Source organism: Nostoc sp. 2RC (assembly GCF_014222165.1).
GTDB classification, from domain to species: domain Bacteria; phylum Cyanobacteriota; class Cyanobacteriia; order Cyanobacteriales; family Nostocaceae; genus Nostoc; species Nostoc linckia.
The window spans coordinates 1-57671 of sequence record NZ_JACKZU010000005.1 but is presented as its reverse complement, the minus strand read 5'-3'; the positions used below and the strand labels follow the sequence as shown (position 1 = coordinate 57671).

The window sequence follows — 57671 nt, the reverse complement described above, 5'->3', positions numbered from 1 at the left end:
GTAGGACAATTCTATACTCCCGTAAAAGGAGAGGTTGTAGAGGTCAACCAAGCAGTTGCTGATGAACCCGAACTACTTAATGAAGACCCCTATGGCGATGGTTGGTTGGTAAAAATCAGGTTTAGCGATTCCTCTGAGCTTAATGCCTTACTCTCTAGCCAGCAATACAGTGATTACATAAAAGAGTCCTCAGAAGCCTAAGCTAACTCTCTCGTCAAAACAGGACAGTTTCATTTGTTGGTGTTGCACAGGAAGCAAAATGATTTTGCCGATTTTCGAGGATGAGTCTAAAAGCCAATCCAATATATGTAGAGACGTTGCAATGCAACGTCTTTATTTTTGACAAAATTGCAAATCTAAAATTCGTTGTTGATAAAATCAAATAATTGATGCGCCATTTCTAATTTAGAACAAGGTGCGATCGCCACCTGCCGCCCTTGTGTATCTAAAAATATCGCTTCATTGTTATCGCTGCCAAAACCACTATCTGCCCGGTCGATGGGGTTCGCAACGATGGCATCTAATTTTTTCTTCTCTAATTTTTCTAATGCAGGATTGACAATATCCCCAGTTTGTGCTGCGAAGCCAATTAATATTTGATGTGACTGTTTGAGTTGTGCTAATCGAGCGACAATATCGGGTACGGGTTCCAAGGGTAAAGCTTCAGGGAGCGATCGCTTGGGCAATTTTTCTGTACTATAATCTCTGGGCTTGACATCTGCCACTGCTGCTGACATGACAATGATATCAGCGTTGGCTAAATACTCTACCATCGCCTGGTGCATTTGCTCGGCACTCGTCACAGGAATTGCTTGGACTCCCAAAGGTGCTTGCCAATTAGCTGGTGTATGCACCAGAGTCACCCTTGCCCCTCGGTGCAGTGCTGCCTGAGCAATGGCTAATCCCATTTTACCTGTGGAAGGATTGCCAATAAACCTTACTGGGTCGAGATATTCTCGCGTTCCTCCGGCGCTAACTAATACTCGTTTACCTATTAAATCTCGTTTGCCTTGGGTGTGTAACAGCGATTGAATGTAAGTTAAGATTTCTGGGGGTTCTGCCATTCTCCCAGCACCGACGCGATCGCAAGCTAATAAACCCGATCCTGTATTCATTCCATGATATCGGCTATCGATGGACAACTGTTGCCAATTGCGCTGCACCGATAGTTGTTCCCACATATCCGTATTCATCGCTGGTACTAACAACACGGGACAAGTAGAAGCCAGTACGGTATTTGTGAGTAAATTATCAGCCATGCCGTAGGCTAATTTTGCTAATGTGTTAGCCGTCAAGGGAGCAATTACCATCACATCTGCCCATTCACCCAACTCAATGTGCAACGGACGAGAGTAAGTTGGTTGCCAAAAATCATCATCTGTGTATGCTTGATGGCGAGATAGGGTGGCCACAGTCAAAGGTGTAATAAATTGCTGTGCCGAACGGGTGAGAATGACTCGCACTTCCACCCCAGTTTTAAACAACGTTGAAATCAATTCACAAACTTTATAGGCGGCGATACCGCCACCTATAGCAACTAAAACCCTGCTCAATTTTGGATTTTGGATTTTGGATTTTGGATCTATGGGAGATTGCATTGGTATTTTCGGATTAAGCAAGTGATACATTAACCCTGATAATCTTTGATTCTAGCTAGTTGACCCCAATCTAAAATCTCAAATCTCAAATCTAAAATTGCTACGCTTCATCGTAGGGTTCCAAGTCTAACAGATAAATGTAGGGTTCCACTAACTCTGGACGCTGAAATGCGATCGCTCGTAGTAGATGCCAATCATTTAAACCCTCAAAAGCATTACTGTAATTATCCAGCTCCAGACGAGAAGCTAGCTGTTCTACTTCTGCCGCAGTCATAGCAGCAATTTCTTTTCTGGAAATGCTTAGAGTTGTCATAATGCTTGCCCCTCCCTTATGCACGCATTCGCCTTCAGCATGGGTGAAGTTGCTTTATATTGCAGCCTCCCAATATATATTACTCATTACAGGTCATGGATTTCGTGAAATTTTTCCGCATTTATACCAGAATTTATAAAAAAATCGTAATCTTGACCATGCCTTCAGAGGGAACAGGGAACAGGGAACAGGGAAAAGAAGAAAAAGTAGCTCCGAAAAAGGACTTCTAAATAAAAAAATAATCAATTGTTTTGGTAAGCAGTTCTTGGGGAGGGGAGGCTTTTCAGGCAAGGGGAGAAATTGGATAGTGGCGTTGGATGGAGGAATTGAGTGTAGTTATTCTTGGATGTCCTAAATTTATTTAAACCGATTTCCCTGTTGCCTGTTGCCCGTTAAGAGTTCCCTTTTAATCAGCAAGTGTGTCGAGCGCGAAGTTCCGTAGCACATTTAACGTTTGTGGATCTATTTCATGCCCCGTGTCAAATTCGTGGTAATTTACAGCAACTCCCAAAGATCCTAGAGTTTCTCGTGCTTTCCATGCGGCTTGCAGGGGCACAACTTCGTCATTTCTGCCGTGGGTAATTAAAGTCGGGGGAATTTCACCGCTAGCTGCGGCGATGGCATCAGGATGTAAATACCCACTCATGACAACTAAACCCGCTAGGGGCAATTTCGATCCTACATCTAAAGTCATTGCCCCGCCTTGAGAAAATCCACTCAAAATTGTCCGTGACAAAGGTACACCAGTACTGGCTTCTAAGGATTGCAACAATTCAATAAGCAATTGCCGACTTTCTGTCAATCCTTGATACATATTTTCCACTCTCAAATCGTACCATGCTCTGCCGATGGGTGAGTAAGGATACGGGAAAGGTGCATTCGGTAATACAAACTGATAATTCGGTAAATTAATATAAGGTAGCAAAGATGAGACATCTTCAGCATTAGCACCCCAACCATGCAAAGTCACAATTAAACCTGCCGGTGGTTGAGAATTGGCTGTGGGAACATTGATAAATTGTAAAGACAGAGGTTTACTCCTAAAATGTGACTCTTTGAGTAGATTCTATCTTTTGAAGTAGACTTACGTATCAGGAACCGGATGCTGCTTCTACAGAGTTTTTACCAAGGTACTGCTTCACCAAGGTGAAAAAAGCCGCCACTCGGCCCATCATCAGAAAGCATCGCTAACTCAACGCCGGTTTTCGCTCCTTGTGGGATATCTATCATTGCACCTTCACCGCCTAATTCAGTTTTCACCCAACCTGGATGAGCGCTATTAATTTTTACAGGAGTATTGCGTAATTCATGGGCTAAATGGATGGTAAAGGCGTTGACTGCTGCTTTAGAAGCATTGTAAGCAAATGGTTTGGAGTCATAAATTGGTGAATCAGGAGTAGCATGAAGTGTTAATGAGCCTTCGATACTAGATATATTGACAATTCGACCGCTAGGACTTTTTAAAATTAACGGTAGGAGTACTTGAGTCAGTTCCACCAAGCCAAAAAAATTGGTATTGAATGTCTGTCGAATAATGTCTATTGAAACAGAACTGGCATTACTTGTTAACCAGTCGCCATCTAAAAATACACCTGCATTATTAATCAAAATATCCAACTGACCAAAAGAGTCACTAATCTGTTGAAAAGCAGACTGAATTTGAGTACTGTTAGTTACATCAAGGGCGATGGCTTCTGCTGAGATTCCTTCATCATGCAAGTTACTAGCTGCCGTTTTTGCTGCTTCTATATTTCTGGTTGCTATCAAAATCGTCAATCCATGTTGTCCTAGTTGACGACTCATCTCCAGTCCTATACCCTTATTTGCACCAGTAATCAAGGCTACTTTATTCTTGAGTTCGCTATTTCCCACTGTTAGCCACTCCTATTGAATTGAGGATCTACGATGCATTTAAAAACAGTGCGTTTTCACTGTGTTTAAATACTCTCACAAACTTTCAGGTGAGAAAACCTAGAAAAAAGACTAGGTTTGTTTGCCTGAAAATCATCTGCCTAGAGAATTAAAATCTAATTTTTTGAGAAATTTTCTTGCTTAGTAGTACAAGTTAATGGTAAAGGTTGAGAATACCAAGATTATTGCAAAAACTTCCTGGTAACAATGAGGGTGGAGGATGAGAAATTGAAAACTTTACCATTGAAGAAAGTTTCAGCTGGAGCTGTGGCTTTAATCCTTGGCTGGGGAATCGGAATGGCTGTAGATGCCCAAACAAAAACTTTGGTAATCTATTCCGGTAGAGAGCAAAAACTGATTGGGCCTTTAATTGAAAAAGCTAAAAAAGACTTGAATAAGGATATTCAAGTGCGTTATGGCGATACTGCGGAATTAGCGATCGCTCTTTTAGAAGAAGGCAAAAATAGCCGTGCAGACTTGTTTTTTGCTCAAGACGCTGGTGCTTTAGGCACTTTGGAGAAAAAACAACTCACACTACCAATTGCCCCGAAATTGCTGAACAAAGTTGATAGTCGCTTTCGTTCTGCAAAAGGGCATTGGCTTGGAATTTCCGGTCGCGCTCGTGTAATTGACTACAATACCAAGCTAGTCAAACAAAGCGAATTACCAACATCAATTTCGCAGTTAACACAACCAAAATGGCGCAACAAAGTCGGCTGGGCCCCAACTAACGGGTCATTTCAATCATTTGTCACTGCTATGCGAGTCATTGATGGAGACCAAAAAACATTACAATGGCTCAAAGCAATGAAAGCAAATGGTGTTAAAGATTACGGTAAAAATTCCGCAATTCTAGAAGCTTTGGGACGGGGAGAAATTCATCTTGGTTTAGTAAACAATTACTACCTATATCGTTTCAAAAAAGACAATCCCAACTTCCCTGTTGCTCATCACTATACGAAAAAAGATGCAGGCTCGATAATCAATGTGGCAGGGGTAGCAATTACAAGTACAACAGACCAAAAATCTGATGCCGAAGCCTTAATTGATTATTTACTCAAACAAAGTTCGCAAAATTACTTTGCTCAAGAAACTAACGAATATCCTTTAGTAAAAGGAATTGCAGCACCATCAAAACAAGTGCCAATTAACAAACTCAATCCACCTAATGTGAGCCTGACAGATTTAGATGATTTGCCAGGAACTTTAAATTTATTACAACAGGCAGGAGTTTTGTAAGAATTGAAAGCGGTTCGCCCTCCCTTATTTCTCACATTAGCCGCAGCAGTAGTGGCAGTGGCCATCGCTCTGCCATTACTGTATTTAGTCATTCGTACCACAGGCATTGGCGGGGAAGAATTATGGCAATTAATTTCTCGTCCCCGCAATGTCATGGTATTTTTCAACAGTGCGGCGATGGCAGCAACGGTAACATTTTTTTCTGCCTTAATTGCCATACCATTGGCATTTTTAACAGTACGGACAGACTTACCAGGAAGACGTTTTTGGTTAGTAGCAACAACATTACCCTTAGCAGTTCCCAGTTATGTAGGCAGTTTTGCGCTGATTGCAACATTGGCCCCACGGGGTAGCTTTTTACAGTTGTTGCTGCAACCATTGGGAGTAGAAGAATTACCTTCTATTTATGGTTTTCCGGGGACAGTTTTAGCAATTACTTTGTTTACCTATCCCTACATGTTGCTCAGTGTTCGTTCAGCTTTACAAGGTATCGATCCATCTTTGGAAGAAGCAGCGAAGAGTTTGGGCTATGGTGGCAAAGAAACATTTTTTCGGGTAGTTTTGCCGCAGTTAAAACCATCAATAATTGCAGGTGGATTATTAGTTGCCTTGTATGCTTTGCGTGACTTTGGTACACCTTCGCTGATGCGGTTTGATGCCTTTACTAGAGCAATTTTTTTGCAATATAAAGCTAGTTTTAATCGCAACTCAGCCGCAGCTTTAGCTTTGATGTTAGTAATACTGGTACTAGGGATTTTGTGGTTAGAATATAGAATGCGATCGCGTGCTGCATACTATAGTCGTGGTTCCGCTTCCCTACGTCCACCAAAAATTGCCAAACTGGGAATTTGGAAATGGCCAGCTTTCGGTTTTTGTCTTTTAATTACTAGCTTCGGTGTAGCTTTGCCAGTAGGTGTTACCTTATTTTGGTTGATTCGAGGATTTAACATTGGTTACACATTCCCCAACTTAATCCCCAACATCCTCAACTCCATTGGCGCAGCCGGATTAGCCGCTTTAGCCACTACCATCTTTGCCCTACCAGTTGCAATTTTAGCAGTGAGATTTCCCAATAAAATTACCGCCATCATTGAACGTTGTTCTTATATAGGTTTTGGAGTTCCAGGCATTGTAGTTGCCTTATCTTTGGTATTTTTTGGTGCCAACTATTTGCCAATGCTGTACCAAACTTTACCCATGCTAATATTTGCATATTTAGTATTATTTTTACCGCAGTCAGTGGGAACAGTCCGCAGTTCGCTTTTACAATTAAATCCCCAGATAGAAGAATCAGCACGCAGCTTGGGTAGGAATGCTTGGCAAACTTTAAAAGAAGTGACTCTCCCATTAGTACAACCGGGAATTTTAAGTGGTGCAGTCCTAGTATTTTTGACAGCAATTAAAGAACTACCAGCCACCATACTCTTAGCACCTATTGGGTTTACCACCTTAGCAATGCAAATTTGGCAAGCCACAGAAAATGTAGATTTTGCCGACGCAGCCGCAGCGTCATTAGCCATGTTGCTAGTTTCTATCGGTTCAACTTTATTAGTGTTGTCTCAAGAGAACGTCAAAAAAGAAAAAATTATCAATCAAGTACAAATAGAAACAGAATTTTAATTGAGATAGAAAGTAGAGAATAAATACTGTTGAATTCAAATATCAAATACAAAAATCAACTCTTCTTTTATCTCACTTTTTGCCTCTGTGCGTGATATTTACACCCACAAAATTAGGATAAAAACCTCCTTTCCAACCCCTCTTTTTATGCAACAACTAATTCTCCACTTACAGAATGTCACCAAGCAGTTTGCAGAAAACACTTTTCCTGCTGTGGATAACGTATCTTTGACATTGCAACAAGGAGATATATTAGGATTGCTCGGCCCCTCTGGTTGTGGTAAAACAACGTTGTTGCGATTAATTGCTGGTTTTGAGCGGCTGCAAACAGGAGAAATTAAAATTGGAGAACGAATAGTTTCTAACACTTCTACTTGCATCCCAACCGAACAGCGCGACATTGGTATTGTTTTTCAAGATTATGCGCTGTTTCCCCATTTGAATGTGGTAGAAAATGTGGGCTTTGGGTTGAAAGATTTTCCTAAACACCAAATACAAAAACGTGTAGCTGAAGTCTTAGGGCTAGTGAGACTCGGAGGCTTAGAAAAGCGCTATCCTTACGAACTTTCAGGCGGACAACAGCAAAGAGTAGCCTTGGCCCGTGCTTTAGCGCCCCAACCCCAACTCATGCTTTTAGATGAACCTTTGAGCAATCTTGATATCCAAGTGAGGCTACGCTTGCGAGAAGAGGTGCGAGATATCCTCAAAGCTGCTGGTACTTCAGCAATTTTTGTTACCCACGACCAAGAAGAAGCATTAGCAATTTCAGATATAGTAGGTGTCATGCGCCAAGGACACTTAGAACAACTAGGCACACCAGAAGAAATTTATACTCATCCAGCATCAAGATTTGTAGCCGAATTTGTGACTCAGGCTAATTTTGTGACCGCCCATCGTCAGGGTAATTTATGGAAAACAGAAATCGGCAATTTTGAGTTAACAGTAAATCACAGCGAAAACGCTGGCGAAATCATGATTCGCCAAGAAGATTTTATCTTAAAGCCAGACAACGATGCCCCTGTGGTGGTGCGTACCCGGCGGTTTTTGGGACGTGAGTATCAATATTGTTTGCAAACTTCCTCTGGAAAAGAACTTCATGCCCGGACATTGGCTGATGTGGCTTTACCTGTGGGTACAAGAGTTGAGTTATCCATCGCTAGCGATCGCATCAAAGTTTTTCCGCACTAATCTAATCTAGCAAAGCCAGTAGTCTGGCAAGTCAACTTTGCTGGGTGAAGTCTGGGGAAAGGGAAAAGGGAAAAGGGTAAGGGATTTAAAACCTTTCCCCCTTCCCCCTTACCCTTTTCCCCGCTTACTTGGTGTATGAATGTGCAATTTTTATGTGCAACAGCCACTAAGTCCCCAATTGGAATTTATTGTGCCTGTATCGGTGTCCAAGTAGAATAGGTATCTTCCACAAATGTGCTTTGGCAAGTTCCTTGACGCTTAGTGATTTTAACTTTCAGGGTGGTTATGTAAACACCATCCGTTAATTGATGTCCATAGCCTGAAACTTGACCAACCTGCCCAGTTTTTTGATGCAAAGCATAATCTCCAACGTTGAACATAGTTTTAATTCCTGAATTCACGAGGTTGAGTAGTCAAACATAAGACTTCTTGCAGAAGTAGGGGAAAGGGGGAAAGGTTTGTATTTACCCTTTACCCTTTAACCCCTTCGGGGTTCGCCAGTCGCTCATGGGGGAAACCCCCAAGACCGCGCTGGCTCACCTTTTCCCTTTTCCCTTTTCCCACAAGAGTGCAAAAAGCAATTGATTGCAAGAGGTCTATAGTAACTTGGGCTGTGTGACTTGTGGCTGTTGTTAAGCCGCAATCTGGGGGTAAGTATCGGATGTGGTTTGAGTTAGCAGGCGAGTGTAGAGCTGAGTTAGTCGAAAAGCCACACTATACCAACTAAAGGCAATTTCTGTGCGTTGCCTAGCTGTTTCACCTAACTGGTCTCGCCAAGCTGGGTTAGCCAGAATACGGTCTATGGCGGCAGCAAAAGCTACTTCGTCTTTTGGTGGCACAAGTAATCCTGTGACTTCTGGTACAACAGTAAATTGCAATCCACCCACATTACTAGCTACCACTGGAGTTTTACTAGCCATTGCCTCAATCGCAACTAAACCAAAAGGTTCATAATGGCTGGGCACTACGCAGACATCAGCAGCAGCGTAGTAGAAGGGAAGGATAGTATCATCTAGGCGACCGGTAAAGGTTGTACGATTTTCTAATCCGAGTTCTGTGACTATCTTGGCAATGCGATCGCGTTCGATGCCATCACTCTCACCCGGACGACTACCACCACCAATGACTAGCTCCAAGTCAGCGTTATCCCTAAAATTAGACTTGGCAACGGCTCTCACTAAGGTTTCTATTCCTTTACGGCGGTCAAAGCGTCCAACGTAGAGGACTATTTTGGCCTCTGGCGCAATTCCTAACTTTTCGCGCGCCACACACCGGGAAATTTGTCCAAATTTTTCGATATCGGTACCGCAAGGAATCATATCAATGTTTCCTTTGCTAGAAACCAGTACCCGCATGTGCTTTTGCTCTTGGGGACTAGTTGCAACCACACAGTCTACAGTTTCCAAGCAAGCTTTTTCTACAGCTAATCGCTGGGCAGCAATTACAGGAACATCACCAATACTTCTGTATTTAACCGCTCCTAAAGAGTGGTAAGTGTGTAGCTGAATTAGGGGTTGCTGCTTTTTCAATTCCATACCAACCCAAGAAGATAACCAGTAGTTGGTATGAATTAGAGGGTAATGAAACCCTTGGTGCTGCTGGAATTGCTGAAATTCTCTGATGAATTGAGGTAGATAGTCGAATAAGTTATCTCGCCCAATAAACTCTGCTGGGCCGGCTTTTAACCGAATAGTACGACAGTTTAAACTATGTTGAACGATGGCAGCTTGTTGGGGATTACTACGACGAGTAAACATATCCACTTCCCAACCAAGCCTTGCTAGTGAATAACCGACTTGACGCACATATACATTTTGACCTCCAGCTTCTTCTTGACCAATTTCAGCAGCTGGGTCACCATCAACAGAAATGAGGGCAATGCGATGTTTCTTATTCTGGAACATGGTTGAACTTTACCTCAAGGTAAATAATCCTGCCTCAAACGCCAGAAATGGAGGTAATATTATCTTCTCCTCAAGGCCGAGGGCAGGTACAACGAAGTGCAAAGTTACCAGCCAAAGGACACTGACGAGAACAAGGCATTACTTAGTAAGAATGCTGCTCGTTCAGTCTCCTCTCAATGCCGACGAAGTTAGCTGACGGGCTAGGACTGAGAGATGTCCTTCTGAAAAAAGTTATGAGTTATTGCTTTAGTAACTTTTAACTCTTCACTTTCTGCAAGATACGCCCCAGAATTGGTTCCTCCGCTCCGGTTTACCTTTTACAAAAGTTTTTAGGTAATAAAAGTGGATTAGGCAGACTGATTTAATTTTCTTAAGATTTTATAACGTGGGTTCCTCAAGCATGTCAACAGTACGAAGAAAAAATGTGTCGTCAGGGAGAAGGGGTGTTGATTGTTCACCGAAGCCCCGTTGGAGTGGGAGTAGGGTCATTATCAGTTTTTTCGCTGTAACCAAGCAAAAATTTCATCAACAGAGAGTGTCAAATTTATATCTTCTAACACTGGTAATATATCTTGTTCTGCTAACAAATCTGGCAAACGATTAGGCTGATAAACTAAAACACAGCGATCGCTTGGATCGATTAACCATCCTAGCTGACTGCCATTTTTTAAACAATGTAAAATATTGCCAGTAACTCAACTGTTGGAACCAGAGTCTACTGTTTTTAGTATAGATTGAAGCCTTATGTAGTTTTAGCGTAGCTTGCCGCTGTGGGCATACCTCAGATTGTTCAAGTAAGGATTCTGGTGGTGTATTTCTACATCTCACTTGGTCAGAGGTAGAAAAACTCTATATTATTAAATAATGGAACAGATACGGAAGATTCATTAATGCAATTAGTCAGTCGAGAGCATATTGCGATCGCTCCTGATGTGCGGAGTGGAAAACCCTGCATTATCGGTACTCGCATTGCTGTAGAAGATGTGGCGATGATGCATCTAAAGCTAGGATATTCTTTGGTAGAAATTGCTGGTAAATATAACCTGTCACTGGCATCTGTTTATGCAGCAATGGCTTATTACTTCGATCGCCGAGACGAAATTGATCGTCGCACAGCGCAAGAGGATGAGTTAGTTGAGGTACTGAAGCAAAATTCTCCCTCCCGTCTGCAAGAGAAACTCAGACAGTTGAGGAATGAGTAAACGAATTCGCTTTCATCTGGATGAGAACGTCGATCCGGCGATCGCGCTTGGCTTGCGTCGTTATGGAATTGATGTCACAACAACCAATGATGTGGAATTACGCACTCAAAGTGATGAAATCCAGTTAGCGTTTATTCAGGAAACACAGCGAATACTGTTTACTCAAGATACAGATTGTTTGATTATTGCAATTTCTAGATTCGACCATCCTGGTATTACCTACTGTAAGAAAGGAACTCGTTCAATTGGTGAAATCATTGAAACTTTGGTTTTAATTTATGAGGTGATGACACCTCAAGAGATGCTGGGACGTGTGGAGTTTTTGTGAAATGAAAGCTACCGATAGACGAACCACTGTAATTCTGTGCTGCTAAGAAAGCGATGTGTACAACGGGCTACGCCTACGCAATGTCTTGTTGCAAAGTTGTGGAAGTTGTGTTGGGTGACTGGCGCTGGGCAATATATAATGTAGATATTATCTATAAAAATTAGATCTCTGTTATGAATTCAAGTATTGAATATAATAATCAACAGCTAAAAAGAAACCGAGTAGTTCTACTTGATAAAGCACAAATAGCCTTTGATACTTTACAGCCACAAGATAAAGAAAATATTATTTGTGTCATCAATTGTCTAGAAGAGTTTCCTTTTTGTTCATCGGTTCAAGCTCATAAGCTGAGAGATGTTCCAAATTATTTTATGGCGCGAGAAGGCATATATAGAATTATTTTTAGATTTCAACCTGGAGAAGTAACTATTGTTGATATAGTTAATCACGACCGCCTTGAGATATTATATGGTTCCTTAAAAGAGTCCGAAAAATGAAAGGTCTAGATTCTTTTACCCTAGACCTTAAACAGTGTCTATATGAACTTGAAGAATTTGAAAAATTACTTAACGCTAATGGGGAATTAAAAGAAAATAAAGATATACTTCCCTTCTTTAAAGAGAGACTACATTTATCTGCATTTATTGGATCTTATGTTCCTCAGATTGTTAGGTTCAACGAAATTAAACATGAGTTCACCTTTTATGGTGATTTTCGCGCTGATTTAGTTGTCGGTGATTCTGTAAACAATACTTACTGTTTTATTGAATTTGAAGATGCTACTCAAGACAGCATATTTATAGATAAAGGAAGAAGTACATCAGATTGGTCGCCGAGGTTTGAACATGGATTTAGTCAAATAATTGATTGGTTTTGGAAGATTGATGATTTTAAAAATACTTCCTTAGCCCGTTCTATTTTTGGCAGTGAAAATATAGAATTTTACGGCATTTTGGTTATAGGCAGAGATACTTTTATCTCTCCTATTGATAAAGCTAGATTGACGTGGCGTTTAAATAAGGTTTTAGTAGACTCACGCAAAGTTATTTGTATTACATTCGATCAATTGGCTAGAGATATTAGAGATAGACTTTCACTGTACCCATTGATTTATGAAGTAGAATCCGAGACTGAAGAAGTTACTTCAACAGATGAGAGCGATCGCTCACCATCGTAGCGTGATATTGGTAGAATCCACAAACAAAAAAACGAACAGAGCAAGCCGTAGTGTTTACGCTATCCTCAATAAACCATAAAACGGCAAGAGCGATCGCTTTCTGATTCTAACTCCAGCCAGCAACTTTTATTCTATTTGTTGCACAGTACTGTTAGGCTGCTGGCACTGGGCAATTTCGATTAGTAATCTTAATGCGTTATTCACTGCTTCATCGTTGGGAAAAGCCTGTGCAACATCGGGATCTAAACGTACTAGGTTTGTTTGTGTCCGATATCGCTCAACATATTTACCTCTAACTCCTCCTTCCATTTGGGCAAAGTCATATTCAGAACGTAATTTATTATTCATTATGAGATAAAATGGATGTGATTGTTGCTAAAGTTTTCTGTTTTTCGTTTCTGCTTGGCAATGGCCCACAAAAATCTAAATAAATGATATCGAATTTTTGTGGAGACGCAGCAAAAAAATGACCTATATTACCTTTAATTAACTTTAAAAAGGGAAATTTTGAATTGAGAGTTGCCCAAACAGGATCTTGATAAGTAGAAGCATCTGTTTCAAAAGCCCATACATTCTCAGGTAAAACTCCAAAATCTATAAGTGCTTGAAGATCATTTTCAGGATTTGGCCCTGCTAGATATGCTACCTTCAAGTTTTCCGGTTTTCTAGTTTGTATTATGGAACTATAAAAATTCTCCCAGCGAGTTATTGTTTTCTTTGAAAGATTCTCTATAACTTTCTGATCAAATGATGTTCCGTTAGTACGAATGTGTTCATATGCACGTCTAACATAATCTTGAGATGCTAGTGTAATTTTGTTTCTATCCTTTGTTAAGCATCTAACAGCTTCTTCTAATACGCACAATCTAGCTCTTATTTTTGGTTCTTCTTGATATTCTCCCATGTTCAAAACACATTAATTAAAATTAGTAAATAACTTAATTTAATTAAAAATTTTAAAAGCCCGCAATTCGGGCTTTTATTAATTAACTGACTGCTTTACTTATCTTTTCACTAACTTCTTCGACATCTTCCGCAGACGAATTGATTTGGGTGTAACTTCCACCAATTCATCAGGTCCGATGTATTCCAAAGCACGCTCTAAACTCATGTCTATTGGTGCTTGCAACTGCACTAATTCATCGCCACCAGCAGCACGGTGGTTGGTTAACTGCTTGGTTTTGCAAACATTCAATTCCAAGTCTTGGGGACGATTGTGTTCGCCGACAATCATGCCTTTGTAAACTTTGGTACCAGGAGTAATAAAGAACGATCCTCTATCTTCGGCGTTCTTCATGGCGTAGAAGGTGGCAACGCCTTCTTCAAAGGAAATTAAAACGCCTTTGTTCCGGGCTTCAATGTCACCGCTTAGTTGACGGTAGTCGAGGAAGCTGTGGTTCATGATGCCTTCGCCACGAGTCATCCGCATGAATTCACCACGGAAACCAATCAAACCACGGGCGGGAATGACAAACTCTAACTGGGTGCGATCGCCACTACCCGGTTGCATATCTTGCATTTCACCTTTGCGTTGTCCCAGACGTTCGATACAGCTACCCACTGCATCAGCAGGTATGTCTAACACCAAGAGTTCATAAGGTTCGCAAGGTTGTCCGTTGACTTCGCGGTAAATTACCTGTGGCTGAGATACTTGAAACTCGAAGCCTTCGCGGCGCATGGTTTCGATTAAGATACCCAAGTGCAATTCGCCACGACCGGAAACCAAGAATTTATCGGGGGAATCGGTTTCTTCCACCCGCAATGCCACGTTGGTTTCTAATTCGCGGAACAGGCGATCGCGCACTTGTCTTGATGTCACCAATTTGCCTTCTTGACCTGCAAAAGGTGAATCGTTCACCCAGAAGGTCATTTGCAAGGTCGGTTCGTCCACTTTAATTAGTGGTAAAGCTTGCGGTTCGTTGGGGTCTGTAATTGTTTCGCCAATGTTGGCATCTGCAAAACCAGCAACCGCCACAATATAACCTGCGGATGCTTCTTCCATCTCCACCCGCTTCAAACCTTCAAAACCTAACAATTTGCTGATTTTAGACTTGACAATTGTGCCATTTTCTGTCACAAGGGCTGCTTGTTGTCCGCCGCGAATTGTACCGTTGTGAATTCTGCCAATGACAATTCGTCCGAGATATTCAGAATAATCTAGGGTTGTGACTTGTAATTGCAGGGGCTTGCTGGCGTCACCCACTGGTGGTGGAACGTGTTGCAGAATAGCTTCAAATAAAGGTTGCATGTCCACTGCTTCTGCGTCGAGGTCTTTTTTGGCGTAACCTGCTAGACCTGAAGCAAACAGATAGGTAAAATCACACTGGTCTTCATCTGCGCCTAATTCCAAGAACAGATCCAAGACTTTATCGATCGCACCATAAGGATCGGCTTGGGGACGGTCAATTTTATTGACGACGACAATGGGGCGCAGTCCTTTTTCTAGGGCTTTTTTCAGTACGAAGCGTGTTTGGGGCATGGGGCCTTCGTTAGCATCAACAATCAGGATGCAACCGTCGACCATACCGAGTACGCGTTCTACTTCACCACCGAAATCAGCGTGTCCTGGTGTATCAACAATATTAATTAGCGTTTCTTTGTAGCGAACCGCTGTGTTTTTGGACAAAATTGTAATTCCCCGTTCCCGTTCTAGGGCGTTGGAGTCCATGACGCAATCCGGAACGTCTTCACCTTCACGGAAAATGCCGGACTGTTTGAGGAGTGCATCAACCAGGGTGGTTTTGCCGTGGTCAACGTGAGCGATAATAGCGACGTTGCGAATTGGGAGCGTCATAGAAGCTTTGGGTGAACTTTAGAGGGGGTTTATAGATTTACATTTCAGTGCTAGGCTTTTCTAACAGAATTGGGGGCGATCGGCAAATTCTGTAAAGAACCTTTAATAATTCTAGCGTAATCGTCACAATTGCGGAGACTTTTATCAAGACCACAATGGCGAGTATGAGGTAATTGCGGCGGTCAAGGGATGAAAAAAAGCTGATGTTAGCTGTACTGTTGAGTGTTAACTGTTGACTGATGACTGATGATTGTTGACTGGGCATGGGGCATTGGGCACTTGTACTGAGCGTAGTCGAAGTATTGGGCATTGGGCAGAACAGGCTCCAGAGGCTCTAGGGGAAAAACTCATCTCCCCTGCTCCCTTGTCTCCCTTGTCTCTCTCTCATCTCCTCTGTTTTTTCAAAGGCGATATCACTGATAACAATTGGGGCTATTTTAAAGAAAGAACGTTAATTGTGCTGTTAACTACATATTGAGTTAGTTTGCAAGGGGGCGATACCTACAGCGGGTTTCACTTATGCCTGCTTATTTGTTATCCATGTAGAAACGTTGCAGTACAAAGTTTCTATTGGTTTTAAGGTATATTTTAAAAATTAATAAAATGACAGCGATAAAATAATTATTATGATCTGCTGCCTGAATCCTAATTGCGAAAATCCCCAAAATCCTGACGGGACAAATTTTTGTCTTAGTTGCGGGGTAAAGTTGATACCCCTGCTGAGAAATCGTTATCGGGTTATTGGACTGTTAGGGAGAGGGGGGTTTGCACGCACATATGTGGCAGAAGATATAGATAAGCTCAATGAACAATGTGTTGTTAAACAGTTGGTTTTAAGTCAATTTTATGGTTCTCAAGGTACCAACGCACATAAAAAAGCAACTGAGTTGTTTGAACGAGAGGCCAAACGCCTTAAAGAATTAGGGGAACATGTGCAAATTCCCAATTTGTATGCATATTTTCAGGAAGGCGAATATCTGTATTTAGTGCAGCAGTTTATTGAAGGACAAAATCTGTTGCAGGAACTAAAACAGCAGGGAGTTTTTGATGAAGTTAAAATTCGATATTTTTTGCACGATTTATTATCTGTGCTGGTAACGGTACACGAACAAGAAATAATTCACCGGGATTTGAAGCCAGAAAATATTATTCGCCGACAAAACGATAATAAATTAGTGTTAATTGATTTTGGGGTGTCAAAGCAAAGGAGGGAAACTAGCAATACTGCAATAGGAACGATTATTGGTTCTTTGGGTTATGCACCTATTGAACAAATGCAATTAGGTAAAGTCTTTACTGCCAGCGACCTCTATAGTTTAGGAATTACTTGCTTTCATTTATTAACTAATATTTCTCCGTCAAGTTTATGGATGAAACAAGGTTATAGCTGGACTTATAATTGGCGACAGTATTTAAAACAACCAATAAGTCATGAATTAGAGTTAATTATTGATAAATTAATTGAAGAAAATCATGAAAAGCGTTATCAGTCTGCCCAGGCTGTATTGGAAGATTTGAAGAAGTTACCACGATTGAGAAATACATTACCTCCTACAGTTCTTTCACCATCTGGTATATTAGAATCACAGCCACAAGTTGAACAAAAAACAACTGGTTCTGGATATCTACGGTTATTTTCTAATTATCAATTATTGTCGGGAGCAATAATTACTGCAAGCGGTAGTTCGTTTTTGGCGATCGCTCTGTTCACTTTTCTCGGAACCACTTGGATTAGCTCAGGATTGTGGTTGGTAATTTTAGCTGGTTTAGTATTTATTCAATCTCGTTCTCTCGTGGAAAAAGTCTCTTTAATTATCATTGCCGTCATGGCAAATTTACTTCTAGTTTTGAGTTTCAAAAATCTCCTAAATACAAATATTATACTATCTGGGTTAAATGGGCTGCTACTTGTAATTTTATTGGTTGTACTTGCAGGGTTTGTAACAGTTATTATTGTAGGTATGTGGGAAATAATCAACAAAGTAATTTCTCAATACTTTTAGTATTAGCTATTTTAATTAACTTTCTATATATAATTGGAGAAATTATTTATGACAAATAAAAAAGAAAACTTGAAACTGCTTCTTTCTCTAGGTCTGGCTGGAGTAATGGTAGCAATTCTTTTTTGGCTAATTAGTAAAGTTTCTTCTACACTTATATCGCCAAATCCTGGACAACCTTCATCTATAGAATTCTCCAATAAACCTTCAATAATCAATTTGGGAACGAAGATTTTAGTAAAAGTACAAACATACCCAGAAAAAAGAGATGCAGTTAAAGCTTTTGCTGAGAAAAATTACAGCACTGCTGTGGAAAAATTTACCGCATCTTTGAAAAATAACCCCAACGATCCAGAAAGTTTAATTTATTTAAATAATGCCAAAATTGCACGAGACAATTCAGAAAGTCTAAAAGTTGCTGTGATTGCGCCAGTTAATTTCGATCAGAATTTAGCAGAAGAACTTTTGCGTGGTGTAGCTCAAGCTCAAAATGAAGTTAACGAACGAGGCGGAATTAATGGTAAAAAATTGCAAATAGTCATTGCAAGTGTTGAAAATCGAGAAGATTCCCAAAAGCTAGATAAGGAATTGGTTGAAGACCGGAGTATTGTAGCCGCAGTTGGTGTGAGACGTGATACTGAAATTTATAATGATAAAGGGTTGGTGTTAGTCTTCCCTGTAGAGCGTCCAAATCAAGCAGAAAATCCAGAAAATACAGAACAAAATGTACTAAATAATCAGCAGAATACTGTTAAAAACAACTACTTATTTCATATAAATCCTTTATATGACAATTTAATAGATACTCATGCTCGTTACATTGCTAGACAAGGCAGAAATATTGCTATTTGCGGCGATATTCGTAACTCAGGAAATAATTCAAATTTTTCATCTAGTAAAATTCTTGTAGAACAGTATACTCAAGCCATCGAACAATATGGCAGTAAAGTTATTAGTACGTCTTGTAATTTAGCAGATAAAAATTTCGATCCTAAAGCTTTTGTAGATCGAGCTATAGAAACAGATAATGCTAGTGGTTTTTTACTAATACCTTCACTTAGGAGTATAAATTATGCGACTAAAGTCGCACAAGAAATTAAAGGTAGAAAACCACTATTTGGTTCCGAAACCATGTATAGTGCGAAAACTTTAGAAAATGGCAGAGATGTCGAAGGAATGGTAGTACCTGTATTTTGGCATCGTGATGCTAATAAAAATAACCCATTTGCGGAAAATGCTCTTGAACTTTGGAAGGCAAGGGTAAATCAAAGAACAGCCGGAGCTTATGATGCAATGCAAGTAATTATCGCCGGTTTGGAACGAGATAGCACCCGTGAAGGCTTGCAAAAGGCACTGTCTAATCCTGATTTTTCAACTTCTGGAGCTACAGGAAATATTATGTTTTCTCCTTCAGGTAAACGTCAAGGAGAAGCTTTGTTAGTCAAAATTGAGCGTTGCGAACGTTGTTCTTCTGGAACTAATTATGATTTTGTTTTGTTGACTAGGAAGTAGTTAGGAAGTAGGGACAGAAAAGTGATATTGTGTTTTAATTGGTAAGATAATGACAAACTCTGCACCTTTTTCCAGTTCTGATATAACTTCTATTTTACCTTTGTGTTTGTCAATAATTTGGTAGCAGAGACTTAGACCTAATCCAGTACCTTTACCAACTGCTTTGGTTGTGAAAAAAGGATCGAATAATTTATTTTGGATGTCTGCTGAAATGCCATAGCCGCTATCTTTGATTCCTATTTTAATGTAAGTATCATCTATTTTTAATGTATGTATAATAATTTGTTGGTTTTTATATTTATCATTTTTTTCGTCTAAAATAGCATCGATCGCATTATTTAAAATGTTCAAAAATACCTGGTTTAATTGCGCTGGATAACACTCAACTAAGGGTAAATTACCATAATTTTTAATGACTTCAATTTCTGGTTCCAATCTGTGATTTAAAATTAACAATGTATTGTCAATTCCTTGATGAATATCTACCTCTTTCATCTCAGCTTCATCTAATCGCGAAAAGTTCCGCAAACACAAGACGATTTCTCTGATACGCTCAGCGCCGACTTTCATTGAAGAAAGTACAAGTGGTAAATCTTGATTAATAAAATTTAAATCAATTTGTTCAATTCTTTCTTCAATTACACAAATTGAATCTGAATATTGTTCCTGATATAAACTCACGAGGCTAAATAAATCTTGAATATACTCAGATATACATTGAATATTACCATAAATAAAGTTCACAGGATTATTAATTTCATGAGCTATACCTGCTACCATTTGCCCAAGAGAAGACATTTTTTCACTTTGAATTAATTGACCCTGAGTTTCTTTTAAATCTTGCAAAGTTTTTTTAAGTTCTTGGGTTCGTTCTTCTACCCGATGTTCTAAATTTTGACGAGCTAGTTCTAGTTCTTGGGTTCGTTCTTCTACCCGTTGCTCTAAACTTTGGCGAGCTAGTTGTAGTTCCTGGGTATAATCTCCCACCCATTCAACTAATTGATTCAAAGAAGCAGCTAATGTCCCTACTTCATCCTTGCTTCTGATATTGGCTCGGAGTTGAAAATTTGACTCCTGAGTAATTTTTCTGGCGACGTTAGTAACTATTTGTAAAGGACGAGCAATTAAGCTACTAGTATATAGTGCTAACAGAATTGCGATCGCTGCTGTTAACAGCATACTTCCAACTATAATTTTAATTCGTAGTGCTTGAGCATTTTCAAAACTCAAAATTGCTTTTTGTTTTTGAATTTCAGCATAACCGATAATCAAAATTAATTCATCTGAGAGTTTTTCAAATTCAATAGAAACATTAACTTCTTTTTGGAAAAAATTTATTAGTTTTTCTTCTCCAACTTTTGTTAGTGATTCATGTTGGTCAATTTGTTGCCAAAAATTTTGTACTACTTGAATATATACTTTCGTATTTTTGCGGTAATTGTTTAATAAATATAATAAATTTGAATTATTAATACTTGAATCATTAGTATAATTTTTGATAAAAACTTCTAGTTTAGATAACTGTTGATTCACTTGACTCATTTCATCTACAAATCTGTTTTTTTCAAATTCTAACCAAATAGAATTTTCCCAAACAGTAACTAATCTTTGTGGATGTAACCTAACTCTAGTAATTTTATTTTCTAAATCTTTTAAAAGAGATTGTTTTTGTTCAGATAAATTCAACTGTTGCTGAGCAAGTGTTTCATAACGATATGCAATTAATAAACCACTGATTGTGCCTATAAAAGTAATACTACCTGCCACAGTATAGCCATAACTAATTTTTCTAGCGATATTCCAGTTATCAGTTAAGTGGCTAATTAGGATAAAAAATTTTATGAAATAGCGTTTTGTAGCAGCTATCATTTATTTAGAGACCATACTATTAAAGGAAATTTCCTTGTCCAATTTTTTGATAAACTTCTCGAATCATATTATAATCACTATCATTTGCTGTAATTAATTTACTACCCTTATACTTTTGATTTGCTTTTGCAGTTAGTAAACTTTGAATGAGTTTATCTTGATTGTTAATCATACGCGATCGCATATCCTCTATAAAGCTAGAGGGTAATTGATTACTAGCAACAAATACATCATTAGGCAATAATTTGCTAGTAAATATTATGGAAAAATCTTTCTCAGATAAACCCTCAGATTCCAAGATATTTTTGTATCTATCAGAAGCAGTGGCCCAAGCATCTACTTCACCTTTTTTTAATGCTTGTACTCCTTGATCGTCTAACATCACTGTTTTGAAATCAGTTTGGGGATTTAATCCAGCATCAATTAATAGCTTTGTAGGAGCAATATGACCAGAGGTGGAGCCAATTTTCCGCATGGCAATTGTTTTGCCTTTCAATTGAGATAATAATTTAATTTGACTATTTGCAGTAACTACAATAATTGAATGGTAGTTAATGCGCTCAATTGCAATTATCGGAATAGCCTTGGCTCTAGCATTTAAAATTAAGTATTCTGAAGGGCCTGCAAAGACAATATCTACTTCTCTTGATAACAGTGCTGGCGCTGCTGCTATGGGATTTTCTACAGGAAAAAACTCAATTTTAAGGCCTAATATTTCTTCTAATGTAGTCTTAAAAGATCCAAAATCTCGTTGTAAATTTTCAATTCCAGAGATATCTGTAACTGCAAATTTTAAATTCTTTGGTGTAGTTCCTGGCAACTGCTCTGAGTTATTATTAGTAGAATTTATTCCCGTTGTGCAGCCAGCAGCAAATAGTAGCGAATACCAAAGCAAGTTCCGCCGTTTCATAGGTTTAAATGTTATTACAGATGTATAATTTTTTAGTTGTTAGTTAGTCATATACTTGTGAAGTTTATTGTTTTATTGTATTACTGGCTTCTGTAAAATTACGGAAATAAATTTAAAAAAAAGAATTCAGGAGCCAGAATTCAAAATTCAGAATGAATTACAGCGGATTTCAATAATCGTGAACTATTGTCGTTTTGATTTTCCGCACTTATTCCTGATTAATTCTTCTGATTACTGAATTCTGAATTCTGAATTCTAATTTTGATTTTTTACAACTTCAAATTCCAAGCAGCAAAAGCTAAAGTACCCCAACCAGCAAGAAAAGCTACGCCACCTAATGGTGTAATTGCTCCTAAAAACTTGACACCAGTTAAGCTCAAAGCGTACAAACTTCCTGAAAAAATAGCAATACCAATAATGAATAACCATCCACTGGCTACGAGGGTGGGTTGGGGTAATTCGGTACGACTAATTAGTAGTGCTACTAAAAAAAGTGCGAGAGCATGATACATTTGATAACGAGCGCCAGTTTCAAAAATTTCTAGCGATCGCTCACTAATTTTTTCTCGCAAAGCATGGGAAGCAAAAGCACCAGCCGCAACTGACAAACCGCCTAAAATTGCAGCTACGCTCAAGAAAATTTGTGTCATTACACTTAGCTGTAAGATGAAGATTGGGCATTGGGCATTGGATATGGTGTATTAGTCTTAGACTAATGACTAATGACCAATAACTAATGACTAATCACAATTAGACATCAAAATGATATGATACAGCCCCTTCTTCATTCACTTTAAAATTTGCATTGAATTCTTTAGCTTTTTGATCTAAATATAGTCTGGCGTCTGCTGGGGGTAATTGTGATTGCATAGCAAAGCCTAAAACAGTTACGCGTCCTTGATTTTCTTGTAACATTTGATAAAAAAGAAATTGCAAACGTTCGCTACGCTGTTGATTAAGTGCCTTTTTCTCTTGCCGACTTTGACGATACAATCCCAATGCTAACCATGCACCCAATGTGAAGGTAGGGACACCAAAAATTAGACCACCAGCAACAGTATTATTATCTTGATAAGTAGCATTTGGCGCAGAAAAATCATACGCATCTTTCACAGGTAAGAATACCTTACGTGTAGCAAATTTTTCTAATGCTGCTGATGCTGATAGCGTTAAAAACATGAATCCGAGTGTTAGTAGCCAACCGGCAGCCAATTTTTCAGCAGTTTTCATAGTTCCACTTCAGATTTGAACTTTGCTAGAGATTTTAACCTGACTTTCTCTGAGGTTCCAGTATATCAATCTACTTCTTGGGACAGTTTTTTAGCGAAACCACTACGCTTTCTAGCGTATTTTGCTTAAAAAACAAGGTTATTAAGCGCGTACAAGATAATCTAGTAATCATGTAATATTTTAATATACTTAGTTTCCTGTAATAATTCGGCGTTACAAATTTCAGGATGATTGTGGGACAGGCATTTTGCCAGGTTCAACAATTTCAGCATGAGTTAGATATTCATACTACAAAAGTATAAATATCATCTCAGAAATATACAAAACTCAAAATTCAACTTTAAATAGTGTAGAACCAGCAAAACCCGAATGTCTCCAAACCCACAAAATTATTCCATTAGAAATCCTTACATTGTTGGTCGTCCTGTTCAAATGCCAGACGAATTTTTTGGGCGAGTAATTCTTTTAAGAAGCATAGCAGATAGTTTGCAACAGAATGCACAATTTATTTTATTACACGGTCAAAGACGTATAGGAAAATCTTCTGTACTCAGAAATATTCCTCTTTTTGTATCTCCAGATGAATTTGTTTTTGTGCATTGCGATTTGCAAGAATATGGTTCTGCAAGTCTAAATCAGATATTGTATATGCTCGCTAGGGAAATTTTTCAACATCTGGAATTAAATACAAATATTCTAGAACTTTTATTAAATGCAAATTCAGAAAATATTCGCCGAATTTTCAACCGGAGAATCTTAGCACAAATTGATGAAAAACTAGATAATAAAAAACTAGTGTTATTGTTAGATGAATTTGATGTTGTTAGTCATAGCGACACAGAAAATTCTGTGGAATTTTTACGCTTTTTAGAAACCTTGGTTAGACAACAAGAAGAATTGTTTGTGATTGCAGTAGTTGGAAGATATCTCAATGCTATGCCAAACTTGGTGCAATCATTTAGAGGCGCACCATTTTATGAAATAGGTTTATTGGACAACAATGATGCTCAACAACTAATTATTCAACCTACTGCTCAAATTTTGGAATATCAGGAAAAAACAATTGCAGAAATTTTAAAAATTTCATCAGGGCATCCTTTATGTACACAAGCCTTATGTTATCAAATTTTTCAGCTAGTAAGAAATGAAAATAATTTTAGCCAGATTAAGATAGTAGCCGATTATGTACTTGAAGCCATACCCAACGCGATTAATAGTGCTGAAGGTGGGTTAGATAGTATTTGTCAAGGATTAAGTATCCCGGAAAAAGTAGTAATTTCAGCAGTGGCGGAAGCTCAAGAACATAATACTATAGAAAATCCTTTAAAGTTACTTGAAGGCTATGGACTGGTAGTAACAGATTCTTTGGAAGAAGCAATTCAATTATTAATTAATAAGGGTTTTTTAGATAGCAATCCAGTCAGGCTTAAAGTAGAATTAGTGCGTCTTTGGTTACTGCAATGTCATCCATTAAGGAACGAAATCAGGACTTTGGAAACATTAGAAGAAGAAAAAATTAATCAACTATTGCCTGTGGCTCGTAGTTGTTGGAGGGGAGATAAACAACAGGATGCAGCATTAGCTATTTACGAACAAACTTTACAGTTAAATCCTAATCACTTCAGCACTATACTAGAGCTAGCAGAAAAATACTTGGAAATAGAAAAATTTGATAAAGCTTTAAAACTTTACAAGAGGGTTTATCAATTAGATTCTGGAAGGTATCAACAACAATTTTTAGAAGCATTAAATAGTTATGGACATTGGTTAATAATTAAAAGAAATTACGTAGCAGCAAAGCAGCAGTATGAAAAAATTTTACAAATTCAACCTGGAAATACTTTAGCTCAACAGAAACTAGCAGAAATAAAAGCTTATCAAGCTAATAGTCATATGGTTAGTACTATTATTAATTATATGAGCAATTTAATCAGGTCTAATTCTAGGTTATCGATATTAATTTTTATAGGATTAATTGGTGGTATTGTAAGTATGCTGATTATTAATTATGTATTAAATAATTTTACAACAAAGCCACAAACATCTTCAGATGTACGTTCTATAAATACTATTAATACTCCTCTTCCTAAAAATAGCCCTGAACCAAAGAATCAAATTAGCAAGAATATAAGTAGAGGCGATCGCACTTTATTTCCAAGCATAGAAAATAGCGATCGCGATAAGGGTATTGACAGCTTCAAACAAGGAAAATACTCAGATGCAGAAAAGCATTTTGGAGAAGCCGTCAAAAATAATCCCAATGACCCTGAGATACTAATTTACTATAATAATGCTCTTGCCCATAAAAAGGGAAATCCTTTAACTTTGGCAGTTGTAGTACCAGCCAAAAAAAGAACAAACTCTGCTCAAGAAATATTACGTGGGGTAGCACAAGCGCAGAATCAGTTTAATCAACAAAATGGATTACAAGGTCGATTAGTAGAGATTGTGATTGCTGACGATGATAACAACGAAGATACAGCAAAACAAATAGCCCAGGAAATAGTACAAGATCAATCAATATTAGGAGTTATCGGACATGGTTCTAGCAAAGTCACCAACACAGCTTTGCCTATATATACACCTAATTTAGCAATCGTATCATCTACTAGCACTAGCATAGACTTACAAGGTTCTGTATTTTTTAGAATTTTACCTTCAGATAAAGCGACTGGTGAAAAACTAGCTCAATATGCATTAACAAATAACTTCAAAAAAATAGTAATTTTCTGTAATCCTGTCGATTTATATAGTAGAAGTATCAAAGAGGAATTTAGACTGACATTTGTTAAAAATCGGCGCGAAAAAGTGGTTCCTTCTTCATGCATTAACTTAGCCGATCCAAATTTAAATCCAGCCCAGGAAGTAAAAAATTTACTGAAGGATCCTTTCGTAGAAGCAATAGCATTGTTTCCAGATACCGACAAGAGTATTGAAGTTGCTATGGGCATTATTAAAACTTACAATGACTCCGTAGACAACCTGAGAAAAAGCAATAATAATGTCGAACAACTCAAACAGATCAAAATATTAGCAGGCGATTCTCTCTATAAACCAGAGGTTGCTAATACTCTAAAAAATTTGATTTTAGCTGTACCTTGGTTTCGAGATGCACCAAAATCAAAGAGATTTGCACAAGAAGCTCAAAGTAAATGGGGTGGTGGTGTAAGTTGGCGGACTGCAACGAGCTTTGACGCTACCCAAGCTTTTATTGGGTCTTTCAAACTATCCCCGGAAGTATCTAGGGCAACAGTTTTAAATAATTTACCAAAAATCAATATTTCAGAAAATACTTCTGGAGAGCCGCTGAAATTTGATTCATACAGAGAAATTAACAAACCAGCAACTTTAATCATGGTTCAAGATGGTCAGTTTGTTAATGCAGAGTAAAAATAGGGCAACATAACAAGATGCATGTGCATTAGTCAGCCACAGCGAGTCATGTTATAATGAAGTTTGTGGGTAAAAGCGAAAAGAAAGCTTCTCCTTCGAGAATTTGTTGTGCTGCAACGGCTTGTGGCCATACCGACTACAAAAAATCACAGGCTACTCATTAGACCCATCGCAGATATTATTATGATACAACTAAAATCTCAGAGAAACCCCTACGTTATCGGTCGTCCCATCAGTGAATCGGCAATATTTTTTGGACGGCAGAAGCAATTAGGGTTTATTGAAGAAAATCTGAGACAAGGTCAGAAAGTAATATTATTGCACGGTCAGCGGCGTATAGGCAAGTCATCTCTACTTCAAAATATTCCTCAACTGGTCAAAGTAGATAACTCTGTTTTTGTGAGCTTTGATTTAGAATATCATAGCCAAGAAAAACTCGACAATCTGTTAGAGAATTTAGCAGAAGCTATTGTCGAACAATTAGAAATACCTCAAGAACAAGTAGCGATACCAAAAGCTCAAGAAATAGAAGAAGAAAAGCATATTTTTTGTAATAAATTTCTACCTCAAATTTATGAGTATCTAAAAGATAAAAATTTAATATTACTTTTAGACGAATTTGATGCTTTAAACAATAAACATATCGGTGTAGAACTTGAATCATTATTCAAGCAATTAAAAAATGTTGTCTATAAAAATCCCAGATTATTTGCGATAATATTTGCTGGGAGAAAACCAGCAGATGTATCAAATTTGCTGCAAATATTTCCTGAAGTACCCATTGAAGAAGTTGGTTTCTTAGATAACGAAAGTATAAAACAGCTAATTATCCGACCTGTTGCAGGTTCTTTGAGTTACGAACCAGAAGCGATTGAAGCGATTACTGAATTATCAGCAGGACATCCTTATTTCATTCAAATTCTGTGTTTTGCGGTTTTCAGTAGAGCTAGGGAACTGCAAAAATGGGAAGTTGAACGAGAAGATGTACAAAATATTATAGATAAGGCAGTTGAGCTTGCAGAAGCTGGGTTTGCCTGGTACTGGGAGGCTTTGTCTGCGCTGGAGAAGGTAGTTTTTTCGGCGGTGGCTGAGGCGCAAAAAATAGTTTTGGAAAAAAGCGATCGCGAGTTAGAAAAAGACCCATTGAAGCTACTTGCAAAGTATGACAATGTCTTGTCCAGAGATTCGCTAGAAAAATTAACTAAAGAATTAACATCAAAAGGCTTTTTAAACGAGGAAGGCAATAAAGTAAAAATCGAATTAGTCCAGCGTTGGTTAATACAACGTCACCCGTTATGGCACGAAATTAGGGAATTAGAAAAATTAGATAAGCAAGAAATTAAAGACACCTACGAAACGGCGAATCAATTACCTCAAATCACCAAAAATCCCAAGCAAATTACCATTCCTAAAAGCCATACTGGGAGTGACAAATCTGCAAATATTAAACAGAGTTTACCTTCTGTTAAACCTTCTGAAGTCACAATTCATCGGACTAAGGGAGAAATTTGGTTAATTGCTGGGATGATTTTCTTGGGATTAAGTGCGATCGCCATCACTTCCTTTATGATATTTATCTATGCTCCCAATGGCAGTGACAGCAAAAATCAAAAGCAAAACTTCCTACCAAATTCAACATCTCCCACCAATAGTTAATATGGCGGTGCGTTATGGCTTCAGCCTAACGCACCCTACTAAACACAGTTCGGTATTACTGACGGGTAGCTTCCAGTAGGCGAGAAAAATAAAAGCGAGTTTTAGTCATCGCTTGACGTTGCACTGAAAATCCATTATTTTCCAAAATTCTCACCACGTCAGCCTCACGATGCAAATATGCACGAGTGGCTTTACTCGGCCCAGGAAAGAAACTACCAATTTTCTTGAGTATAGTCAAGGCGCAGGTTTTAGGCGCAAAACTGAGAATTATCCGCGACTGTGCTAAAGAACAGAGGTGAGAAATCATTTCATCTGCTTTTTCTTGGGGGTAGTGAATGAGGACATCCAAGCAAATAACAGTATGGTAACTACCACTCAAGGATTCCAAATCCTGCACTGCAAAAGTAGGATTTTCACTGTTTCCCAAGGTTTGCTTCGCTCTATCTTTGCCTTCTTCCACCATTTTTTCAGAAATATCGCTCGCATAGACCTTGGCTCCATCTACCGCCAGGGGAATGCTGAGACTACCTACACCACAGCCAGCATCGCAGATTGATAGTTCTGGTAAATTGTTATCAGCTTTTAGCCAGTCGATAACTGTATCTACTGTTTGCTGGTGTCCATTGCGGATGTCCAGCTGGACTTTGTTGACTTCACCATCGCCGTAAATCCGCCTCCAACGGTCAAACCCTGTGGAATTGAAATACTCGCGAACAATTGTTTTATCGTCGGCTGCGTTCATAAACTCTGATTTTTAGGGGTTCCCAATGCTTAAAATTATCATTGATAGGAACACATAGGAGCGCTTTTCCAGATTTTTCTAGATCTGGCTAGGCTATGAGCAAATATTCTTATAGAAACTGGAAACGCACCAAGGTAGCGAGGTGGGAAGTTTTGAATTCTCAATTTTAAGTAATTAACCTAGCTTGATATTACAACATTCTCAAAGTCATTGTATTAGTTTATCTGGCGCTAAATTACTAAATTTGATATTGCAACTTTAGTAATTATTGGGATTATTTATAAATTAGGCTTACCCAGAAGCTAAGATTTGCAATTATTTTCTATAAAAACTTACATTTTACTAAAATATCACCGTTGATAGATTGATGATTATGATTTATGGTTATAAAAATATTGAGCGTGTTCGCAATTTTCCAATCTATATATATTTCTGTCTGTGGATATAAATAAACCATTCTTAAGATAGAATTAGGATTGCTATCGAACATTTATGCTGTTAAAGATTTAATTGCCAGGATTCGATAAACCCTAACTCTACGAAAATTTTCCATGAATTTTTGTATCTAAATAGTACACTTACAAGCTAGGTTTATTTATTACAAATGCCAGAAAGCTCCCTAATAAACAGTCCTATCATTGCATTTACTATTCTCCTAATAGTAATCTTTACTATACCCCCTATATTTGAACGTCTGCGACTCCCTGGCTTAGTGGGATTATTACTGGCAGGGATAATACTAGGAGAAAACGGGCTAAAGTTGTTAAATTCCGAATCTGAAACTATTAAATTGCTTTCCGATATCGGTAAACTTTATTTGATGTTCGTAGCAGGTTTAGAAATTGACTTACAGCAGTTCAAGAAAACTAAAAATCGCTCAATGGGGTTTGGTGCGCTTACATTTTTAGTTCCATTAATTGCTGGAATTCTTGTCGGACGTTTATTTAATTTTAGTTTGAATTCTTCAGTATTAATTGGTTCTTTACTGGCGTCACATACTTTATTAGCATATCCAATTGTCAGTCGTCTTGGTGTCGTTACAAATGAAGCTGTAACTGTGACAATTGGTGCCACAATTTTTACTGATACAGGAGCTTTGCTAGTATTAGCAATTTGTGTAGGAATTCATGGAGGAGAATTCTCCGCCTTGAGTTTAGCAATTTTGTTAGGTGGGTTAGCAATTTACTCTCTCATTGTTCTATTTGGCTTTGATTGGGCAGGAAAAGAATTTTTTCGTCGTTCGGGAGACGAACAAAGCAATCAATTTTTGTTTATATTACTAGCATTATTTTTGGCATCTGTGGGAGCGCAGATTATTGGAGTTGAAAAAATTGTTGGTGCTTTTTTAGCAGGTTTAGCTGTCAATGATGTTCTAGGACGTAGCCCAGTCAAAGAGAAAATTGAATTTATCGGCAGTGTTTTGTTTATCCCTTGTTTCTTCGTGGACATGGGATTATTAATTAATATTCCGGCATTTTTGAAAACTCTTAGTTCAATTTGGTTGACTGTGGCCATTGTAGCAGCCTTAATTGGTAGCAAATTTATCGCAGCATTTTTAGCCAAACTGTTGTACCGCTATAATACGGCCGAAATGCTAACAATGTGGTCATTGTCACTGCCACAGGTAGCAGCTACACTAGCAGCAACTTTGGTAGCTTATCAAAGTATGAATTCTGCGGGCGAACGGCTAATTAATGAAGGTGTGTTAAACAGCGTCATTGTCTTGATGCTGGTGACTGCAATATTAGGCCCGGTAATCACAGCGAGATTTGCTTCTTCTTTACAGTTGCAAGAGACAGATTTTCAAACAGATAGTCTCACGACTTGGTGGGGAGGTAATGAAGAAGAATTAGCAGAAAAAAAACAAGATTCATTCACTGTTGTAGTACCAATATACAACCCTCAAACCCAGCGCTATTTGATAGAAATGGCAGCATTATTAGCTAGTCATGAATCTGGAAGAATTGTGCCATTAGCTGTTACTAAAGCGCATATCCAAATGGACAATCCACAGTTAGTAACAGGACTCGAACAAAGTCACCAAAGATTGAAGTTAGCTAGAGAAATCAGTCAAGAATTTGATGTGGAAGTATCACTAACAAATCGAATTGACGATGATATAGCTTTAGCAATAAGCCGCACTAGTCGAGAACAAAACGCCAATTTAGTGGTGATGGGTTGGTCGCGAACAACAGGTTTACGTGCCCGCTTATTTGGTAATGTAATTGATAGCGTGTTTTGGTCTTCTCATTGTCCGGTTGCAGTCACACGCCTTTTGAGCAGTCCTAAGACAATCCAAAAAATTCTCGTACCAGTGGGAGATTTAACTCACCAAACCATAGGTGCTTTAAGGTTTGCCCAGATTTTAGCTGATGTAAATCAAGCAGAAGTAGTATTGTTGCATGTTTGCGATCGCAACACCCGCCCAAATTTAGTAGAAAAATTTGTCTCTCAATTATCTGATATCGCCTCTAAAAGCCAGCTACAAGTAAAAACCAACATTGTCACCATCAAAGGTGATGATGTCGCTAAAACAGTAATTCGCCAAGCCCAAGCATTTGATTTAGTTGTTTTACGTTCCGTGCGTTATCGCACAGCCGGTGGACTAGCCGTTAGCCAAGTCACAACCCAGATGATTCGAGAATTGAAGTGTTCAATTGTTTTGGTTGGGGAACCTAATTCGTAATGAGTTGGGAGTTGGGAGTTGGGAGTTAGGAGTTGGGAGTTGGGAGTTAGGAGTTGGGAGTTAGGAGTTAGGAGTTAGGAGTTAGGAATTGGGAGTTAGGAGTTGGGAGTTAGGAATTGGGAGTTATTCTTCCCTTTATTCCGCCTACTCCTAAATATCATGTCCGGGTAATCATTTATGATTAAAATCTCTCTGCTTTCTCCGAAGTTATCTTGGCTGTTGCCTGTTGCCTGTTCCCTGTTCCCTTTAAAAAAATAAGATACACTTAATTCCAGTGAGGTTTTAGGTGTAACCAGATGCACAAAGGTTTGACAAGTAAGCTGCCACTTCTTTTTACATTGTGCTTATTTACTAACTTTTTGCCTGCTTCTGATTCACTTTTATGTCCAGCTTTTGGCTCTGACAAAAACTATAAACTAGCTAGAAATTATGGCACAGATGGACGCACGGGAAGCAGTGGGCGTTCGGGTAGAGATGGTTCTAGCGGTCAAAATCAAAGTCTTTTTGTCAATGGTTCACCTGTAAATCTTGAACTGTCTGGGACAGATGGTGAAGATGGGGAAGATGGAGAACCGGGTTATAGACCTAACTGTAGAAACCAACCAGATAATGTCAGCCACGATATCAATGCACCTGATGGTGGTAGTGGTGGTGATGGTGGTAAAGGAGGAAATGGGGGTAATGGTGGTTCGATAACGGTTTACTACACAAATGTGGCAGACTTGCGAAACATTTTTGTCCGGGCCACTGGCGGCGAAGGTGGACGCGGCGGTAGAGGTGGAAATGGTACGGCGGGTTGTAAATGTCGCCGACGGAAATGGGAAGTGCAAACTTGTGAAGGAACTCCCGGTACTCCCAACTACAAGTGTACTAACAAGGTTTATCGTTGCACTGATGGTAGTGATGGGCGAGATGGTAGCGATGGTAGAGATGGTAGGAACGGAAGCTTAGGAACTTTGAGTATTGTCAACAGCAAAGAACCCTTGGCTGATGATAACCCCACGGTGAAATTAGCAATTTCAGAACTAACAAATAAACCATTTAAACTCTCGAAAAACAAATGGAACCTTCGCCCAGGTTCCCTTTCTCTCCTTGCGCCTGGTTCAGCGATCGCCGATAATTATCGAGAGTTTGAAGCGCGTTTAGAAGAAGCTTTTCAAATAATTTGGCAAGAAACACAACCAATCACTAGCTTTGCCAATGAATTGGTAACAGCAAATTTAACTGATAGCAAACAAGTAGAGGTTAATTTTTCTGAAGATTTATGGATTGATGGTAGTAGCAAAAGTGAAGCTAACTTGACAACTTTCACTGTTAACTATGCCATTGCTAAAAAAGATGTCACACGGTTAGCTGTAGCCGAATTCGCCGATGCAGGACAAAACCTAAATTTAAAAATAGTTGATTTAGCAGCAAAATCTAATGCTATTAATACTCAGTTTCGTGTTAAATTCCGCGCCAAAGATAGCTCCTATGGTTTTTCTGACTACAGAACCGAATACGAAGGAGATATTCCCGATGAACTTGTGACTCGTGACTACAACCGCTTTACTCTCGCTTTGGGTAAGCTGAAAATTCCTAACGACGCTTTACGTCCTGGTGTAAATGTTGAAATTGAAGTAATAGCCACTCGTTCTTTAGGACAACGTTCTGCTAAACAAATGATTCGCTGGCAAGGTGTAGTCCGTAAGCCTAGAAGAAGTGTTTAGTAATTGTTGACTAATCACCACCCAATCCCTAATCCTACGGATTGTTATTGCCCAGATATTTAGCTTTTAATTCTTCTAATTCTCGGTCTATTTGACTTTTATTAGAAGGCTGAGGATTTGAATTGGCAGGTTCTATTTTATTTTGTTTAGCTTTACCACCAGCGATAAATTGTGTTTTCATTTCCTCTAATTCTAAATCGATTTGACTAGGAGATTGGCTAACTACAGGAGGTGTAGAATTAGCAGGAGGTTGAGGAATAGGCTTTGCCGTGTTCGCTGGTGTAGCTGCTTTTGAGTATTGATTTAAGTCTTTTACAACTTCATCTATTGTTTGATAACGGCGCATTGGGACACTTTCTAGCATCTTGTTCAAAATGCGATTTAATGCATTGCTAACAGGAATTTTTAAATATTTCTGCCAAATCCAAGTATCATTATTTGTATCATAGGAATCGAAAGGCGATCGCCTGGTTAATAAGTTAATACAAGTCGCACCCAAACTATAAATATCGCTGGCAAAAACAGCCCTACCTCGCATTTGTTCTGGGGCGACATATTCCGGACTACCAATACTAGTACCTGTTCGATTTAAGGCAGTGCCAGTAGCAGATTTAGAAGCACCAAAATCTACCAAAACTAATTTGCCATCGCTGCTACGTAAAATAATATTTTCTGGCTTAATATCGCGGTGAATCACTTGTCTAACATGACAAAATTTCAATACTGGTAATAAATCATTGAGTAATTGCCAGATTTGTGCTTCACTAAAAGCACCTTTATGTGCGAGTTCCTGGGCTAAATTTTGCCCATCAATAAATTCTTGTACGAGATATTGGCGGTCTTCTTGAGTAAAATATGCTAATAATTCTGGAATTTGCGGATGTTTGCCCAATTCATCTAACTGTACCGCTTCTTGGTTAAACAACTCCACCGCTTTTTGCACAGTATTGGTACCTTGGGCTTGCGGATAAAATTGCTTAATTACACAGCGCGGCTTTGATGGTTTATCTTCATCCACAGCTAAAAAAGTTCTGCCAAAACCACCTTGACCTATTGGTTTAATAGCACGGTATCGTTCTTTGAGAAGCAACTTAGAACCGCAAGTCAAACAAAAATTGACATTACCAGAATTTTCAGGCTTCGGACAACGGGGATTAAGGCAATAACTCATGGATGATAGCGCCCAGCATCGTTCTTACTTATCTTTATTTTCCACTGTCCTCAAGAAAAGGGCATTTATATTAACCAATTATCCAGCTTCAAGTTGTAGCCTAATGCTTGAATCCGCTGATAATGAGATAAATTGTCACTATTAAAGCGTTGACTGTTAACTGTGAACCGTCAACAGTCAACGATCAACGATTTAGCAGGTGTGGTTAATGACAGATGGGATTGAGGCAATAACTCATAATGAGGATTTGGGCATATTACTAACTATTTTGCCTCTAAATACCCAACTAAGTATAGTTTCAGTACCTACGCAAATACACTAACAAAAAAACTTACTTGAGAGTAACTGCTAATCTAAATCCAAGGGCATCCAGTAGCGCCACCAAGTTGTAAATTTCAGCACCATTACTTTCTGAAAGTTGTTCCCACTTCTTTTTTGCTTGTTCTGACAGACTGTTCATTTTCAGCCGTGCATCAATAACATCTTTTAAAGCAGAGGTTAAGAGTTCAGCTTCAGGCTCTTCTGCTTCTAATATTGCCTCAATGTAAGCTGCTGCCTCTTCGGGGTCTTTGAGAGATTCAATCAAATATTCTTGATAGCTATCACTGGTCGGCGTTTTCACTCTTTTCATAGTTTGCCCAATACTCCTGAGCTTTGCAAATATCTTGTTCTTGGGTGCTTTTATCTCCACCCAACAGCAGAAGCACAATCGTTGTCCCTATCTGTCCAAAATACACTCTGTAGCCAGGGCCATAATCAATCTTGAGTTCAAAAACACCCTCTCCAACTGATTTACAATTTCCCAAATTGCCAAGACTGACACGTTTTAACCTCTCTTTAATTTTAGCTTTGGCTCTCCTATCTCGCAGCGAATCAAGCCACTCTCCGAAAGGAATTTTACCATCAGTTGTAATGTAACGCCTAATCTCCCTTGGTTGTACTTCCATGATGCGATCGCAATCAGTTATTTACTTAACTTGACTTTTCATCAACTTTTGCACGCTCACCAATGCCCGATTCAATTCATAATTCCGCCTTTGGGAATTCTGCAAATAGGCTTGCTGTTCCTCTTCAATCATCTGCACATCTTGAATTACCAAACCATCAAGTAATTTCTGCGCTGCACCAAACAAACTATCTTTTACAAAGCGGCGAAACCACACGGGTAATTTATGCAATCGCCAAAAGGCATTTAATGATGTGAAATGAATTAAATAAGCTTTGGTCTGCGTCTCATTCACTGGACACAATAAACAATAAATTTTAAAATCTTTGCCTAATGTAGAAACCCAGTGCGGATAAACATAACTCACATCCAATGGTTCGGGATGTAATTTCCGCAAAGCCGGAAAAAATAATTGGGATATTGACCAAATTTTGTCTATTTTATAATAACTTTGTGCTGTATAATGGGCATCTACACGATTCATATCTTCGTCAATATCTTGCAAATTTGCTTCAGCCCAAGCTTGTAAATCTTGATGTAAATGCCCGTGATACATATCCATCAAGTTTTCAATTAAATAAGAATAATGAGCTTGACAATTAATCACTGAAACTGTGGCAATATAATTCAAATGTTCCCATTCTGGTAAACCCATCGGCTGTAGAGACGTTTCATGCAACGTCTCTACATCTCCAGGAAATAGCCAGATAAAACCGTCTTGTTCTTTAACTGGGTAACGGCGAATTATGCAATTTGGGAGTTTTTGATTAGCTGCTAAATAAGGAACTGCTGCACATTCACCTGCTGAGTTAAAGCGCCAGCCATGATATGCACATTCCAATTCATTGCCAACGACTTGTCCGTGACTGAGTTTGACTTGGCGGTGGGGACAACGGTCTTCTAAGGCGTGGACTTGTCCTTGAGTATCGCGGTAAAGTGCGATCGCCTGCTTCCAAAGTATCACATTTACAGGCTTATTTATTACCTCATCACTACGTGCAACTACATACCAATGATTTGGGTTAATAGCCAACTGACGGACATCATTATTTTGCTTAGTTTCAAAAACAGAGGTCATAGGTTTGCACATCCTTTTCGGCGTTAGACTTGATTAATTAACTTGAAGTAATATTTTTGACTGTATTTATTTCCAAGTACCAGTTTTGGTATGACTGATGACAAGACTATCACCTCAGGAAGCTCAAACTAACCGTGACAACAAGCTATAAATTATGTGTAGATGAAACAGCGAGTATATTGAGAAAAAAATCTGTATGACAAGCTACCAAGAAACCCAAACAAGTGACGAAGCTATCAACGAGTTAATCGCCGAGACAACGGGTCTCAACCATCTAGAAGTAATTGAAAATGTCATCGACAGCCTAGAACAAGATGACAGTGCAATGGTTAACCACACGCCAGAGGGCGGTCATCTGTGGAAATTTAAGTACGGGAGTGTGGAAGTATTTGTCCAACTCAGTGGAACAAGCGATGAAGACACCATAACGGTTTGGTCTGCGGTGTTAGATCTACCTGCCAAAGAAGAACCGAAATTAATGCGACATCTTTTGGAGTTAAACTGCTCTAGCACTTTTGAAGCACGTTTCGGTATTATTGAAAATCGGGTGGTTGTAATATCCACACGCACCTTAGCAGAGTTGTCTCCAGGGGAAGTCTCTCGGTTAATCACCATTGTGGCAACCATCGCCGATAACAACGACGAAGCTTTACAATCTGAGTTTGGCACGACTTAAAGAATTTTAAATTTGGGATTTTCTATTGAATAATTCAAAATCCCAAATTTTATATCAAAGATTCAGTTCGTAGTCAGGACTTTAGTTCTTTTTTGAAAACTTTAGTTCTCTCTACGAGACGCTACGCGTAGCTTGCTTAAGAGGAGGGGTACACTACAAACCTTTAATTATTTACCTTGTTGTACTTAGAGCCAAGCAACAGCCTTTACTGATTCAATCACATGCACTAGCTGTTCAGGCGTATAGGGCTTAGTTATATAAGCATCAGCACCTTGCTTCTTTGCCCACAAGTGGTGAATTGCGTGATTTTTACTACTACAAATTACAATTGGTATTTTTTGATGAGTGGGATTTGTTTTCAGGAAGCGACATAATTCAAATCCACTCATCCCTGGCATTTCAACATCAGTAACAATGGCATCAGGTTTTTCTTCTAAAACTATTTCTAGAGCTTCTTTAGCGCTAGTTGCTTTAATAACGTTGTAACCTTGATTTCTGAGATAATAACTAATTAATTCTAATTCTTGCCGAGAATCTTCTACAACTAGAATAGTAGCCACCCAGTTAATACTCAAGCTTTAGTCTCCTGAAAGATATATTAATCAAATTTAGTAATTTTATCTATGAAAAACTTTAAACAATATGCTTAAATATGACTTTGAGTAAATCTCCTTGAGTAAAAGGCTTGGTTAAATAGCCTGACGCTCCCACTATTCTGGCTTTAGCTCTATCTATCAATCCTGATTTAGCTGACAGCATAATCACAGGTGTATTTTTAAAATATGAGTGTTTCCGCAACAAAGAACAAAGTTCATATCCATCTAAATTAGGCATGGAAATATCCAAGAAAATTATGTCGGGTTTTGTGCGGATAATTTGCATTAAAGCTTTGAAAGAATCGCTGACTCCGACAACAGAAAAGGTTTGTTCGTCTAAATAACTTTGAATAATACTCAATACAGTAGGACTATCATCAATACAGAAGATTGTGTAGACTTTTTTCTCTATTGCAGGTTGTACAACTTGCTGATTTGTATTATCGGTAGTATTGAAAATATATGTTCCTGGTTGATTACCATTGTGCGGTCTGGGAAACTTTTGTGTAGTGTTTGTTTGGGGTTGCGGCTGATTTTTTCGCAAAAATTGTGAGGGTTGTACGGAGGATACTGTTGATGTCTGGCTATTACCTCCTACCCTGACAGAAAAATTCTCTGCTTTGCTTCTGGGTGATTGACATCGTTCGACTAGTAAACGAAGATTCAAATGGCAAAACTTTGGCATATCATCCAAAAAGCTTTCAGGGATAAACTCATAACTCCCCTGTTCTAAGCTCAAAAATGAATCCAAAACTTCTAGTGCTAATTGCTCAATCAAAATTGCTGCTTGAGAGGGACTGATATATTTTTGATTGACTAACCAGCAAATAGCTAAATAATCTGGATTTGGTATCGCTTGATTTTCAATACCAGTTTCAAATATGGCTCGCAATTGTTCGTGAATACCGCGTGGAAGAGTAGAAATTTGCTGACTCAAGCGTTGCAAATTTCTGTAAAGCGGCTCAAACATTTTTTCTGAATAGCACGCATAAATCAGTTTACCTCCGTCTACATATATTGACCAGGAACCTGAGGTGCTAAACACTTGCAAACAACCACTAACGGACTTACTCGTGATTTTTTTCAATAGAGATAAGGGTTGGAGTTTTTGGAAAAATCTGTATCTACTAATTGGAAGTGTCTTCATCGGGATGGCTCTGGAATAAAATTAATATTTGCAAGCGAAATCGGTGAATTTCCTTTTCGGAATTCACAGCGATATTAATTAGAAGCACTGTTGAGATAAATATAGCGGTGACATTTTAGTTAGTACAGAGATTCCACACCCCCCAACTCGTAATTCACCAATCTCTGCTAAGCTATATGCACGAATACAAATCAATCCATGTCGATGCTATTGCCCAATAGAAAATTGACCCGACTGTTGTCAGGAAATAGTATTTCAAAAATCAGATTGATTTTCTGTATCTTTCGCTAATCTAGCCAATCTAACAGTAACTCAAGAGCGACACACAGACCATTGGCTCTCGCCCATCAGTCACAAAAATATCATCGTTATCCGTATTTTACAGTCTGGAATTATAAGTAATTCTTGAGTAAAGAAAACCTGAGTAACTTATTTATCCTAACTTTTATGAGAAGTTTGTTCTTGAGATTAACTTCATTGATAAAAAGTATAGTTTAAAACTCAGCAGTAAATCAGTTCAATATCTTACTTAAATTGGTGATTGTAGAATTTCTTTGTATGGGAACTAAAGATGAGTGAGCTGATAATTGACGCCATGATGGTGTGTAGTGAACAGAGGCGACTGACTCAGCACAAGAAAATTTTTTCATAACTACTGCAAACGGGTTCTAGTGTTGTGTGGGGATAAATAATCACTCTGGAAGATTTTGAGTGACACATTCAAGAACTGAAAACTAAGTCGTGGGGTTGTGGTGCATAGCTGGGATGATCGACGCTGACACCGGGACACTCCAGACGCAAAGACACGGGGATTATGCAACGCCCAAATTCTTAAATCATCCTGCAATGCAAGCAACGCCCATACCTGAAAAATAGGGATTTTTAGCTAGATGGTAGATTGCAAGTAATGTACTCACTAAAATTCAGGTTACTATAATTTTTCCAAAAAAATAGTAGAAATATATAAACTTGATGAGAAATAAGTAAAGAGAATATGAATATTAATTAATAGATTTTCCAGATAATTGTTATAAATGTTTATTTTCTAATATGTCCGGAGAGCCTCAAAACTTCTTGTAAAAGTTAATTTATATGTAAAAATTAAAGTTCTGTATTTGGTATTATTTGATTCCGTTGAAATTCAGATTTAAAATGTCTTAATTATACATTGAATATCGAGAATGCCAAATTATTAAATTTAAATAATAACAATATCTATAAAATTAATGATTAATAACTTACACATATATTTAAAGATCATACTTTTTAATAATTTAGTGTTTACTCATTTTTGAAAACCTCTAATATTAAATTATACGAAGTTTAAATGATATTTATATTCAGATATTGGGAGAAAGCAAAAGCCTTTGTTAACTGATTTCATGATGTGAAAGTCTATAGCTAGAATATTTACCTGGCAGGATTTATAAGAAACTTTTCATTTAGCGATCGCAATTACTGATTTGGGAACAATAAATTCACAAATTACCAAAAAACAGTATGGTCAACAATCTAGTTATTGCGAGTATTCCCGGATATAGTTTGAGCGAACAACTTTACAATGGTTCCAGAACCATAGTTTATCGAGGGTATCGAGAAAGTGACTGTTTATCGGTAGTGATTAAACTGCTGAAAAATCCTTATCCCAGTTTCAGCGAACTTTTGTCGTTTCGCAATCAGTACACCATAACTAAAAATCTCAATTCACCTTTAATTGTCCAAACCTATAGTCTCGAAGCTTATGAAAATGGTTACGTGCTAGTGATGGAAGATTTTGGGGGAATTTCTCTTAAAGAATGGAGAGTTAGGCAAAGTGGACAATCTTTAGTGGATTTTTTAGAAATTGCCATCGCTCTGTGCAATACCTTAAATATACTCTACCAAGAACGAATTATTCATAAAGACATTAAACCCAGCAATATATTAATTAATCCCAAAACCAAACAAGTTAAATTAATTGACTTTAGTATTGCATCTTTATTACCACGAGAAACACAAACGCTAGTCAATCCCAATATTTTAGAAGGAACTCTTAGTTACATATCCCCAGAACAAACAGGGAGAATGAATCGGGGAATAGACTATCGCACAGACTTTTATTCACTAGGTGTAACGTTCTACGAATTATTCACAGGCGAGTTACCTTTTGCATCAAATGACCCAATGGAATTGATACATTCTCACATTGCTAAAACAGCGAAATTAGTACACCAAATTAATTCAGAAATTCCTTCGGTTATCTCAGAAATTATCAGCAAATTAATGGACAAAAATGCTGAAGATAGGTATCAGAGTGCATTGGGATTGAAGTTTGACTTAGAGAATTGTTTACAACAGCTAAGAGAAACGGCTTCCCTTGAAAGCTTTGAAATTGCCACTAGGGATGTGTGCGATCGCTTCATCATTCCTGATAAACTCTATGGTAGAGACATGGAAGTTCAAACTCTACTAGAAGCATTTGATAGAGTCAGTAATGGCGCAACAGAAATGATGCTCGTTGCTGGGTTTTCAGGAATTGGTAAAACAGCAGTTGTCAACGAAGTGCATAAACCAATTGTCAGACAACGCGGCTATTTTATTAAAGGTAAATTTGACCAATTTCAACGCAATATTCCCTTCAGTGCCTTTGTGCAAGCATTCCGGGATTTAATGGAGCAATTATTAACTGAAAGTGATGTCCAACTAGCACAATGGAAGAATAAAATTTTAGAAGCTGTTGGCGAAAATGGGCAAGTTATTATTGAAGTCATTCCCGAATTATCAAGAATTATTGGCGAACAATCACCCGCAGTAGAATTATCAGGAACAGCAGCACAAAATCGCTTTAATTTACTCTTTCAAAATTTTACTAAAGTCTTTACCAGTGCAGAGCATCCCTTAGTCATGTTTTTAGATGATTTGCAATGGGCAGATTCGGCATCACTGAAATTAATGCAGTTATTAATTGCTGATACAGATCATCTTTTCATCATTGGTGCGTACCGCGATAACGAAGTGCAGCCAGCACATCCATTAATGCTGACTTTGAGTGAAATTGAGAAAAGTCAAGCAACAATTAATACAATTATTTTAGTACCATTAAATCAACTGCAATTAAATAAATTAGTTGCTGATACACTCAAATATCCAGAAAATTTGGCATTGAATCTTTCTACATTAATTTATCAAAAAACTCAGGGTAATCCATTTTTTGCAACGCAGTTTTTCAAAGCGTTACATCAAGATGGGCTGATTAAATTTGATGTGGAATTAAGTTGTTGGCAATGCGATATTGCCCAAGTAACAACGCAAGTGGTTACAGATGATGTGGTAAATTTTATGAATCTTCAATTGCGAAAATTACCGCCATCAACTCAAGATGTATTGACGTTAGCGGCTTGTATTGGTAACTCATTTAATTTAGCAACTTTGGCAATTATTTCCGAACAATGCCAAATTGAGACGGCAGCTGCTTTGTGGAAAGCATTACAATCAGGATTGATTGTACCAATTGGTGATGTCTATAAATTTTATATTGGGCAAGAAAGTCTTGCAATTACTCAAGAAAATCAAGAAGCTGTTACATACAAATTTATACACGATCGCGTCCAACAAGCGGCTTATTCTCTGATTCCCAATGACCAAAAAACAGCAACTCATTTCAAAATAGGACAGTTACTCCGAGAAAATTTATCCGAGTTAGAACAAGAAGAAAAACTGTTCGATATTGTGGGGCATTTGAATTTAGGAGTTGAGTTAATTACTCAATCAAGGGAACGCCAAGCATTAGCTAAACTGAATTTGCAAGCTGGAGTGAAAGCGAGAAATTCTACAGCTTACGCCGCAGCAAGAGTTTATTTGCAAACGGGGATAAAGCTACTCCAGACAAACTGCTGGGAACATCAGTATGAATTGACTCTGAATTTGTATGTTACGGCTGTAGAAGTTGCTTATTTGAATGGTGACTTGGAGGGTATGGAACAGCAAGCCGCCTTTGTATTGCAGCAAGCACAGACAATTTTCGACAAAGTGAAAATCTACGAAATTCAAATGGCGGCCCAAATGGCTGCAAGCCAAATATTAGAAGCGATCGCAGTGGGAAGAGATGCACTAAGTCAATTAGGGGTGGATCTCCCCAGTACAGTAGATGAAGCCGAAATCGCCAAAGTGCTAGAAGACCTTGCAAGCCTTGAGGGCAGCAACAATCCATCTGCCCTAGTTAATTTACCCAAAATGAGCGATCGCACCGCCGAAGCAGCAATGCAACTATTAGGAGTGTTGTTTGCACCGATGTTGCTGGGAATGCCAGGTTTACTACCTCTGTTGGGCGCAACGATGGTGAGGTTGTCGCTTGAGTTTGGCAATGCCCCCGCCTCGACGGCAGGATATGGGCTTCATGGCATGATATTGTGTGACTTTTTGGGCGAAGTCGAAACAGGCTACAAGTTTGGTAGATTAGCACTCTTGTTGCTGGAAAGGTTGAATGCTCAGTCCATGAAGTCTGTGACTCTCAACTTATTTGGATCTTTCATCCAACATCACCAACAAGCACTCTTGGCAACACTCCCGACCCTCAAAGATGGCTACACCACTGGCATAGAAACAGGGGATTTTCTCTACGCTGGCTACAACATAGCAGCTTACGCCTGTAATGGGCTTTTTGCAGGTGTAGAGGTGGAGGCGTTGTCATCTGAATTAACTGCTTACAATGCTGTTCTAGCTCAGATGAAACAAGAATCCGCGCATATTTATTCGGATATGGTGTTGCAAACGGTAGAGCATTTGAGAGAAACGGTGAGCCAACCAGATTGCTTAATGGGCAGTGTCTACGATGAAACGGTAATGCTGCCAAAGCACCACCAGGATAACGATTTCACAGCGATCGCCATTGTCTACACCTACAAACTGCTGCTTGCCTACTATTTTGGCAATTATCAAGCCGCCCTGGACTACATCACTCAAGGCAAGTCTTATTTGATGGCAGTGTCGGGAATGTTTTTTATTCCTATTTTCCATTTTTTTGCCGCCCTAACTCATCTAGCACTCTTCCCCACCCAACCAGATGCAGAACAAGCCAAGCTGCTTGCTATTGCCGTAACTCATCAAACTGCTCTTTATCAATCAGCGCAAAATGCACCGATGAATCATTTGCATAAATGGTATCTAGTGGAGGCTGAACGTCATCGAGTTTTGGGTGAAAAAGCCGCAGCCAGTGAATGTTATGACCAAGCCATAAGTCTTGCTAAAGAACATCACTTCATCAACGAAGAAGCCTTAGCCAACGAAAAAGCAGCAAAGTTTTACCTGGAGTGGGGCAAACAACGCATAGCTCAGGAATACCTGATTGAAGCTTACTATAGTTATGCTCGCTGGGGTGCAAAAGCCAAAGTCGCCGACTTAGAAAAACGCTACCCGCAACTGCTGGCTGCCATATTACAGCAAACCCGCGCCGCCCTCTGTGTCAATGAAACCGTCTTTGCCTTGGGGAGTGTCACATCCAACAGTTCTGCAACTTCTAGCAGTAGTGTCTCAGATACCCTAGATTTAAAAGCTATTCTCAAAGCTTCTCAAGCTATTTCTGGTGAAATCGAACTAGAAAAACTGCTTTCATCGTTGCTTTCCATTGTCATCGAAAATGCGGGGGCTGATAAATGTGTGTTCATGCTGATGCTGGACAATCGCCTGTTAATCAAAGGATCGATTACTGGAGAGTTAAAGCCTGTTGTTTTGCAGCGTATTCCCATTGAAGATAGCCAGGATATTCCCCACAAGCTCATTTACAAAGTCTTGCACAACCAGCAGACTGTTGTGCTGCTGGATGCAACAGCAGATCCCACCTTCGCCAACGACCCATACATCATACGTCAACAGCCGAAAAGTATCTTGTGTAGCCCGATTTTGCGTCAAGGGAAATTGATGGGTGTTTTATATCTGGAAAATAATTTAACAAAGGGGGCGTTTACAAGCGATCGCGTCGAACTATTGAATTTACTTTGCGCCCAAGCCGCCATTTCTCTAGAAAATGCCCGATTGTATGAACGTTCTCAGGAATATGCCCAACAGCTAGAGCGATCGTTTACCGAATTGAGTGCAAGTAACTCTCGCTTTGAAAGACTTGTAGACAATGTGCCTGGAGTGGTTTACCAATTTATCATGAGTCCTGATGGCATCCTATCCTTAAACTACATCAGTGCCGATTGTTACAGTTTCTACGAAATTACCCCAGAACAAGCCGCTGCCGATGCCTATTTTTTCGACAAAATGGTACATCCAGATGATATGCCTTCCTACCAACAAGCCTATATTGACACCGTTCAAAACTCTGCTCCTTGGCATTGGGAAGGGCGAATAGTCACTCGATCCGGCATTGTCAAGTGGATTTACGGAGAATCGCGAACCAAACAACTGGCTGATGGTTCATTCATTTGGGATGGATTGTTTTTCGATATTAGCGATCGCAAAATTGCTGAACTTGCTTTGGAACAAAAATCTCTCTTATTACAACAAGCTCAATTACAAATAATCCAAAGTGAAAAAATGTCTGCTTTGGGTAACTTAGTTGCTGGTGTGGCTCATGAAATGAACAATCCTTTGGGTTTTATCACCGCTAGTCTTAAACAAGCTAAACCCACTTTCGCTGATATTCTTGAACACTTAAAACTCTATCAAGAAAGTTTCCCCAATAAGAACGATGAAATTGTTGAACACGAGTCAGAAATTGATTTGGATTATAGCCTAGAAGACTTGCCTAAAATGCTTGATTCCATGACAATTGCTTGCGAAAGACTGAAAAGTATCAGCACCAGCCTCCGCACTTTTTCTCGTGCCGATCGCGATTACAAAGTGCCATTTAATATCCATCAAGGCATTGATAGCACAATTTTAATTTTAAAACACCGCCTCAAAGCTAGCGAACACCGTCCAGTGATTGAAGTTATTACTGAATATGGAAATTTACCGCAAATAGAATGTTTTTCTGGTCAATTAAATCAAGTGTTCATGAATATTTTGGCTAATGCCATCGAAGCTTTAGAAGAATCAAATAACGGACGCAGTTTTGAAGAAATTAAAGCTAATCCCAACTGCATTACAATTACCACTTCAGTGGCAAATAATCTCGTTAAAATTACCATTGCTGACAATGGTAAAGGAATGAGTGAATCAGTTAAACAAAAGGTTTTTGACCATTTATTTACTACAAAAGCTGTTGGTAAAGGTACTGGATTGGGGTTGGCCATCGCTCGACAAATTGTTGAAGAAACCCACGGAGGTAAATTGAGTTGCAACTCTGTTTTAGGTGAAGGTACAGAATTTATTATTGAAATTCCAGTGTCATAGCAAAAAGACGCAAAGAAATTCTTTGCGTCTTGAACAGGGATTTAAAAATGGGCATTTTCGGCGTTATATGTCACCATTGAGCGAAACTTTATCGCGCCAGTACCAGCTTAAAAGCAGGCTACCTGCTACCAGCTTAATTACTTCCAGTAGCCAATAACTACCGTGTAGTAAACCCATTGTTGATGGAATAGCAACAGCAGCTTCAAATAAATTTAGCTGAATTCCAATGGCACACATTTGCGGAGTCAAGAAGTAGGTGTCAAGCACAGCTACACTCAGCAGCAGCACAGATATCACAATACTGCTAATACCCCTTTGAAATTGCGTTTTACTTAAAACTAGCGCTCCAGTTAAGACTACAGCAGCAGATAATAATTCCATACGATTAAAATTCCAAAAAATCGCGTAGCCAGCTGTAGTAAAACCACCTTGGTTCATCATCCCAGAAAGATAAAGGCTAGGCATAATTACCCAGTCCAAAACTAGGCTTGCACTGAGCCAAAAGCCCAAAGTCAATATGATAGCGGTTTGCCAAATTGGCCGTTTGAATGCAACGTTAGAAATAGCAGTCATATAATAATTGCCTGTGTTGTATTCTTAGTTTCTAACTTCAACAGTTACTTTGACAACAAATATCAATTAACCTTTACATTGATTGCCAATTATAGAGGGCGATCGCTCTTAATTCTTCACTCAATCCCAAGTTATTTTAAAGAGATTTAAGAAATATTAAAAACCTTTAAAAACTAATTTTATCTATGGAAAAGCTCAATTTTAGTGTTAGCAATCCCATAAGTAGGGGCCTACAGCTGTACATTGGTGTTAACTTAACGTAAAACCCTTGTAATGACGTTAGAGCAAACTTACTCAATTATTAACTAATCCGGAATCACCCCACCCCGGTTTTGTCTAAAGCCAAAACCTCCCCTCCCCGCTTGCGGGGAGGGGATTGAGGGGCAAGAGTTTAACCTGAAGTTGACACCAATGGGAAAGGAAAGATCCCTCCTTCTCCCTTTTCCCTTTTCCCTTTTCCCTACCCAAAGGGTTTTGCCCCATACCCATTAATACTGCCAACATTTTAAATCCCAACCAGAATTTGCTATTGCAACGGCAGCAACATAATTATTAGCAGGTACTAATTCAAAAAGACTCCAATCTTGGGATATCTGTAACTTGGCTGGTGCTGTGGGAGTGAGGAATACTTCAACTTCCTCTAGTTGGGAGAGTCCGTCGCCGGTTGCTTTTAAATAAGCTTCTTTGCAAGTCCAGTAACGGAAAAATGCTTCTTGCTGTTGGTTTGAAGCAAGCGATCGCAGCATTTCATATTCTCTCGGTAAAAAGAACCGTTTGGCAAGAGCTTCTAAATCTGAGACGGGACGAATATATTCTAAATCTACACCAATTTCACGCTGACAGTTCACCGCACACAACCCTAATTCTTGGGAGTGAGACAAGTTAAACTCTAGTCCACTCTTGACAAATCTTTCTGCTAATACTGGTTTGCCACGCTGTTGATAGTTAAACTGAATTTCTGATGGCTTAATACCCAAATAACGGGATAATATACTCCGCAAAATCCCACGCCCAGCGATGAAACGCTGTTGGTGTTGTGGAAAATGAAATCGTTCAGCACGAGTAATTTCGTCACTGGAAAGGGTATTTCTTAAATTTTGTAACTGTGGTTCTGGTTGGTTAAGTTTGATACGCCATACATGAATTTCATCGGGTAACAGATTTAAATCTGTCGGTGCAGGTAGCCAGAGATGATTAGGAGCAGTCAAGGAAGTTGTACTCTAGTTGTTAGTTTACGACAATTATTATCAATGGATTTGGTTTAAATAGGTCTGCGTGTATATTTATCCTGAAGATAAGGCAGGGGGCACTCAAGATGAAGCAAGTTTCATAGTCAAATATGAAAGCGGTCTTTTCCCATTCCCTACTCCCTGCTTTCAAGTCATGAGGCAAGAGGGTTTTAGCTTTATAATTTAGCCATAAGTAAGAGTTAAAAAAATATATTCCCAAAAAATCAATATAAAACTTAATATTTTCTCAGCTTAGTAATGGCGATCGCTCTCAATGTCTATAAAACTACGCTTGTTTCTCTTAAAATCTACCAGAAGATTCATTAGATGTTAACTTATGCTGTAAACACAACTACTGAATACTGAGTTACAGTAGCTGGAATCGCTTTTCATGAACAATATTGTCATTTATTGCTGTCAATATATGTAATTTTTTTATGACTCTAGAAGTACGATACTGAAGTTAACTTAAATCTTCTGAAAGAGACTACATTAAAACCCTTGACAGAGAATAGTCAATTTTCTTTTGGTTAGAACATTAGCTATTACTCACAGAAATTAGGAATTATGTCTCTAAGTATTTTGGTATAACCTAAATTTTCCAATAGTAACCTAGTAGGTTCTATGGGTAGGTAAGGCATCATTAACAACTACCGATTTGAGTCAGGTAGCTGGAAATATTTACTCAAGATGCCTATACAAACAGAACCAGAAATCAGTCGAGTTGATTATGAAACAATGATTTGGCTATCTGAAGTAAATATCTGTTAGCTGGTAAATAATTTTTCCCATAAACTGTTAAATCTGGAACAAAAAAACTTAGTCAAAGCTTGTTAAAAATCTATTAGAATTAATTTTTCTAGAGATAGTGAGGATTAATGATCGCTAATTTGGGATACCTTGGCTTCTTTGTGGTGCTACTAACAGCGCTACTATTAGCAATTAAGCAAATGAGCGTTGCTTTGGATGAACTAGATATTGAACGCTTTACTCTCTGGACAGGTATTGCTTCTGTTATTGCTGGGATACCGACTATATTGTGGTAAATTTCTAGTCAATTCTTTGTTCTAACCATTCTAAAATTCGATTCCATGCCCACCAAATGTCAGGGTCTTTTAATTGCTGCTGGCATTGTTTACTACTCACATAACCAACATGACCGCCGTATTGAGTGAGTAACAAATCTATTGCTGGATTATCATCGCAAGCTGCTTCCAATTCCGGTATAATAGCCGGGTCAAAAAGTGGATCGTCGCCGGCATAAATAATCAACGTTGGTTTTGATATTTGGGGCAATATTTTCAAAGCACTACTAGCTTGATAGTATGCCTCCACAGAAGGAAAACCTAATCGATGAATTACCAATTCATTGTCAAATCCCCAGATACTATTTGCTCGTTCAATAGCTTCAGGGTCAAAGCTTCCGGGATGTATTTCGTGTAATCGCCACGCCAGTTTTTTTAAATCTTTGGCAATTCCCGCCTCTATATATCTGCCGAAAGGTTTTGTAACTAGATAAGATAGCGATCGCTGTGAATCTAAACTCGGACAAATTACCATACCACCGCCAATATCGCTATCTTCTAACTCTAAATCCCCATACTCTCTAATTACTTCCCCAGCAACTTTTACCCCCCACAGCGCCAATTGTCCACCCAAAGAAAACCCTGTAAACCAAAATTTTCCCGGACATCCCATTGCTTTGGCAGCCGCAGCAATGCGAACATAATCTTCCCCCTCATAAAGGCCATCGGAAGTCAAAGTAGGCGATAATTGGGCTGTTTTGCCGTGGGCCCGCCAATCAAATAACACCACAGCATACCCTAAAGCGAAAGCCTTACGTCCTAGCAGTCTCAAATACCATTGTGTTTCTAACTCTCCGGTAATCCCATAAGTGCCGATAATCGTACCACGGGCATTTTCTGGGATGGCAACCAAGCCAAAAATTGGCACACCTTCACTGCCAATAAAGATTTGTTCGTGATAGGACGGTTCTGGATGTTCAATGGTAGTTTCCCAATAACGTTTTCCCCACAAAGCAGTGTATACAGTCATGAGGGCACCGTTTTGTAAAAACCAAGACGGATTGTAGGAGGGAGTATAACACATCATAGACTATAGGATTTCGTAATATTTGAGTCTTGATTTCACCGTCATTTAATCTTAATATTTATGTAAGATTTAAAATCTTTTTTAGAAACGATTTAAAAATCTTTGTATCTATCAAAGGTTCTTATTTATCCTTAATAAGTAGTAATAATTTTTTAAGAATGCCGAGGATTCTTGTCATAGACGATGACCCAGCGATTTCAGAACTAGTTGCCGTCAACTTGGAAATGGCTGGCTACGATGTTAGTCAAGCTGAGGACGGCATCAAAGGTCAAGCGCTGGCTCTCCAGCTACAACCAGACTTGATCATGCTCGATCTGATGCTGCCTAGAGTGGATGGATTTACAGTTTGCCAACGCCTGCGCCGGGACGATCGCACCGCCGAGATTCCCGTGTTAATGTTAACGGCGTTGAGCCAAACCCAGGACAAGGTAGAAGGCTTTAACGCCGGCGCAGATGACTACCTCACCAAGCCCTTTGAAGTTGAAGAAATGCTAGCAAGGGTGCGGGCACTTTTGCGGCGTACAGACCGCATTCCCCAAGCAGCCAAGCACAGCGAAATCCTCAACTACGGCTCACTCACCCTCGTTCCTGAAAGATTTGAGGCGATATGGTTCAACGAAACAGTGAAATTGACTCACTTGGAATTTGAGCTACTTCACTGCTTGTTGCAACGCCACGGTCAAACAGTTTCTCCCAGCGAAATCCTCAGAGAAGTTTGGGGTTACGACCCTGATGACGACATCGAAACAATTCGCGTCCATATTCGTCACCTAAGAACCAAACTAGAACCAGATCCCCGCCACCCCCGCTACATCAAGACAGTGTATGGTGCAGGATATTGTCTAGAGTTACCGAGTATACCTCCAGCCGCCGAGGGAGCTTCTGTAACAGTGGTGGAATGAAATCACCGCAGCAGTTCTGAGTAGTAAGTGAGATTTTCCAACTTGTAGAGACGTTGCATTGCAACGTCTCTATATTTTTAGAATCCTAAAGATAAATGGTATCAAAATTGCAGGATACATTGGTGACTGAGAGTTTGTTTGAAAAGTGGTTAATTGTGATTTTTATTACCCCCCTTAATCCCCCCTTGGTAAGGGGGGAAACAATAAAATCTAGTTCCCTCACGCCACTTGCTTCAAGCCGGGGAACCCGTCCAACGCAGTGGCTCCCCTTTATAAGGAGAGGGTTAGGGTAGGGTAAAAATATTTGATACATCAATCATGACTTTTCAAACATCCTCTGAGATGATAGGCCAAATTCTCGGTGGACGCTACCAAATTTTGTAATAACTTGGCAATGAAACAAGCACCCATACATTTGCCAGAAATCAATTACGTTTATGGTTTTCTTCCATAGCTTACGTTTTGATTAATGCTTTGTGTCAAAAATGTTTAACTAAAACCGAATTACAAAATGCTACTGTTGGGACTATTCGTAGCAAATTATTAAAGATGAAAATCGAAAATCCAGCATTCGACTATGACAATAATAAACATGACTATGCACAAGTCAGAAGGGCTGATAAACGAATATTCTCATATGTTCAGTCTGCTCTTGTTGACTTCAATACCGTTATAAATATTGGAGCAGGAACCGGTTCCTATGAACCACAAGATAAATATGTGATTTCAGTTGAGCCGTCTTCTGTTATGCGAAAGAAGCGACTTGCTCTCGGAAGAAATCCCGCGATAAATGCCTTTGCAGATAACTTGCCATTCGAGGATATGTCATTTGACGTTTCTTTGGCCATCTTGACAATACACCACTGGCCGGACTTGAAGGCGGGGCTTGAGGAAATCAAGCGAGTTACTCGAAGCAAAATCGTGATTCTGACTTACGATCCAGAAAGACTAGCAGACTTCTGGAATGTCAATTATTTTCCTAAAGTGGTGGAAGTGGAGAGCAAGAGGTATCCTGTCCTTGGTACTATTTCTTCAATATTGGGTAGTACACCCAAAGTATCAAAAATCAGGATACCCTTTGATTGCACAGATGGATTTCAAGAAGCTTTTTATGGTAGACCTGAGTTTTTCCTGAAAGAGGAAGTTCGTCAAGCGCAGTCTGCTTGGGGGTTCATCGACAAGGACATCGAACATGAGTACGTCGAACATCTGCGTTCAGACATTCAATCCGGTGAATGGGACAGATTGTATGGATTTCATCGAGAGATGCCATTTTTTGAAGGTGCATATCGGATGCTAGAATTTAACCTCACAGATGCTTCAACTTGATAATGCTACTGTCATGTTTTTTGCACGAAATTCCGCACAAAAAATACCCCTGTTTGATGCGTTGCAGAGTAGGTCAAAAAGTCTATATATGGAATTTAAGCGAGGACAGTATTAAATAATTAGTCCTCAGCACCCGAAATAATCTGATTTTTCAAGAGTTTAACGACTATAAACCTTCCATAAAACAAAATAAAGAAGATTATTTTCAAGTGGATAGGTCGCACTTCCAGAAGTACAGGATTGAGAATTAGACTTCTTGCATAAGTCGGGATAAGGGGCAGGGGGAAAGAGTAAAGGTTTTGTATTGTCCCCTTCCCCAATAAAGATGCATCCCTTTTCCCAACTCTTGCAAAAAACACTTTTGCAAGAGCTATGTCACCTCAGAACGCGCTTTTTTGGTGTCAACTGCGATCGCCCACGGTAAATTCTCTAAAATAATTTGCAGTCTGGGACTTGAAGTAACTGGTTCAATCGAGTCTGGGAAAAAGCAAACTGCTTCTACAGTAGTTAAGTGAAAATCTTGTTTCACTTTATCGATGGTGAATTGACTGTAGGGCATAGTAATTCGTAATTTATTGACAACCCTACTGGTCTGTTCCATTAATTTTGTAGAAAAAAAATGTCCGTAGTAAGGACTTTAGCCCTTGATTTTTAAACACTTTAGTGCTTACTACAAACCTTTCAGAACTAATGGGACAGACTAGTACCTCCTCAATTAACCTTCCAATGCCTTAGCAGTTTTCTCCTTATCCAACTTCAGAATTAACACACCCAAGGGTGGTAAACATAAATCCAAGGAATAAGGACGACTGTGCAAAGACCAATCATCTGTCCACTTACCGCCTAAGTTCCCCATATTACTGCCGCCATACTGACGGGCATCGCTATTGAACAACTCGGTATAAAATCCCTTTTCGGGTACACCAATACGGTAGTGAGAATGGGGTTGCGGTGTGAAGTTGCAAACCACGATCGCAAAGTCTTCAGTATCCTTGTCACGACGGATAAAGGAAACTACACTGTGGCGGTTATCGCTACAGTCAATCCACTGAAACCCTGGCTCAGCAAAATCCTGGGTGTACAAAGCTGGTTCGCTACGGTAAAGACGGTTTAAATCTTGGAAAAATGTTTTTAACTGTTGATGTGGTTCATACTGTAATAAATGCCACTCTAAGTCAGCCCAAACATTCCATTCACTCCACTGTCCAAATTCCATGCTCATAAACATGGTTTTCTTGCCTGGGTGAGCGAACATGTAAGTAAACAAGCAACGCACATTGGCGAACTTCTGCCATCTATCTCCCGGCATTTTGTCAATCATGTTACTCTTGCCATGTACCACTTCATCGTGGGACAAGGCCAACATGAAGTTTTCACTGTGGTTATACCACATACTAAAGGTGATATTGTTTTGGTGGAACTGGCGGAACCAAGGATCCATGTTGAAGTAGTCCAACATATCGTGCATCCAGCCCATATTCCACTTCAAGTTAAAGCCCAGTCCGCCTGTGTAGGTAGGCCAAGAAACCATCGGCCAAGAAGTGGATTCTTCAGCAATTGAGAGAATTCCCGGAAAATAGCTGAAGATAGTGTGATTTACTTGGCGGATAAAATCTGCTGCTTCTAGGTTTTCTCTGCCGCCGTATTGGTTGGGCAGCCATTCTCCTGGTTTGCGGCAATAGTCATTGTAGAGCATTGAAGCCACAGCATCGACACGAATCCCATCAATGTGGTATTTGTCAAACCAAAACAGGGCATTTGCCATCAAAAAATTTCTGACTTCGTGGCGACTGTAGTTGAATACCAAAGTACCCCATTCTTTGTGTTCGCCTTTGCGGGGGTCGGCGTGTTCGTATAAGTGGCTACCATCAAAGAATGCTAAACCATGACCATCTTTCGGGAAGTGACCAGGAACCCAATCTACAATGACGCCGATTTCGTTTTCATGACATTTGTCAACAAAATACATTAAATCTTCAGGCGTACCAAATCGGGAAGTAGGCGCATAATATCCAGTTACTTGGTACCCCCAAGAACCATCAAAGGGATGCTCAGCAATGGGTAGCAATTCTATGTGGGTGTATCCCAATTCTTTAACGTAGGGGATCAGTCGGTCTGCTATTTCCCGATAAGTTAAAAAGCGTGCACCTGGTTTAAGTTCGGAAACAATAACTACAGGTTCGGTTTCACCATTGGGGAGTTTAGCTGGTTCAGCACTAGAAGCGTGTAACCAAGAGCCTAAATGTACTTCATAAACAGAAACCGGCCCAGTTAAGGGGTCATTGTGACGCCGCTTTTCCATCCAGGCTTCGTCATTCCAAGTGTAAGCATCTAAATCAGTGACAATGGATGCCGTTTTGGGGCGGGGTTCCTGCTGGAAACCGTAGGGATCGGATTTTTCGTAAATGTGGCCTTCAAAATTTTTGATTTCATATTTGTAATGTTCGCCCACTCCAATTTCTGGAATGAACAATTCCCAAACCCCAGTGGGGCCTTTACGCATTTGGTGTTTGCGCCCATCCCAGTAGTTAAAATCTCCCAAAATGGAGACATTGCGGGCGTTGGGTGCCCAAACAGCAAAATAAACGCCCTTGACACCATTTATTTGGGTGGGGTGCGCTCCCAGTTTTTCGTAAATTCGATGATGGTTCCCTTCACCAAACAAATGCAAGTCAAAGTCTGTCAAATTGGGAGAACGGAAAGCGTAAGGGTCATAGGTGACACGTTCGTGTTCCCCTTCTTTAATCCGTAATTGGTAGTTTGCCAGTTCTGCGGTTTCAATGGTGCATTCAAAAAAGTTGGGATGATGAACTGCTTGCATTGGGTATTCTTTCCGTTGTTCGGGAAGAATGACCCATGCTGCACTTGCATTTGGTAGGTAGGCTCGCACAGCCCAGGCAGTTTTGCCATTGTGTTCTATGGGATGTGAACCTAGTATTTCAAAGGGATCGTGATGTTGGTTCCAAACGATGCGGTTAACCTGTTCAGGAGCGATCGTGGTCATGGACATGAAGCTACCTACGTGTAATAACGTGATTGACTAAACGTACTTTTTTAATATCTATATATATTCTTTACATTTATTTGCAATTTTGTCGCCATCGTTATCCTACCTCAGAAATAATTATCTGTATTTTGGGTATGGGGGATTGCAAAGAAGGGAAAAGGGTAAGAGGCAAGGCGAAAATCCTTCCTTTTCCCTTTAACCTTTCCCCTTTTCCCTACCCGAAGGGTTTTGACTAAATACTTAAAAATGGGAAAAACTGGAGTAGGGTTTTACGTATACGAAGTAAAAAAATTTGGTCGCGAATTTTGGGGTCTAGTTTTGGTGGGGGTGCCTGTTGCAACTGTATTTCTAACTGGGCATATTCGGCAGCAGTCAAAAATCTACCATCAATGGGCGATCGCCCTTCTATAATAATCTGTGCCCGTAATATCTCTTCTGGTATGTCCTCTGGGGGTGGTAATGCTATTACTGGCGATCGCCTATAACTACTTAACAATACAATTGTTGTAATTATTACATTTACTAAAATTAATTGTACTATTTTTTTGATTTTAATATTTGATAATAAGTATTTTACCTGAGATGACATAACTGGTGTTGGAGCAAACTCTTACACTGCGTTGTCAAAATATGCTGACATGGAAAAATTCTGAAATTGTTAGTTAATAAGCGTTGAATTTTAGCAATATTTAAGAAGCCTAAAACATAGGCTTCTTAAATTGGTGTAAAATCTCGTACTTCTACGTAAATGCAGGCTAAGGGAAGCATCTTTGCCAGGAGAAGGGTACAGAAGTTGGAAATTTTGAATTCTGCTACGAAGTCGGAGATCGGGCTTCCTTTAATCTCAACTTCACTAAGGGAGTTCCAAGCCAAAAAATATTCCATAGAAGATTCTTAAGTGTTGACTGTTGACTGTGAACTGGAGCCACTGCGGTCTTAGGGTTTCCCAAAATAAAGCAAGTGGCGTTCAACAGTCAACACTTTAACCGGAATAATTTATTTTTTGGAGTTTGCCAATTGTGCTTACTCGACGAATGAGCAAGCTAGACCAGCGTTTCCCACATCAGCTCTACAAAATTCTCACACTAGAACACACAGCGGCAGCTTTTATGTGAACTTGATGAATTCAAGTTTTTGGTGAGTAGCTTTGTTAGTAAGCTATTCTCGGCTGACTTTAAATCAATTTTCAGAGTGCTTTATTTAGGACTAGCAGTCGGGGTAGCTGCGGGGGTAGCTGCGGGGGTAGCTGCGGGGGTAGCAGGCGCGTCTGTTGGTTCACCTGTAGCAGCTGGAGTACTAGTACCAGTACCACCATTTTCACCACCACCTTCACAAGCTCCAAGCATTGCAGCCAGACTTAACATGAGAGCCAAACCAAAGATTTTTGTTTTCATAACTCCTCTTTCACCAATTGTGGCTAGAAAAATTTTTCGCCTGTTGAATACGATACCGTATTTATTGCTTTTTTTTAAATGCTGTAAGACTACATACTTAAAAAAACAATCCTTCGGGGTATTGTTTTTCAAACTAGGTATCGTACAGGCATTTGATTGGTTTTTTGAACTCAGGAGCAAAATCCAAAGCACTAAATTGTTTTCTCAGCTGAGTTATCATAGCAAAAATTTTATCTCAGAGTATTGCACCTTACGGCCATCCGTTGCCATACTTTAGGTGCAATATATCTAAAGAGCCAGTTATTCAGTCTATAATCGCTGATTGCAAGATTCTAATATCTAGAGGATGCAAACATTGATATAGCTAGCTATTACAAGAGTTAAAAGGGTGTAGTCTGTTATTTGTGTTTATTGCATATAAGGGTATTTGAACCTGAGCAAAAATAGACAATCAATTGAAAGTAGAGTATTTTCCATCTAAAAAAACTTATGGTTGTTGCTCGTAAATCAACTGTTTCTACAAAGAATACTGGGTTTTGGCGAGATTCAATTCTTTCTTTGGGTAGGCGACGACGTTCTGCGCGTCTGGAGTCAACAGCACAGAGTGATTCTATACCTATTAGCCCAGCGGCACCAGTATCCTCTACAACAAGAAAGCATTCCTCAAAAAAATTATCGATTTCTTCTACGAATGAGGCAGTAATGCCAAAATTACCTAAAGAGTTGGGCAGACAACAACTGCCAAATCTTAACGACCAATCGAATCAAAGCAACAAGAGTCCAGAGACAGGTTTTCTTGGTCTTCCCATCATGTCTGGTTCTGGAGCAACACCCTTATGGTTGCTGCGTTTATACACTTTTCATCGTTATTCATCAGTTTTGGCATTTTTGTTAGTAGCAGCGACACTTGCAGTTTATGGCTGGACAGTGTATTCTCAAGAGCTTTGGAGTCAGTCGTATCGCAGACTGCAAAATCTCCAACGTCATGAGCGGCTCTTGACAACAACTAACGCAACGCTGACAAACAAAATGGCACAGGAAGCAGAACAGTCAAAAACAGGGCTGGTATCGCCAACTCCTGAAGGAATGATTTTCTTACCTCCTGCATCTTCTAACTCTGAACTAGCATCGCCTAACACAAAACCAAATCCTCAACCTCAACAACAAACAGTCTCGCCGTTGGGGTATTGAGGGGATGAGGGGATGGGGGAGA

Annotated in this window: 48 protein-coding genes, 1 pseudogene and 1 riboswitch (1 of these 50 running past the window's edge); of the genes and pseudogenes, 21 read left to right on the top strand and 28 right to left on the bottom strand. The window is 39.2% G+C overall.

From position 1 onward, the window contains the following. Positions 1 to 201, top strand: partial view of a glycine cleavage system protein GcvH gene (gene gcvH, locus GNE10_RS35335; RefSeq protein WP_311774777.1) — the end only. It extends 384 nt beyond the left edge of the window; 201 of the gene's 585 nt are visible here — the last part of the coding sequence; the start codon falls outside the window, past its left edge; its stop codon occupies positions 199 to 201. 155 nt (positions 202 to 356) lie between these two features. Here gcvH and coaBC read toward each other — a convergent pair whose 3' ends face one another. From coaBC to GNE10_RS01570, 4 genes are all read right to left on the bottom strand, one after another. Continuing rightward, complete coding sequence (gene coaBC / locus GNE10_RS01585; RefSeq protein ID WP_185563353.1) at positions 357 to 1598, bottom strand: bifunctional phosphopantothenoylcysteine decarboxylase/phosphopantothenate--cysteine ligase CoaBC; 1242 nt, start codon at positions 1596 to 1598, stop codon at positions 357 to 359. Between the two features lie 100 nt (positions 1599 to 1698). Further along, positions 1699 to 1911 carry a DUF2555 domain-containing protein gene (locus GNE10_RS01580; RefSeq protein ID WP_099069588.1) on the bottom strand — a complete coding sequence of 71 codons (213 nt, stop codon included), beginning with the start codon at positions 1909 to 1911 and terminating at the stop codon, positions 1699 to 1701. 406 nt (positions 1912 to 2317) lie between these two features. Beyond that, a complete protein-coding gene (locus tag GNE10_RS01575) occupies positions 2318 to 2941 on the bottom strand; it encodes an alpha/beta hydrolase (RefSeq protein ID WP_185563356.1) in 624 nt (207 codons plus the stop codon). 92 nt (positions 2942 to 3033) lie between these two features. Beyond that, positions 3034 to 3783 (bottom strand): SDR family oxidoreductase, encoded by a 750-nt coding sequence (locus GNE10_RS01570; protein ID WP_311774776.1) that lies wholly within the window; start codon positions 3781 to 3783, stop codon positions 3034 to 3036. Positions 3784 to 4050: 267 nt separating this feature from the next. Here GNE10_RS01570 and GNE10_RS01565 point away from each other — a divergent pair, with 267 nt between their 5' ends. The 3 genes from GNE10_RS01565 to GNE10_RS01555 all read left to right on the top strand — a co-directional run bounded on the left by GNE10_RS01565 (position 4051) and on the right by GNE10_RS01555 (position 7869). Further along, the gene (locus GNE10_RS01565; RefSeq protein WP_260446710.1) at positions 4051 to 5061 is read left to right on the top strand and encodes an iron ABC transporter substrate-binding protein; all 1011 of its coding nucleotides are present in this window, start codon (positions 4051 to 4053) and stop codon (positions 5059 to 5061) included. Between the two features lie 3 nt (positions 5062 to 5064). Continuing rightward, positions 5065 to 6681 carry an iron ABC transporter permease gene (locus tag GNE10_RS01560; protein WP_185563351.1) on the top strand — a complete coding sequence of 539 codons (1617 nt, stop codon included), beginning with the start codon at positions 5065 to 5067 and terminating at the stop codon, positions 6679 to 6681. 147 nt (positions 6682 to 6828) lie between these two features. Next, the gene (locus tag GNE10_RS01555) at positions 6829 to 7869 is read left to right on the top strand and encodes an ABC transporter ATP-binding protein (protein ID WP_185563350.1); all 1041 of its coding nucleotides are present in this window, start codon (positions 6829 to 6831) and stop codon (positions 7867 to 7869) included. A gap of 185 nt (positions 7870 to 8054) precedes the next feature. On the opposite strand, the gene GNE10_RS01550 is transcribed toward GNE10_RS01555, so the two are convergent. Both GNE10_RS01550 and GNE10_RS01545 read right to left on the bottom strand, forming a co-directional pair. Beyond that, positions 8055 to 8249, bottom strand: a complete 195-nt coding sequence (locus GNE10_RS01550) for a hypothetical protein (protein WP_099069832.1) — start codon at positions 8247 to 8249, stop codon at positions 8055 to 8057. A gap of 252 nt (positions 8250 to 8501) precedes the next feature. Continuing rightward, positions 8502 to 9773 (bottom strand): glycosyltransferase, encoded by a 1272-nt coding sequence (locus GNE10_RS01545; RefSeq protein WP_185563349.1) that lies wholly within the window; start codon positions 9771 to 9773, stop codon positions 8502 to 8504. A gap of 162 nt (positions 9774 to 9935) precedes the next feature. After that, positions 9936 to 10135: riboswitch (cyclic di-AMP (ydaO/yuaA leader) on the bottom strand. A gap of 528 nt (positions 10136 to 10663) precedes the next feature. Here GNE10_RS01545 and GNE10_RS01540 point away from each other — a divergent pair. The 4 genes from GNE10_RS01540 (at position 10664) to GNE10_RS01525 (ending at position 12480) form a co-directional block, all read left to right on the top strand. Further along, positions 10664 to 10975 carry a DUF433 domain-containing protein gene (locus GNE10_RS01540; RefSeq protein WP_185563348.1) on the top strand — a complete coding sequence of 104 codons (312 nt, stop codon included), beginning with the start codon at positions 10664 to 10666 and terminating at the stop codon, positions 10973 to 10975. After that, positions 10968 to 11303: a DUF5615 family PIN-like protein gene (locus tag GNE10_RS01535; RefSeq protein WP_185563347.1), complete on the top strand. Its 336-nt coding sequence runs from the start codon at positions 10968 to 10970 to the stop codon at positions 11301 to 11303. The genes GNE10_RS01540 and GNE10_RS01535 overlap by 8 nt, the downstream gene beginning before the upstream one ends. A gap of 173 nt (positions 11304 to 11476) precedes the next feature. Next, positions 11477 to 11800, top strand: a complete 324-nt coding sequence (locus GNE10_RS01530; RefSeq protein ID WP_185563346.1) for a type II toxin-antitoxin system RelE/ParE family toxin — start codon at positions 11477 to 11479, stop codon at positions 11798 to 11800. After that, complete coding sequence (locus GNE10_RS01525) at positions 11797 to 12480, top strand: Shedu immune nuclease family protein (RefSeq protein WP_185563345.1); 684 nt, start codon at positions 11797 to 11799, stop codon at positions 12478 to 12480. The genes GNE10_RS01530 and GNE10_RS01525 overlap by 4 nt, the downstream gene beginning before the upstream one ends. Positions 12481 to 12606: 126 nt before the next feature. On the opposite strand, the gene GNE10_RS01520 is transcribed toward GNE10_RS01525, so the two are convergent. The 4 genes from GNE10_RS01520 to GNE10_RS01505 all read right to left on the bottom strand — a co-directional run bounded on the left by GNE10_RS01520 (position 12607) and on the right by GNE10_RS01505 (position 15584). Further along, entirely contained in the window at positions 12607 to 12828 is a 222-nt protein-coding gene (locus tag GNE10_RS01520; RefSeq protein ID WP_185563344.1) for a hypothetical protein, read from the bottom strand. Further along, entirely contained in the window at positions 12821 to 13384 is a 564-nt protein-coding gene (locus GNE10_RS01515; RefSeq protein WP_185563343.1) for a hypothetical protein, read from the bottom strand. The genes GNE10_RS01520 and GNE10_RS01515 overlap by 8 nt, the downstream gene beginning before the upstream one ends. 99 nt (positions 13385 to 13483) lie before the next feature. Beyond that, the gene (typA, locus tag GNE10_RS01510) at positions 13484 to 15274 is read right to left on the bottom strand and encodes a translational GTPase TypA (RefSeq protein WP_185563342.1); all 1791 of its coding nucleotides are present in this window, start codon (positions 15272 to 15274) and stop codon (positions 13484 to 13486) included. 37 nt (positions 15275 to 15311) lie between these two features. Continuing rightward, the gene (locus GNE10_RS01505; protein ID WP_221642695.1) at positions 15312 to 15584 is read right to left on the bottom strand and encodes a hypothetical protein; all 273 of its coding nucleotides are present in this window, start codon (positions 15582 to 15584) and stop codon (positions 15312 to 15314) included. 316 nt (positions 15585 to 15900) lie between these two features. Between GNE10_RS01505 and GNE10_RS01500 the strand changes: the two genes are divergently transcribed. Both GNE10_RS01500 and GNE10_RS01495 read left to right on the top strand, forming a co-directional pair. Then, entirely contained in the window at positions 15901 to 17277 is a 1377-nt protein-coding gene (locus tag GNE10_RS01500) for a serine/threonine-protein kinase (RefSeq protein ID WP_185563340.1), read from the top strand. Positions 17278 to 17325: 48 nt separating this feature from the next. Then, positions 17326 to 18786 (top strand): ABC transporter substrate-binding protein, encoded by a 1461-nt coding sequence (locus GNE10_RS01495; RefSeq protein WP_185563339.1) that lies wholly within the window; start codon positions 17326 to 17328, stop codon positions 18784 to 18786. Here the strand turns inward: GNE10_RS01495 and GNE10_RS01490 are convergent, their stop codons facing one another. The 4 genes from GNE10_RS01490 to GNE10_RS01475 form a co-directional block, all read right to left on the bottom strand. Continuing rightward, positions 18787 to 20655, bottom strand: coding sequence for an ATP-binding protein (locus GNE10_RS01490; RefSeq protein ID WP_185563338.1), 1869 nt, complete (start codon positions 20653 to 20655; stop codon positions 18787 to 18789). A gap of 19 nt (positions 20656 to 20674) precedes the next feature. Next, positions 20675 to 21565, bottom strand: a complete 891-nt coding sequence (locus tag GNE10_RS01485) for a phosphate/phosphite/phosphonate ABC transporter substrate-binding protein (RefSeq protein WP_185563337.1) — start codon at positions 21563 to 21565, stop codon at positions 20675 to 20677. A gap of 269 nt (positions 21566 to 21834) precedes the next feature. Beyond that, the gene (locus tag GNE10_RS01480; RefSeq protein WP_185563336.1) at positions 21835 to 22215 is read right to left on the bottom strand and encodes a DUF423 domain-containing protein; all 381 of its coding nucleotides are present in this window, start codon (positions 22213 to 22215) and stop codon (positions 21835 to 21837) included. A gap of 100 nt (positions 22216 to 22315) precedes the next feature. Continuing rightward, on the bottom strand, positions 22316 to 22795 hold the full coding sequence (locus GNE10_RS01475; protein ID WP_185563335.1) for a hypothetical protein: 480 nt from the start codon (positions 22793 to 22795) through the stop codon (positions 22316 to 22318). Positions 22796 to 23164: 369 nt separating this feature from the next. Between GNE10_RS01475 and GNE10_RS01470 the strand changes: the two genes are divergently transcribed. Then, on the top strand, positions 23165 to 26185 hold the full coding sequence (locus GNE10_RS01470) for an ABC transporter substrate-binding protein (RefSeq protein WP_185563334.1): 3021 nt from the start codon (positions 23165 to 23167) through the stop codon (positions 26183 to 26185). Between the two features lie 111 nt (positions 26186 to 26296). Beyond that, a complete protein-coding gene (locus GNE10_RS01465) occupies positions 26297 to 27844 on the top strand; it encodes an AAA family ATPase (protein ID WP_185563333.1) in 1548 nt (515 codons plus the stop codon). A gap of 55 nt (positions 27845 to 27899) precedes the next feature. Here GNE10_RS01465 and bchM read toward each other — a convergent pair whose 3' ends face one another. Further along, positions 27900 to 28586: a magnesium protoporphyrin IX methyltransferase gene (gene bchM, locus GNE10_RS01460; protein ID WP_099069819.1), complete on the bottom strand. Its 687-nt coding sequence runs from the start codon at positions 28584 to 28586 to the stop codon at positions 27900 to 27902. 604 nt (positions 28587 to 29190) lie between these two features. Here bchM and GNE10_RS01455 point away from each other — a divergent pair. Continuing rightward, positions 29191 to 31272: a cation:proton antiporter gene (locus GNE10_RS01455; protein ID WP_185563332.1), complete on the top strand. Its 2082-nt coding sequence runs from the start codon at positions 29191 to 29193 to the stop codon at positions 31270 to 31272. Positions 31273 to 31568: 296 nt separating this feature from the next. Then, positions 31569 to 32981, top strand: a complete 1413-nt coding sequence (locus GNE10_RS01450) for a collagen-like protein (protein ID WP_185563331.1) — start codon at positions 31569 to 31571, stop codon at positions 32979 to 32981. Positions 32982 to 33015: 34 nt separating this feature from the next. On the opposite strand, the gene GNE10_RS01445 is transcribed toward GNE10_RS01450, so the two are convergent. The 4 genes from GNE10_RS01445 to GNE10_RS01430 all read right to left on the bottom strand — a co-directional run bounded on the left by GNE10_RS01445 (position 33016) and on the right by GNE10_RS01430 (position 36176). Next, a complete protein-coding gene (locus GNE10_RS01445) occupies positions 33016 to 34152 on the bottom strand; it encodes a serine/threonine-protein kinase (RefSeq protein WP_185563330.1) in 1137 nt (378 codons plus the stop codon). 331 nt (positions 34153 to 34483) lie between these two features. Beyond that, positions 34484 to 34783, bottom strand: coding sequence for a DNA-binding protein (locus GNE10_RS01440; protein ID WP_099069815.1), 300 nt, complete (start codon positions 34781 to 34783; stop codon positions 34484 to 34486). Further along, entirely contained in the window at positions 34755 to 35099 is a 345-nt protein-coding gene (locus tag GNE10_RS01435) for a type II toxin-antitoxin system RelE/ParE family toxin (RefSeq protein WP_099069814.1), read from the bottom strand. The genes GNE10_RS01440 and GNE10_RS01435 overlap by 29 nt, the downstream gene beginning before the upstream one ends. A 21-nt stretch (positions 35100 to 35120) precedes the next feature. Then, the gene (locus GNE10_RS01430; protein WP_185563329.1) at positions 35121 to 36176 is read right to left on the bottom strand and encodes an aromatic ring-hydroxylating dioxygenase subunit alpha; all 1056 of its coding nucleotides are present in this window, start codon (positions 36174 to 36176) and stop codon (positions 35121 to 35123) included. Between the two features lie 196 nt (positions 36177 to 36372). Between GNE10_RS01430 and GNE10_RS01425 the strand changes: the two genes are divergently transcribed. Beyond that, positions 36373 to 36852, top strand: a complete 480-nt coding sequence (locus tag GNE10_RS01425; RefSeq protein ID WP_099069812.1) for a YbjN domain-containing protein — start codon at positions 36373 to 36375, stop codon at positions 36850 to 36852. A gap of 185 nt (positions 36853 to 37037) precedes the next feature. On the opposite strand, the gene GNE10_RS01420 is transcribed toward GNE10_RS01425, so the two are convergent. Together GNE10_RS01420 and GNE10_RS01415 are read right to left on the bottom strand one after the other, a co-directional pair. Next, positions 37038 to 37412: a PleD family two-component system response regulator gene (locus tag GNE10_RS01420; protein ID WP_397324470.1), complete on the bottom strand. Its 375-nt coding sequence runs from the start codon at positions 37410 to 37412 to the stop codon at positions 37038 to 37040. A 73-nt stretch (positions 37413 to 37485) separates the two neighbouring features. Beyond that, on the bottom strand, positions 37486 to 38595 hold the full coding sequence (locus tag GNE10_RS01415; protein WP_185563327.1) for a response regulator: 1110 nt from the start codon (positions 38593 to 38595) through the stop codon (positions 37486 to 37488). 1500 nt (positions 38596 to 40095) lie between these two features. Between GNE10_RS01415 and GNE10_RS01410 the strand changes: the two genes are divergently transcribed. Continuing rightward, a complete protein-coding gene (locus GNE10_RS01410) occupies positions 40096 to 45912 on the top strand; it encodes an ATP-binding sensor histidine kinase (RefSeq protein WP_185563326.1) in 5817 nt (1938 codons plus the stop codon). Between the two features lie 63 nt (positions 45913 to 45975). Here GNE10_RS01410 and GNE10_RS01405 read toward each other — a convergent pair whose 3' ends face one another. Both GNE10_RS01405 and hetI read right to left on the bottom strand, forming a co-directional pair. Continuing rightward, positions 45976 to 46485: a hypothetical protein gene (locus tag GNE10_RS01405; protein ID WP_099073047.1), complete on the bottom strand. Its 510-nt coding sequence runs from the start codon at positions 46483 to 46485 to the stop codon at positions 45976 to 45978. 488 nt (positions 46486 to 46973) lie between these two features. Beyond that, a complete protein-coding gene (gene hetI / locus GNE10_RS01400) occupies positions 46974 to 47693 on the bottom strand; it encodes a 4'-phosphopantetheinyl transferase HetI (protein WP_185563325.1) in 720 nt (239 codons plus the stop codon). An 899-nt stretch (positions 47694 to 48592) separates the two neighbouring features. Between hetI and GNE10_RS01395 the strand changes: the two genes are divergently transcribed. Further along, positions 48593 to 48760, top strand: a complete 168-nt coding sequence (locus GNE10_RS01395) for a hypothetical protein (RefSeq protein WP_180267479.1) — start codon at positions 48593 to 48595, stop codon at positions 48758 to 48760. A 4-nt stretch (positions 48761 to 48764) separates the two neighbouring features. Here the strand turns inward: GNE10_RS01395 and GNE10_RS01390 are convergent, their stop codons facing one another. Continuing rightward, positions 48765 to 49826 (bottom strand): YheT family hydrolase, encoded by a 1062-nt coding sequence (locus GNE10_RS01390; RefSeq protein ID WP_185563324.1) that lies wholly within the window; start codon positions 49824 to 49826, stop codon positions 48765 to 48767. 158 nt (positions 49827 to 49984) lie between these two features. On the opposite strand from GNE10_RS01390, the gene GNE10_RS01385 reads away from it, so the two are divergent. The 3 genes and pseudogenes from GNE10_RS01385 to GNE10_RS01375 all read left to right on the top strand — a co-directional run bounded on the left by GNE10_RS01385 (position 49985) and on the right by GNE10_RS01375 (position 52057). After that, positions 49985 to 50728: a response regulator transcription factor gene (locus GNE10_RS01385; protein WP_099070477.1), complete on the top strand. Its 744-nt coding sequence runs from the start codon at positions 49985 to 49987 to the stop codon at positions 50726 to 50728. A gap of 393 nt (positions 50729 to 51121) precedes the next feature. Next, positions 51122 to 51280, top strand: a pseudogene (locus tag GNE10_RS01380) (transposase); the annotation flags it as partial. A 3-nt stretch (positions 51281 to 51283) separates the two neighbouring features. Next, positions 51284 to 52057 carry a class I SAM-dependent methyltransferase gene (locus tag GNE10_RS01375; RefSeq protein WP_311774778.1) on the top strand — a complete coding sequence of 258 codons (774 nt, stop codon included), beginning with the start codon at positions 51284 to 51286 and terminating at the stop codon, positions 52055 to 52057. A 370-nt stretch (positions 52058 to 52427) separates the two neighbouring features. Here the strand turns inward: GNE10_RS01375 and GNE10_RS01370 are convergent, their stop codons facing one another. The 4 genes from GNE10_RS01370 to GNE10_RS01355 all read right to left on the bottom strand — a co-directional run bounded on the left by GNE10_RS01370 (position 52428) and on the right by GNE10_RS01355 (position 56458). Beyond that, positions 52428 to 52658 (bottom strand): hypothetical protein, encoded by a 231-nt coding sequence (locus tag GNE10_RS01370; RefSeq protein WP_260446709.1) that lies wholly within the window; start codon positions 52656 to 52658, stop codon positions 52428 to 52430. A gap of 114 nt (positions 52659 to 52772) precedes the next feature. Further along, the gene (glgB, locus tag GNE10_RS01365; protein ID WP_185563322.1) at positions 52773 to 55067 is read right to left on the bottom strand and encodes a 1,4-alpha-glucan branching enzyme; all 2295 of its coding nucleotides are present in this window, start codon (positions 55065 to 55067) and stop codon (positions 52773 to 52775) included. A gap of 229 nt (positions 55068 to 55296) precedes the next feature. Further along, on the bottom strand, positions 55297 to 55653 hold the full coding sequence (locus GNE10_RS01360; RefSeq protein ID WP_185563321.1) for a hypothetical protein: 357 nt from the start codon (positions 55651 to 55653) through the stop codon (positions 55297 to 55299). A gap of 607 nt (positions 55654 to 56260) precedes the next feature. Further along, entirely contained in the window at positions 56261 to 56458 is a 198-nt protein-coding gene (locus GNE10_RS01355; protein WP_099072799.1) for a hypothetical protein, read from the bottom strand. 489 nt (positions 56459 to 56947) lie between these two features. Between GNE10_RS01355 and GNE10_RS01350 the strand changes: the two genes are divergently transcribed. Beyond that, entirely contained in the window at positions 56948 to 57649 is a 702-nt protein-coding gene (locus GNE10_RS01350) for a hypothetical protein (protein ID WP_185563320.1), read from the top strand. The last annotated feature ends 22 nt before the right edge of the window (positions 57650 to 57671 follow it).

Bases quoted from the DNA above. Each gene is read 5' to 3' on its own strand.
- GNE10_RS01360 (WP_185563321.1), bottom strand. From the start codon at position 55,653: ATGTCATCTCAGGTAAAATACTTATTATCAAATATTAAAATCAAAAAA.
- GNE10_RS01500 (WP_185563340.1), top strand. From the start codon at position 15,901: ATGATCTGCTGCCTGAATCCTAATTGCGAAAATCCCCAAAATCCTGAC.
- GNE10_RS01405 (WP_099073047.1), bottom strand. From the start codon at position 46,485: ATGACTGCTATTTCTAACGTTGCATTCAAACGGCCAATTTGGCAAACC.
- GNE10_RS01505 (WP_221642695.1), bottom strand. From the start codon at position 15,584: ATGCCCAATACTTCGACTACGCTCAGTACAAGTGCCCAATGCCCCATG.
- GNE10_RS01450 (WP_185563331.1), top strand. From the start codon at position 31,569: ATGCACAAAGGTTTGACAAGTAAGCTGCCACTTCTTTTTACATTGTGC.
- GNE10_RS01440 (WP_099069815.1), bottom strand. From the start codon at position 34,783: ATGAAAAGAGTGAAAACGCCGACCAGTGATAGCTATCAAGAATATTTG.
- GNE10_RS01495 (WP_185563339.1), top strand. From the start codon at position 17,326: ATGACAAATAAAAAAGAAAACTTGAAACTGCTTCTTTCTCTAGGTCTG.
- GNE10_RS01545 (WP_185563349.1), bottom strand. From the start codon at position 9,773: ATGTTCCAGAATAAGAAACATCGCATTGCCCTCATTTCTGTTGATGGT.
- GNE10_RS01350 (WP_185563320.1), top strand. From the start codon at position 56,948: ATGGTTGTTGCTCGTAAATCAACTGTTTCTACAAAGAATACTGGGTTT.
- GNE10_RS01515 (WP_185563343.1), bottom strand. From the start codon at position 13,384: ATGGGAGAATATCAAGAAGAACCAAAAATAAGAGCTAGATTGTGCGTA.
- GNE10_RS01530 (WP_185563346.1), top strand. From the start codon at position 11,477: ATGAATTCAAGTATTGAATATAATAATCAACAGCTAAAAAGAAACCGA.
- GNE10_RS01525 (WP_185563345.1), top strand. From the start codon at position 11,797: ATGAAAGGTCTAGATTCTTTTACCCTAGACCTTAAACAGTGTCTATAT.
- typA (WP_185563342.1), bottom strand. From the start codon at position 15,274: ATGACGCTCCCAATTCGCAACGTCGCTATTATCGCTCACGTTGACCAC.
- GNE10_RS01425 (WP_099069812.1), top strand. From the start codon at position 36,373: ATGACAAGCTACCAAGAAACCCAAACAAGTGACGAAGCTATCAACGAG.
- GNE10_RS01550 (WP_099069832.1), bottom strand. From the start codon at position 8,249: ATGTTCAACGTTGGAGATTATGCTTTGCATCAAAAAACTGGGCAGGTT.
- coaBC (WP_185563353.1), bottom strand. From the start codon at position 1,598: ATGCAATCTCCCATAGATCCAAAATCCAAAATCCAAAATCCAAAATTG.
- GNE10_RS01415 (WP_185563327.1), bottom strand. From the start codon at position 38,595: ATGAAGACACTTCCAATTAGTAGATACAGATTTTTCCAAAAACTCCAA.
- GNE10_RS01555 (WP_185563350.1), top strand. From the start codon at position 6,829: ATGCAACAACTAATTCTCCACTTACAGAATGTCACCAAGCAGTTTGCA.
- GNE10_RS01470 (WP_185563334.1), top strand. From the start codon at position 23,165: ATGTCTCCAAACCCACAAAATTATTCCATTAGAAATCCTTACATTGTT.
- GNE10_RS01535 (WP_185563347.1), top strand. From the start codon at position 10,968: ATGAGTAAACGAATTCGCTTTCATCTGGATGAGAACGTCGATCCGGCG.
- GNE10_RS01410 (WP_185563326.1), top strand. From the start codon at position 40,096: ATGGTCAACAATCTAGTTATTGCGAGTATTCCCGGATATAGTTTGAGC.
- bchM (WP_099069819.1), bottom strand. From the start codon at position 28,586: ATGAACGCAGCCGACGATAAAACAATTGTTCGCGAGTATTTCAATTCC.
- GNE10_RS01370 (WP_260446709.1), bottom strand. From the start codon at position 52,658: ATGGAACAGACCAGTAGGGTTGTCAATAAATTACGAATTACTATGCCC.
- GNE10_RS01580 (WP_099069588.1), bottom strand. From the start codon at position 1,911: ATGACAACTCTAAGCATTTCCAGAAAAGAAATTGCTGCTATGACTGCG.
- GNE10_RS01540 (WP_185563348.1), top strand. From the start codon at position 10,664: ATGCAATTAGTCAGTCGAGAGCATATTGCGATCGCTCCTGATGTGCGG.
- GNE10_RS01480 (WP_185563336.1), bottom strand. From the start codon at position 22,215: ATGACACAAATTTTCTTGAGCGTAGCTGCAATTTTAGGCGGTTTGTCA.
- GNE10_RS01455 (WP_185563332.1), top strand. From the start codon at position 29,191: ATGCCAGAAAGCTCCCTAATAAACAGTCCTATCATTGCATTTACTATT.
- GNE10_RS01430 (WP_185563329.1), bottom strand. From the start codon at position 36,176: ATGACCTCTGTTTTTGAAACTAAGCAAAATAATGATGTCCGTCAGTTG.
- GNE10_RS01385 (WP_099070477.1), top strand. From the start codon at position 49,985: ATGCCGAGGATTCTTGTCATAGACGATGACCCAGCGATTTCAGAACTA.
- GNE10_RS01435 (WP_099069814.1), bottom strand. From the start codon at position 35,099: ATGGAAGTACAACCAAGGGAGATTAGGCGTTACATTACAACTGATGGT.
- GNE10_RS01390 (WP_185563324.1), bottom strand. From the start codon at position 49,826: ATGATGTGTTATACTCCCTCCTACAATCCGTCTTGGTTTTTACAAAAC.
- GNE10_RS01490 (WP_185563338.1), bottom strand. From the start codon at position 20,655: ATGATAGCTGCTACAAAACGCTATTTCATAAAATTTTTTATCCTAATT.
- GNE10_RS01445 (WP_185563330.1), bottom strand. From the start codon at position 34,152: ATGAGTTATTGCCTTAATCCCCGTTGTCCGAAGCCTGAAAATTCTGGT.
- GNE10_RS01485 (WP_185563337.1), bottom strand. From the start codon at position 21,565: ATGAAACGGCGGAACTTGCTTTGGTATTCGCTACTATTTGCTGCTGGC.
- GNE10_RS01355 (WP_099072799.1), bottom strand. From the start codon at position 56,458: ATGAAAACAAAAATCTTTGGTTTGGCTCTCATGTTAAGTCTGGCTGCA.
- GNE10_RS01520 (WP_185563344.1), bottom strand. From the start codon at position 12,828: ATGAATAATAAATTACGTTCTGAATATGACTTTGCCCAAATGGAAGGA.
- GNE10_RS01475 (WP_185563335.1), bottom strand. From the start codon at position 22,795: ATGAAAACTGCTGAAAAATTGGCTGCCGGTTGGCTACTAACACTCGGA.
- glgB (WP_185563322.1), bottom strand. From the start codon at position 55,067: ATGTCCATGACCACGATCGCTCCTGAACAGGTTAACCGCATCGTTTGG.
- GNE10_RS01395 (WP_180267479.1), top strand. From the start codon at position 48,593: ATGATCGCTAATTTGGGATACCTTGGCTTCTTTGTGGTGCTACTAACA.